The organism is Variovorax sp. KK3 (genome assembly GCF_001984055.1).
In the GTDB taxonomy this organism is placed as follows: domain Bacteria; phylum Pseudomonadota; class Gammaproteobacteria; order Burkholderiales; family Burkholderiaceae_C; genus Variovorax.
Genome location: NZ_LYVO01000004.1, coordinates 112,818 through 163,829, shown reverse-complemented (window position 1 = coordinate 163,829; position 51,012 = coordinate 112,818). Strand labels below are relative to the sequence as shown.

At 67.8% G+C, this 51,012-nt stretch carries 48 protein-coding genes and 2 riboswitches (1 of these 50 cut by a window edge); of the genes, 27 read left to right on the top strand and 21 right to left on the bottom strand.

The window, feature by feature from the left end; genetic code table 11:
* From B0W80_RS03670 to B0W80_RS03655, 4 genes are all read left to right on the top strand, one after another.
* A partial coding sequence (locus tag B0W80_RS03670; protein ID WP_256856468.1) for an ATP-binding protein occupies positions 1–1,188 on the top strand: 1,188 nt, incomplete at its 5' end.
* Positions 1,181–1,636: a response regulator gene (locus B0W80_RS03665; protein WP_076997746.1), complete on the top strand. Its 456-nt coding sequence runs from the start codon at positions 1,181–1,183 to the stop codon at positions 1,634–1,636. The genes B0W80_RS03670 and B0W80_RS03665, both read left to right, overlap by 8 nt.
* The gene (locus tag B0W80_RS03660) at positions 1,629–4,163 is read left to right on the top strand and encodes a response regulator (RefSeq protein WP_076997745.1); all 2,535 of its coding nucleotides are present in this window, start codon (positions 1,629–1,631) and stop codon (positions 4,161–4,163) included. Before B0W80_RS03665 ends, B0W80_RS03660 begins: the two co-directional genes overlap by 8 nt.
* A 66-nt stretch (positions 4,164–4,229) precedes the next feature.
* Positions 4,230–4,841, top strand: a complete 612-nt coding sequence (locus B0W80_RS03655; RefSeq protein ID WP_076997744.1) for a biliverdin-producing heme oxygenase — start codon at positions 4,230–4,232, stop codon at positions 4,839–4,841.
* Positions 4,842–4,862: 21 nt separating this feature from the next.
* Here B0W80_RS03655 and B0W80_RS03650 read toward each other — a convergent pair whose 3' ends face one another.
* Both B0W80_RS03650 and B0W80_RS03645 read right to left on the bottom strand, forming a co-directional pair.
* Positions 4,863–5,432 (bottom strand): GbsR/MarR family transcriptional regulator, encoded by a 570-nt coding sequence (locus tag B0W80_RS03650; RefSeq protein WP_076997743.1) that lies wholly within the window; start codon positions 5,430–5,432, stop codon positions 4,863–4,865.
* Positions 5,433–5,511: 79 nt separating this feature from the next.
* Positions 5,512–5,934 carry a cupin domain-containing protein gene (locus B0W80_RS03645; RefSeq protein ID WP_076997760.1) on the bottom strand — a complete coding sequence of 141 codons (423 nt, stop codon included), beginning with the start codon at positions 5,932–5,934 and terminating at the stop codon, positions 5,512–5,514.
* A 181-nt stretch (positions 5,935–6,115) separates the two neighbouring features.
* On the opposite strand from B0W80_RS03645, the gene B0W80_RS03640 reads away from it, so the two are divergent.
* The 6 genes from B0W80_RS03640 (at position 6,116) to B0W80_RS03615 (ending at position 12,120) form a co-directional block, all read left to right on the top strand.
* Entirely contained in the window at positions 6,116–7,414 is a 1,299-nt protein-coding gene (locus tag B0W80_RS03640) for an RNA polymerase sigma factor (protein ID WP_076997742.1), read from the top strand.
* A gap of 94 nt (positions 7,415–7,508) precedes the next feature.
* Positions 7,509–7,871, top strand: a complete 363-nt coding sequence (locus tag B0W80_RS03635) for a YciI family protein (RefSeq protein ID WP_076997741.1) — start codon at positions 7,509–7,511, stop codon at positions 7,869–7,871.
* A complete protein-coding gene (locus B0W80_RS03630) occupies positions 7,868–8,239 on the top strand; it encodes a YciI family protein (protein ID WP_076997740.1) in 372 nt (123 codons plus the stop codon). Before B0W80_RS03635 ends, B0W80_RS03630 begins: the two co-directional genes overlap by 4 nt.
* Positions 8,236–9,801: an MFS transporter gene (locus B0W80_RS03625; protein WP_076997739.1), complete on the top strand. Its 1,566-nt coding sequence runs from the start codon at positions 8,236–8,238 to the stop codon at positions 9,799–9,801. The genes B0W80_RS03630 and B0W80_RS03625 overlap by 4 nt, the downstream gene beginning before the upstream one ends.
* 25 nt (positions 9,802–9,826) lie before the next feature.
* The gene (aroC, locus tag B0W80_RS03620; RefSeq protein WP_076997738.1) at positions 9,827–10,951 is read left to right on the top strand and encodes a chorismate synthase; all 1,125 of its coding nucleotides are present in this window, start codon (positions 9,827–9,829) and stop codon (positions 10,949–10,951) included.
* The gene (locus B0W80_RS03615) at positions 10,951–12,120 is read left to right on the top strand and encodes an MFS transporter (protein ID WP_076997737.1); all 1,170 of its coding nucleotides are present in this window, start codon (positions 10,951–10,953) and stop codon (positions 12,118–12,120) included. Before aroC ends, B0W80_RS03615 begins: the two co-directional genes overlap by 1 nt.
* Before the next feature lie 12 nt (positions 12,121–12,132).
* On the opposite strand, the gene B0W80_RS03610 is transcribed toward B0W80_RS03615, so the two are convergent.
* Genes B0W80_RS03610 through B0W80_RS03590 form a run of 5 tightly spaced genes read right to left on the bottom strand, consistent with a single transcriptional unit; the run spans position 12,133 to position 17,913 of the window.
* Positions 12,133–13,059 carry a carbohydrate kinase gene (locus B0W80_RS03610; RefSeq protein WP_076997736.1) on the bottom strand — a complete coding sequence of 309 codons (927 nt, stop codon included), beginning with the start codon at positions 13,057–13,059 and terminating at the stop codon, positions 12,133–12,135.
* 15 nt (positions 13,060–13,074) lie between these two features.
* Positions 13,075–14,022 (bottom strand): ABC transporter substrate-binding protein, encoded by a 948-nt coding sequence (locus B0W80_RS03605; RefSeq protein WP_076997735.1) that lies wholly within the window; start codon positions 14,020–14,022, stop codon positions 13,075–13,077.
* 50 nt (positions 14,023–14,072) lie between these two features.
* A complete protein-coding gene (locus tag B0W80_RS03600; RefSeq protein ID WP_076997734.1) occupies positions 14,073–15,086 on the bottom strand; it encodes a ribose ABC transporter permease in 1,014 nt (337 codons plus the stop codon).
* A gap of 36 nt (positions 15,087–15,122) precedes the next feature.
* A complete protein-coding gene (locus tag B0W80_RS03595; RefSeq protein WP_076997733.1) occupies positions 15,123–16,670 on the bottom strand; it encodes a sugar ABC transporter ATP-binding protein in 1,548 nt (515 codons plus the stop codon).
* Positions 16,663–17,913 carry an ROK family protein gene (locus B0W80_RS03590; protein WP_076997732.1) on the bottom strand — a complete coding sequence of 417 codons (1,251 nt, stop codon included), beginning with the start codon at positions 17,911–17,913 and terminating at the stop codon, positions 16,663–16,665. The genes B0W80_RS03595 and B0W80_RS03590 overlap by 8 nt, the downstream gene beginning before the upstream one ends.
* 372 nt (positions 17,914–18,285) lie before the next feature.
* On the opposite strand from B0W80_RS03590, the gene B0W80_RS03585 reads away from it, so the two are divergent.
* Positions 18,286–19,695: an MFS transporter gene (locus B0W80_RS03585; RefSeq protein ID WP_076997731.1), complete on the top strand. Its 1,410-nt coding sequence runs from the start codon at positions 18,286–18,288 to the stop codon at positions 19,693–19,695.
* 9 nt (positions 19,696–19,704) lie between these two features.
* On the opposite strand, the gene B0W80_RS03580 is transcribed toward B0W80_RS03585, so the two are convergent.
* On the bottom strand, positions 19,705–20,490 hold the full coding sequence (locus B0W80_RS03580) for an IclR family transcriptional regulator C-terminal domain-containing protein (protein WP_143684460.1): 786 nt from the start codon (positions 20,488–20,490) through the stop codon (positions 19,705–19,707).
* A 185-nt stretch (positions 20,491–20,675) separates the two neighbouring features.
* Here B0W80_RS03580 and B0W80_RS03575 point away from each other — a divergent pair, with 185 nt between their 5' ends.
* From B0W80_RS03575 to B0W80_RS03520, 12 genes are all read left to right on the top strand, one after another.
* Positions 20,676–21,599 carry a shikimate dehydrogenase gene (locus tag B0W80_RS03575; RefSeq protein ID WP_076997729.1) on the top strand — a complete coding sequence of 308 codons (924 nt, stop codon included), beginning with the start codon at positions 20,676–20,678 and terminating at the stop codon, positions 21,597–21,599.
* 161 nt (positions 21,600–21,760) lie between these two features.
* Entirely contained in the window at positions 21,761–22,621 is an 861-nt protein-coding gene (locus tag B0W80_RS03570; RefSeq protein WP_083745157.1) for a sugar phosphate isomerase/epimerase, read from the top strand.
* A 101-nt stretch (positions 22,622–22,722) separates the two neighbouring features.
* A complete protein-coding gene (locus B0W80_RS03565; RefSeq protein WP_076997728.1) occupies positions 22,723–23,316 on the top strand; it encodes a TRAP transporter small permease in 594 nt (197 codons plus the stop codon).
* 1 nt (position 23,317) lies between these two features.
* The gene (locus tag B0W80_RS03560) at positions 23,318–24,598 is read left to right on the top strand and encodes a TRAP transporter large permease subunit (protein ID WP_076997727.1); all 1,281 of its coding nucleotides are present in this window, start codon (positions 23,318–23,320) and stop codon (positions 24,596–24,598) included.
* A 132-nt stretch (positions 24,599–24,730) separates the two neighbouring features.
* Positions 24,731–25,693, top strand: a complete 963-nt coding sequence (locus B0W80_RS03555) for a TRAP transporter substrate-binding protein (protein ID WP_256856471.1) — start codon at positions 24,731–24,733, stop codon at positions 25,691–25,693.
* Between the two features lie 42 nt (positions 25,694–25,735).
* Positions 25,736–26,575: a shikimate dehydrogenase gene (locus B0W80_RS03550; protein ID WP_076997725.1), complete on the top strand. Its 840-nt coding sequence runs from the start codon at positions 25,736–25,738 to the stop codon at positions 26,573–26,575.
* Between the two features lie 15 nt (positions 26,576–26,590).
* Complete coding sequence (gene pcaB, locus B0W80_RS03545) at positions 26,591–27,802, top strand: 3-carboxy-cis,cis-muconate cycloisomerase (RefSeq protein ID WP_076997724.1); 1,212 nt, start codon at positions 26,591–26,593, stop codon at positions 27,800–27,802.
* On the top strand, positions 27,799–28,245 hold the full coding sequence (locus tag B0W80_RS03540) for a carboxymuconolactone decarboxylase family protein (RefSeq protein WP_076997723.1): 447 nt from the start codon (positions 27,799–27,801) through the stop codon (positions 28,243–28,245). Before pcaB ends, B0W80_RS03540 begins: the two co-directional genes overlap by 4 nt.
* Positions 28,242–29,006 carry an alpha/beta fold hydrolase gene (locus B0W80_RS03535; RefSeq protein ID WP_076997722.1) on the top strand — a complete coding sequence of 255 codons (765 nt, stop codon included), beginning with the start codon at positions 28,242–28,244 and terminating at the stop codon, positions 29,004–29,006. Before B0W80_RS03540 ends, B0W80_RS03535 begins: the two co-directional genes overlap by 4 nt.
* 96 nt (positions 29,007–29,102) lie before the next feature.
* A complete protein-coding gene (locus tag B0W80_RS03530) occupies positions 29,103–29,591 on the top strand; it encodes a type III secretion system chaperone (RefSeq protein WP_076997721.1) in 489 nt (162 codons plus the stop codon).
* Between the two features lie 22 nt (positions 29,592–29,613).
* Complete coding sequence (locus B0W80_RS03525) at positions 29,614–32,676, top strand: hypothetical protein (RefSeq protein ID WP_076997720.1); 3,063 nt, start codon at positions 29,614–29,616, stop codon at positions 32,674–32,676.
* 80 nt (positions 32,677–32,756) lie between these two features.
* Positions 32,757–33,431: a DsbA family oxidoreductase gene (locus B0W80_RS03520; RefSeq protein ID WP_076997719.1), complete on the top strand. Its 675-nt coding sequence runs from the start codon at positions 32,757–32,759 to the stop codon at positions 33,429–33,431.
* A 73-nt stretch (positions 33,432–33,504) separates the two neighbouring features.
* Here the strand turns inward: B0W80_RS03520 and B0W80_RS03515 are convergent, their stop codons facing one another.
* Positions 33,505–34,368 carry a LysR family transcriptional regulator gene (locus tag B0W80_RS03515; protein ID WP_076997718.1) on the bottom strand — a complete coding sequence of 288 codons (864 nt, stop codon included), beginning with the start codon at positions 34,366–34,368 and terminating at the stop codon, positions 33,505–33,507.
* A gap of 183 nt (positions 34,369–34,551) precedes the next feature.
* Here B0W80_RS03515 and B0W80_RS03510 point away from each other — a divergent pair, with 183 nt between their 5' ends.
* From B0W80_RS03510 to B0W80_RS03500, 3 genes are all read left to right on the top strand, one after another.
* Positions 34,552–35,718 carry a YbfB/YjiJ family MFS transporter gene (locus B0W80_RS03510; RefSeq protein ID WP_076997717.1) on the top strand — a complete coding sequence of 389 codons (1,167 nt, stop codon included), beginning with the start codon at positions 34,552–34,554 and terminating at the stop codon, positions 35,716–35,718.
* Between the two features lie 46 nt (positions 35,719–35,764).
* Positions 35,765–36,358: a carboxymuconolactone decarboxylase family protein gene (locus tag B0W80_RS03505; RefSeq protein ID WP_076997716.1), complete on the top strand. Its 594-nt coding sequence runs from the start codon at positions 35,765–35,767 to the stop codon at positions 36,356–36,358.
* A 204-nt stretch (positions 36,359–36,562) separates the two neighbouring features.
* Complete coding sequence (locus tag B0W80_RS03500) at positions 36,563–37,447, top strand: DUF3014 domain-containing protein (RefSeq protein WP_076997715.1); 885 nt, start codon at positions 36,563–36,565, stop codon at positions 37,445–37,447.
* Between the two features lie 27 nt (positions 37,448–37,474).
* Here the strand turns inward: B0W80_RS03500 and B0W80_RS03495 are convergent, their stop codons facing one another.
* From B0W80_RS03495 to B0W80_RS03480, 4 genes are read right to left on the bottom strand one after another with little or no spacing between them, the layout of a single operon-like run.
* On the bottom strand, positions 37,475–38,788 hold the full coding sequence (locus tag B0W80_RS03495) for an RNA polymerase sigma factor (RefSeq protein WP_076997714.1): 1,314 nt from the start codon (positions 38,786–38,788) through the stop codon (positions 37,475–37,477).
* A gap of 22 nt (positions 38,789–38,810) precedes the next feature.
* Complete coding sequence (locus B0W80_RS03490) at positions 38,811–39,506, bottom strand: YciI family protein (protein WP_076997713.1); 696 nt, start codon at positions 39,504–39,506, stop codon at positions 38,811–38,813.
* A 47-nt stretch (positions 39,507–39,553) separates the two neighbouring features.
* A complete protein-coding gene (locus B0W80_RS03485; RefSeq protein ID WP_076997712.1) occupies positions 39,554–39,970 on the bottom strand; it encodes a DoxX family protein in 417 nt (138 codons plus the stop codon).
* Between the two features lie 25 nt (positions 39,971–39,995).
* Entirely contained in the window at positions 39,996–40,418 is a 423-nt protein-coding gene (locus tag B0W80_RS03480) for a YciI family protein (RefSeq protein WP_076997711.1), read from the bottom strand.
* 256 nt (positions 40,419–40,674) lie between these two features.
* Between B0W80_RS03480 and B0W80_RS03475 the strand changes: the two genes are divergently transcribed.
* Positions 40,675–41,697: a YopT-type cysteine protease domain-containing protein gene (locus B0W80_RS03475; RefSeq protein ID WP_076997710.1), complete on the top strand. Its 1,023-nt coding sequence runs from the start codon at positions 40,675–40,677 to the stop codon at positions 41,695–41,697.
* 39 nt (positions 41,698–41,736) lie between these two features.
* Here the strand turns inward: B0W80_RS03475 and gcvP are convergent, their stop codons facing one another.
* The 8 genes from gcvP to denD form a co-directional block, all read right to left on the bottom strand.
* Positions 41,737–44,640, bottom strand: a complete 2,904-nt coding sequence (gene gcvP, locus B0W80_RS03470) for an aminomethyl-transferring glycine dehydrogenase (RefSeq protein WP_076997709.1) — start codon at positions 44,638–44,640, stop codon at positions 41,737–41,739.
* Between the two features lie 39 nt (positions 44,641–44,679).
* Positions 44,680–45,051 (bottom strand): glycine cleavage system protein GcvH, encoded by a 372-nt coding sequence (gene gcvH, locus B0W80_RS03465; RefSeq protein ID WP_076997708.1) that lies wholly within the window; start codon positions 45,049–45,051, stop codon positions 44,680–44,682.
* A 94-nt stretch (positions 45,052–45,145) separates the two neighbouring features.
* Positions 45,146–46,339, bottom strand: coding sequence for a glycine cleavage system aminomethyltransferase GcvT (gene gcvT, locus B0W80_RS03460; protein WP_076997707.1), 1,194 nt, complete (start codon positions 46,337–46,339; stop codon positions 45,146–45,148).
* Between the two features lie 16 nt (positions 46,340–46,355).
* A riboswitch (glycine riboswitch) is annotated at positions 46,356–46,466 on the bottom strand.
* 13 nt (positions 46,467–46,479) lie between these two features.
* A riboswitch (glycine riboswitch) is annotated at positions 46,480–46,581 on the bottom strand.
* 17 nt (positions 46,582–46,598) lie between these two features.
* Positions 46,599–47,510: a hypothetical protein gene (locus B0W80_RS03455; protein ID WP_143684459.1), complete on the bottom strand. Its 912-nt coding sequence runs from the start codon at positions 47,508–47,510 to the stop codon at positions 46,599–46,601.
* A gap of 155 nt (positions 47,511–47,665) precedes the next feature.
* Positions 47,666–48,958, bottom strand: coding sequence for a TRAP transporter large permease (locus B0W80_RS03450; protein ID WP_076997705.1), 1,293 nt, complete (start codon positions 48,956–48,958; stop codon positions 47,666–47,668).
* On the bottom strand, positions 48,955–49,467 hold the full coding sequence (locus B0W80_RS03445) for a TRAP transporter small permease (protein ID WP_076997704.1): 513 nt from the start codon (positions 49,465–49,467) through the stop codon (positions 48,955–48,957). Before B0W80_RS03445 ends, B0W80_RS03450 begins: the two co-directional genes overlap by 4 nt.
* Before the next feature lie 120 nt (positions 49,468–49,587).
* Positions 49,588–50,562, bottom strand: coding sequence for a TRAP transporter substrate-binding protein (locus B0W80_RS03440; protein WP_076997703.1), 975 nt, complete (start codon positions 50,560–50,562; stop codon positions 49,588–49,590).
* Between the two features lie 37 nt (positions 50,563–50,599).
* A protein-coding gene (gene denD, locus B0W80_RS03435; protein WP_076997702.1) for a D-erythronate dehydrogenase crosses the window boundary here: on the bottom strand, positions 50,600–51,012 show its end. 604 nt of this gene lie beyond the right edge of the window; 413 of the gene's 1,017 nt are visible here — the last part of the coding sequence; the start codon falls outside the window, past its right edge; its stop codon occupies positions 50,600–50,602.

Genomic DNA, 51,012 nt, shown 5'->3' with positions numbered 1-51,012 from the left:
GTGGTGCTCGACGACGAGGTCTGGAGCGTCGGCGACACGCCGGCCAAGGCCGAGGTGCTGCAGCTCGCCGAATGGATCGCCGGCATGGGCGACGAGGTGTACCAGAGCGACGCGCTGGCCGCGCACTTCGCGCCAGCCGCCGCCTACGTGGCGAAGGCGGCCGGCGTGATGGCGATCTCGATTTCGCAGGTGCACCGGCACCTCATCCTGTGGTTCAGGCCCGAGATCGTGCAGACCGTGACCTGGGCCGGCGAGCCGCGCAAGGCCGCGACGCCCTCGGCGGACGGCCGCATCCACCCGCGCCTGAGTTTCGAGAGCTGGGTGGAACACATCCGCGGGCGCTCGCAGCCCTGGTCCGAAGCCGAGCAGGGCGTGGCTGCCGAGCTGCGCCAGGCGCTGATCGGGATCGTGCTGCGCCGTGCCGAGGAAATGGCCGCCGTGGCCACCGAACTGGGCCGGGTCAACAAGGAACTCGAAGCCTTTTCGTACACGGTGTCGCACGACCTGCGCGCACCCATGCGCCACATCTCGGGCTACGTCGACCTGGTGGTGGGGCAGGAGGGCGAGAAGCTGTCGGAGCGCTCGCTGCGCTACCTCACGCACGTGCGGGAGGCATCCGCCTTCGCCGGCCAACTGGTCGATGCGCTGCTCGATTTCTCGCGCATGGGCCGCGCCTCGCTGAAGCGCCGCAACGTCGACACGCACATGATGGTGTCGGACCTGATCAAGGAGCTGTCGCGGGCGGAGCGCGGTCGGCGCATCGAATGGAGCGTCGACCCCGAACTGCCGGCCCTGTACGCCGACGCGCTGCTGCTCCAGGTGGCGGTGCGCAACCTGCTGTCGAACGCGCTCAAGTACGCGCGATCCCGAGAAACGACCCGCATCGCGGTGCGCGGCGTGCGCCTGCCGGACGGCGACGGACTCGAGGTGGAGGACAACGGCGTCGGCTTCCAGATGAAATATGCCGACAAGTTATTCGGTGTTTTTCAGCGCCTGCATGCGGCCGAAGAGTTCGAAGGTACGGGCATCGGCTTGGCGAATGTCAAGCGCATCGTCGAGCGGCATGGGGGCAGCGTCTGGGCGCGCTCGGAGGTCGAGGCGGGCGCCACCTTCGGCTTCGTGCTGCCGCGCGCCGACGCCCCGGCCACTGCCACCGATGTTGATTCTGGAGAGGAAGACGATGCTTAAGCCGATCCTGCTTGTCGAAGACGACAAGCGAGACCTGGAACTCACCCTCATCGCGCTGGAACGCAGCCAGCTCGCCAACGAGGTGGTGGTGCTGCGCGACGGCGCGCAGGCGCTCGACTACCTGCGGCGCGAGGGCGAACACGCCGAGCGCGGCGTCGGCAACCCCGCCGTCATTCTGCTCGACCTGAAGCTGCCGAAGGTGACGGGGCTGGAGGTGTTGATGGCCGTGCGCGCCGACCCGGTGCTGCGCAGCATTCCGATCGTCATGCTGACGTCGTCGCAGGAAGAATCGGACGTGGTCAAGAGCTACGAGCAGGGCGTCAATGCCTACGTCGTCAAGCCTGTGATCTTCGAGCAGTTCGTCTCCGCGATCGCGGACCTGGGCGTTTTCTGGGCAGTGCTGAACGAGCCGCCGCCAGGCTCGCTCAAGGCAAGGCGCCATGAATGATGATGTGGTCGAGGCCGAGGTCGATGCGGGCGCACCTTTGCGCATCCTGATCCTCGAGGATTCGCGTTTCGATGCCGAGCTGCTGCTCGAGGCCGTGCACTTGGCGCAACCGGAGGCGCGGGCGACGGTGGTCAACACCGAGGCCGACTTCCTCGGCGCGCTGGCGCGCGACCGGCCGCAGCTGATCCTGTCCGACTTCGAGCTGCCAGGCTTCTCCGGAGGCCACGCGCTCGACCTGGCCAGGCGCACGGCGCCGGGCGTTCCCTTCATTTTCGTGTCCGGCGTCATCGGCGAAGACAACGCGGTCGAGCTGCTCAAGCGCGGTGCCACCGACTACGTCAGCAAGGGCCGCCTGGCGCGCCTGCCGCTCGTCATGGAGCGGGCGCTGGCCGAGGCCGGCGACCGCCGGGCGCGCGACACGGCGCAGCGCAGGCTGGCTGCTGCCAACGTGGCGTTCGACCAAGCAGAGCGGCGGCGCGTGGCGCTCATCGAACTGGGCGACCGTATCCGCGACCTGGACGAGCCGAGCGAGATCGCCTTCATCGCCTCCGAGATGCTCGGGGGCATGCTGGAGGTCGATCGCGCCGGCTACGGCCTGGTCGACAAGTCGGCGGAGACCATCACCATCGAGCGCGACTGGTGCGCGCCTGGCGTGGCGAGCCTCGCGGGACGGCTCAATTTCAGGGACTACGGTTCGTACATCGACGATCTTCGGCGCGGCATCACCGTGGCCTTTGCCGATGCCCGCGACGACCTGCGCACGCGCGACAACGCGTCTGCGCTCGAGGCCATCAATGCGCGCGCCGTCGTCAACATGCCGCTGACCGAGCGCGAGGGCCTGGTGGGGCTGCTTTATCTCAACCATGGCGCGGTGCGGCCGTGGTCGGCCGACGAGCTCGACTACGTGCGCGAGGTCGGCGAGCGCATTCGCACCGCCATCGCACGGCGCGAGGCGCAGATGGAGCTGCAGGCTTTGGCCGCCTCGCTCGAACGGCAGGTGGAGGAACGCACGCGCGAACGCGACCGGACCTGGGCGCTCAGCCAGGATCTGCTGGGCGTGGCCAACCGCGACGGCTTTTTCGAGAGCGTCAACCCCGCGTGGGAAACCGTGCTCGGCTGGACGCGTGAAGAGATCCGGGGCACGCCCTTTCGCGAGCTGGTGCATCCGGACGACCTGGCCGCGACCGACGTCGAACTGCGGCGCCTCGCCGAAGGTGGGCGCACCGGCGGCTTCGAGAACCGCTACCGCACGCGCGACGGCAGCTACCGGTGGCTGTCGTGGAGCGCGGTGCCCGACGACGGGCTGCTCTACACCGTCGCTCGCGACATCACGCAGCAGAAGGAGCGCGCCGCCGAACTCGAGTCGGCGCGCGAGCAGTTGCGCCAGAGCCAGAAGCTCGAGGCGGTCGGCCAGCTCACGGGCGGCCTGGCGCACGACTTCAACAACCTGTTGGCCGCCATCTCCGGCAGCCTGGAGCTGATGCGCCGCAAGGGCTTCGAAGGGCGCGCGACCGAGCTCGATCGCTATGTCGGTGTGGCACAGGGCGCGGTCAAACGGGCCTCGTCGCTCACGCACCGGCTGCTGGCTTTCTCGCGACGTCAGACGCTGGAGCCCAAGCCGATCAATGCCAACCGGCTGGTTGGCGGCATGGAAGAGCTGGTTCGCCGCACCATGGGCCCGCAGATCGAACTCGAGGTGGTCGCCGCCGTGGGCGTGTGGAACGTGCATGCCGACCCGAGCCAGCTCGAAAGCGCGTTGCTCAACCTGTGCATCAACGCGCGCGACGCCATGCCCGAAGGCGGCCGGCTCACCATCGAGACGGCCAACCGCTGGGTCGACGAACGCACGGCGGCCGGGCGCGACCTGGCGCCGGGCCAGTACGTGTCGGTGAGCGTCAGCGACACCGGTGTGGGCATGTCGCCCAACGTGGTGGCGCGCGCCTTCGACCCCTTCTACACCACCAAGCCGATCGGCATGGGCACCGGCCTGGGCCTGTCGATGGTCTACGGCTTCGCCAAGCAATCGGGCGGGCAGGTGCGCATCTATTCCGAGCCGGGGCAGGGCACCATGGTCAGCATCTACCTGCCGCGCGACCTGCGCGACGTGGAGCCGGAAGAGCGCCGCACGCTGCAGCCGCCCAGCCCGCGCGCCCACCAGGGCGACACAGTGCTCGTCGTCGACGACGAGGCGGCCCTGCGCATGCTGATCGTCGAGGTCATGCAGGGCTTGGGCTACACCACGCTGGAAGCGGGCGACGGCGCCGAGGCGTTGCGCGTGCTGCAGTCCGGCGAACGCATCGACCTGCTGGTGAGCGACGTCGGCCTGCCGGGCGGCATGAACGGCCGACAGGTCGCCGATGCCGCGCGCACGGCGCGGCCCGGCCTGAAGGTGCTGTTCATCACCGGCTACGCCGAAAATGCCGTGCTGAGCCATGGCCACCTCGACCCGGGCATGCATGTGATGAGCAAGCCTTTCGAGTTGGAGGTGCTGGCGCGGCGGGTGAAGGAATTGATCGAGAGTGAATGAGCGGGTCAGCGCGAATCATGTATCGACGCGCGACGAGAATGATCAGGAGTCATGAGGAATGAACGAGTGAGCGATACGCCCAATCCCGCGGCGCAGTCCCCGGCGGCGCCGGGCACGGATGTGCTGCAGGCACTTCGCACCGCCACGTCCGAACTGCACGAACGGCTCGATTCGCGGCTGCCGCTGGCGCGCGACGATGCGTCGCTGCAGGATTACGTGAAGCACCTGCGCGTGCTCCGGCCCTGGCTCATCGACCTTCGGCAGGCGTTGGCCGGGCAGGGCGCCGAACTCGACGCCGTGACGCGGCACATGGACGCCAAGCTGGCCGATCTTGATCTCGACCTCGCGCAGGCAGGCGCGCCAGCCGATGCCGATGCGCCAGCGCGGGGCGGCCCGGCAGAACACGGGCCCGGCACATCGGCCTATGCATGGGGCCTGGCCTACGTCGTGGAGGGCTCGCAACTCGGCGGCGTGGTGCTGCACAAGCGCCTGCGCGAGCGCTTGGCGCCGCATGCGCTGCGCTACCTGGGCGCGGGCGAAGACCCCGGCGTGGCCGCACGCTGGCGCGAATTCACCCAGCGCCTGCGCGGCGCCGTCGCGGACAAGGCGGCCGTGCAGCAGGCCCAACGCGGCGCGGTGGCGGCCTTCGAAGACCTGCTCGGGCGCTTCGGCGTCTAGAGGCGGCGCTCAGCCGGCCTTTCAGCCGGCCTTCTTGGCGCGGCTGCCGGTCAGGCGGTCCTTGAACTCCAGCACTTTGGTCACGGTGGAGCCCATGCCCATCAGCTGCATCGCGGTTTCGGGCGCGAGGCGCTGCACGTCGTCGAACCATTTCATGAGCCGGTCGATCAGGTCGTGCATCTCGCGCATGCGCTGCTGCGCGTGCACTTCCTCGTCGCTGCCGGGCTTCTCGAGCAGCGCCATGCGCAGCATCGACAGCGTCGGCTCGATCTCGCGGCGGCGGCGTTCCTCGGCCAGCACGCGGAAGATCTCCCACACGTCGGCGGGCGCTTCGAAGTACTCGCGGCGGTCGCCGGGCTGGTGGCGCAGCCGCACCAGGCGCCAGCCCTGCAGTTCCTTGAGCCCCATGCTCACGTTCGAGCGCGAGAACTCCAGCGATTCGGCAATTTCGTCGGCGTTGAGCGCGCGCTCGGAGATGTAGAGCAGGGCGTAGATCTGGCCCACGGTGCGGTTGATGCCCCACTTGCTGCCCATCTCCCCGAAGTGGGCGATGAACTGGCGGCTGAGCGGGGGAAGGCTGTCGGTGGGCATCGGCCGATTCTGGGGCCGAATTGCTGTAGCTTGAAGAAAGACTGAAATTACTGCACGCCGACAAGGGGCCGAGCGGTGGCTAAGCCCAGGGTGTCGGCGCCGGCACCTCGCATGCCGGCTCGACGTCGACGCTCTTGAAGTCGGCCGGCGACACGATCTCCAGGTATTCCATGTCGGGCGAGTAATCGAACAGGTAGTGGCGGATGCCCGGCCGCTGGTGCACCACGTCGCCGGCCTGGACCAGCGTTTCCTTGTCCTCGTACATGAAGCGGGCCCAGCCCTTGACCATGATCACGATCTGGAAGTCCGCCTCGTGGCGGTGCCAGCCGGTGCCCGTTTCCGGTGCCATGTTGGCCTTGACCAGATGCGCGATCACCTTGCCATGCGTCGCCTCGGCGATGCCCAGGTCGCGGTAGAGGAAGAAGTCGCGCAGGCCGCCCGACACGTAGTCGGTGTCGCCTGGCTTGACGTGGGAGAACTTCGTGTCGGTGCGGTCCAGCATGAATGCTCCTTGCAGGGTGGGGATGCTGCGTCGCAGCATGCATAAAGCATTCCTGCACCTCGACCGATTCGCCTTGACAAGGGTCGTCGCACTGCCAGAAATTGGGGGTCGACCTCCTTGCAACCTCCCTGCATGCCTATCCTGCTGATGGATCACGACCACCTCCTGCGTCCGACGGCGAATGGCGAACACTGACACGACCGCGCCGCCGCCGGACGACGTCGCACGGCAGCGCGTTCGCGATGCCGCCGATGCGATCTACCGCACCGAGTCGCGCCGCATCTTCGCCACGCTGGTGCGCCTGCTGGGCGACTTCGACCTGGCCGAAGAGGCGCTGCACGATGCCTTCGGAGCCGCACTCGTGCAATGGCCCGCACAGGGCCTGCCGGCCAACCCGCGGGCTTGGCTGGTGTCGGCAGGCCGTTTCAAGGCCATCGATGGCCTGCGTCGCCAGGCCCGCTTCGAGACCTGGGACGAAGGCATCGATTCCGTCGCCGACACCGCGGTGGCCTGGGATGCACACGACCCCGACGCCGAAGCGCTGGAGGACGATCGACTGCGCCTGGTCTTCACCTGCTGTCATCCCGCGCTGCCGCCCGATGCGCAGGTGGCGCTGACCCTGCGCGAGGTCTGCGGGCTCGCGACCGAGGCGATCGCCGCCGCGTTCCTGGTGCCGGCACCCACCATCGCGCAGCGCATCGTGCGGGCCAAGGCGAAGATCCGCGAGGCGCGCATTCCTTACCAGGTGCCGGCCGTGGCCGAGCTTCCGGCGCGGCTCGATGCGGTGCTGCGCGTGGTCTACCTCGTCTTCAACGAAGGCTATGCCGCCTCGTCCGGAGCCACGCTCACGCGGCCGGACTTGTCGGGCGAGGCCATCCGGCTGATGCGGCTGCTGGTCGACCTTCTGCCCGAGCCCGAGGCGATCGGCCTGCTGGCGCTGATGCTGCTTCATGAGTCGCGCCGTGCGGCCCGCAGCACGGCCGACGGCGAGATGGTGCTTCTCGAAGAGCAGGACCGCGGGCAATGGAACGCCGAACTCATCGCCGAGGGCGGCGCGATGGTCGAGCGCGCGCTGTCGTCGCGCCGCTTCGGTCCGTACACGCTGCAGGCCGCCATCGCGGCCGTGCATGCCGAAGCTGCCACGCCCGGTGCGACCGACTGGGCGCAGATCGCCGGCCTGTACGACGTGCTGCTGCGCGCCGAGCCTTCGCCGGTGGTGGCGCTCAACCGCGCGGTGGCCGTCGCGATGCGCGACGGGCCGGCGACGGGAGTCGTGCTCATCGACGAACTGCTGGCGCGTGGCGAGCTTGCGGACTACCACCTGGCGCATGCGGCCCGTGCCGACGTGTGCCGCCGCCTGGGCCGCACGGCGGAGGCGCGCGCCGCCTACGAAAGGGCGCTGGCCCTCGCACAGCAGGCGCCCGAGCGGCAGTTTCTTCTGCGGCGGCTGGCAGCCTTGCCGGCGGAGGATTCAAGTTGAAACACTTTCATGCGGTGGCGGCCGGCCCTCGATGTCGAATCCGGCCGCGCCCGTTCGACCAGTGGCATCCCCAACCCTTTCACAGGAGATGTCCATGAAATACCTTTGCCTCGTCTACTTCGACCCGGCGCTGCTGACGTCGATGACGCCCGACGAACGCGATCGGCTCGACAACGACTCGATGGACTACGACGAGACGCTCGCGGCCCGTGGCCAACTGGTGGTGGCCGAGGCGCTGCAGTCACCGAAGACCGCCAAGGTGGTGCAGACCCGCGAAGGCAAGCTCTCGCAGACCGACGGCCCCTTCATCGAAACCAAGGAGCAGCTCGGCGGCTTCATCCTGGTCGACGTGCCGGACCTCAACGCGGCCATCCAGGTGGCGTCGAAGATTCCGCTCGCGAAATACGGCGCCATCGAGGTGCGGCCCATCGCCAAGGTGGAGAGGAGCACGTCATGAAATACCTCTGCCTGATCTTCGCCACCGATGCGCAGATGAACACCATCCCGTCCGCCGACATGCCCGCCTTCGTCGATGCGCATCTGGACTATGACGACGCACTGCGTGACAGCGGCCAGCTGGTGGCCACCGAGGGGCTGGAGGCGGCCAGCACCGCGGCCGTGGTGCGTGTGCGCGACGGGCGGCTGTCGGTGACCGACGGCCCCTTCATCGAAACCAATGAGCAGCTCGGCGGCTTCTACCTGGTCGAGGCTGCCAGCGAAAACGAGGCGGTGCGCATCGCGGCCGGCATTCCGTCCGCGCGCATCGGCCACATCGAGCTGCGGCAGGTGCTTTCGCTGCTACGGCCCGAGGGCGGTGCGTCATGAGCACGGCGTCCGGCACGGCCCGCAAGGCCGGCACGCGCGAGTGGACCGGCCTGGCCGTCATCGCGCTGCCCTGCATGCTCTACGCGATGGACCTCACGGTGCTCAACCTCGCGGTGCCGCACCTGAGCGCCGCCTTGCAGCCCAGCCCCGCGCAGATGCTGTGGATCGTCGACATCTACGGCTTCATGCTGGCCGGCTCGCTCATCACCATGGGCACGCTGGGCGACCGCATCGGGCGGCGCCGGCTGCTGCTGATCGGCGCTGCGTTCTTCGGCCTCGCCTCGGTGCTGGCGGCCCTGTCGACCAGCGCCGAGATGCTGATCGCCACGCGCGCGCTGCTGGGCGTGGCCGGCGCCACGCTCGCGCCGTCGACGCTTTCGCTGATCCGCAACATGTTTCTCGACCCTCAGGAGCGCACCGTCGCCATCGGCATCTGGATCGCGAGCTTCTCGTTCGGCGGCACCATCGGCCCGCTGATCGGCGGTGCGCTGCTCGAGCACTTCTGGTGGGGCTCGGTGTTCCTGGTCAGCGTGCCGGTGATGCTGCTGCTGCTCGCGATCGGGCCGTGGCTGCTGCCCGAGTACCGCGACCCGTCGGCAGGCCGGCTCGACGTGACCAGCGCAGCGCAGTCGCTGGGGGCGGTGCTGGCCGTCATCTACGGCCTCAAGCGATTCGCGGAAGAGGGCGTGGGCGTGCTGCCGGCCGCCGCCGTGCTGGCGGGGTTGGCGATCGGCTGGGCTTTCATCCGCCGCCAGGGCCGGCTGGCCGATCCCTTGATCGAGCTCAAGCTCTTTCGTGCACCGGCCTTCAGCGCGGCCTTGCTGATCAACACGCTGGCCTTTTTCATCGCATTCGGCAGCTTTCTCTTCGTGGTGCAGTACATGCAGCTGGTGATGGGCTTGTCGCCGCTGCAGGCCGGGCTGTGGAGCGTGCCCTCAGGGGCCGCCTTCGCCATCGGCTCCAACATCGTGCCGCGCCTGGTGCGCCACGTGCGCCCGGGCTTCGTGGTGGCGGGCGGGCTGGCCATCGCGGCCATCGGTTTCGCGCTGCTGGCCCAGGTGGACCGGCGCGACGGCCTGCATCTGCTGGCCGGCGCCTACGGGCTGCTGTCGCTGGGGCTGTCGTTCGCGTTCACGCTGGCCGTCGACATGATGGTCGGCACCGCACCGCCGGAGCGTGCGGGCGCGGCATCGGCGATTTCCGAGACCAGCTCGGAGCTGGGCGGCGCGCTGGGCATCGCGATGCTGGGCAGCCTGGTCGTCGCGGTGTATCGGCATGCGATGGCCGACGCCGTGCTGCCGGGCGTGCCAGCCGCGGCGCAAGAGGCCGCGCGCGCCAGCCTGGGCGCGGTGGCGGACATCGTCACAAGCCTGCCTGCGCCGGCTGCCGCGGCCTTGCTGGATTCGTCGCGCGATGCCTTCGCACAGGCCTTCCGCCTGACCTGCTCGATCAGCGCCGTCATTGCGCTGGCCACCGCGCTGCTGGCTGCGTTCATGCTGCGCGGCGTGGGCCGGCCGCCGCAGCCCGCGGCCGCGCCAAGTCCGTGCGCCGGCAGCACCTGACGCCTTGCTGGGATAATCGCCGCCCATGAGCGGCAACACCTTCGGCACCCTGTTCGCGGTGACCAACTTCGGCGAATCCCATGGTCCTGCGATCGGCTGCGTCATCGACGGGTGCCCCCCCGGCATGGCACTCGCCGAGGCCGACATCCAGGGCGACCTGGACCGCCGGCGCCCCGGCACCAGCCGGCACGTGACCCAGCGCAACGAGCCCGATGCGGTCGAGATCCTTTCCGGCGTGTACGAGGGCCGCACCACCGGCACACCCATCGCGCTGCTGATCCGCAACACCGACCAGCGCAGCAAGGACTACGGGCAGATCGCGCAGCAGTTCCGCCCCGGCCATGCCGACTTCACCTACTGGAAGAAATACGGCATTCGCGATCCGCGCGGCGGCGGGCGATCGTCGGCGCGCATGACGGCACCGATGGTGGCCGCCGGCGCCGTGGCCAAGAAGTGGCTCTTCGAGAAATACGGCACCGTGTTCCGCGGCTGCATGTCGCAGATCGGCGAGATCGAGATCCCCTTCGAGGACTGGGCGCACGTGCCGAACAACCCCTTCTTCGCGCCGGTCGCCGACGTGTCGCGGCTCGAGGCCTACATGGACGCGCTGCGCAAGGCCGGCGACTCGTGCGGCGCACGCATCCGCGTCACTGCGTCGAAGGTGCCGGTGGGCCTGGGCGAGCCGCTGTTCGACAAGATGGATGCCGACATCGCCTGGGCCATGATGGGCATCAACGCCGTCAAGGGCGTGGAAATCGGCGCCGGCTTCGGCAGCGTGACGCAGCGCGGTACCGTGCACGGCGATTCGATCCGGCCCGGCGGCTTCGAGACCAACAATGCCGGCGGCGTGCTCGGCGGCATCTCGACCGGGCAGGACCTGGAGGTGAGCATTGCGATCAAGCCCACCAGCTCGATCATCAGCCCGCGCCAGTCCATCGACATCCACAACCAGCCGGTCGAGGTCGTCACCAAGGGCCGTCACGACCCGTGCGTCGGCATCCGCGCGACGCCCATCGCCGAGGCCATGCTGGCGTTGGTGGTCATGGAACACGCGCTGCGCAACCGGGCCCAGTGCGGCGACGTGATCGGTGCGCCCGATCCGGGCCAGTCGGCGGCCGAAGGAACGTCGCCGCAGGCGTCCTTCCTCTAGTGTCCGCGCCACCCGCCGGCAATCGCGGCCACCTGCTGGCCTTCGCGATCCTGTCGGCGAGCTACTTCGCGCACATCGGCTTCTTCAATCCCTACCTGCCTCTGTGGCTCAAGGACCTGGGGCTGCCGATCTTCGTCATCAGCCTGCTGACCTCGGTGCAGTCGATCACCCGGGTCTTCGCGCCCTATGCCTGGGGCGCGCTCAGCGACCACACGGGCCACCGCGTGCTGCTGCTGCGCATCAGCGCCGCGATCGCGCTGCTGGCATCGCTGGGCCTGTGGTGGAACGGCGGGCCCTGGTGGGTGGGCTTCGTGCTGCTGGTGATGTTCACCCATACCAGTTCGATGATGTCGCTGACCGAGGCCGCCATGGCCCACCTGGTCGCCGGCGACTGGGGCCGCTACGGGCGCATCCGGCTCTGGGGCTCTGCCGGTTTCCTGCTGACCGTGTTCGTCGCCGGTGCGTGGTTCGAGCGCTTCGGCATGGGCCACTTTCCCGCCTGGGCCGGCGGCACCCTGGCCATCGTGCTCATCGCCACGCTGCGCCTGCCCGACATGCGCGACCCACCGCTGGCCCACGCCGCGCAGCAGGAGCCGGTCGGCCCGGTGCTGCGCCAGCCGGCCGTGCGCTGGTTCTTCGCCTCGCTGTTCTTTCACGTGATGGCGCATTTCGCGATCTACGGGTTCCTGTCGCTGTACCTGGATTCGCTGGGCTACGGCAAGGGCACGATCGGCATGCTGTGGGCGCTGTCGGTGGCGGCCGAGGTGGGCTGGTTCTTCCTGCAAGGCCGGCTGCTCGGTGGCTTCGCGATGCCGCGGTGGCTGCTGATCTGCGGCGTCGCCGCGGTGCTGCGACTGGGCCTGACCGCGGGCGGCGGCGACTGGCTCTGGGTGCTCGTCGTGGCGCAACTGCTGCACGCGCTCTCCTTCGCCGCCCATCACACCACCTGCGTGGCCATGGTCTCGCGCCACTTCCCGGGCCGCCTGCGCGGCCGTGGGCAGGCGCTCTTCACCGTCATCGGGTACGGCTTCGGCGGCGTGCTAGGCGTGCTGGCGGGCGGCGCGATTGCGCAGGAGTTCGGGTACGTGGCGATGTTCGGGGTGGCGACGTTGTTGGCGCTGGCGGGGAGCGTTTGCGCGTGGCGAACGCAGCGGCTCGAAACGCGCTGACTGCCGCACTTTCTACCGCAACTCCGCCCGCCTCGGCAGATCCGCACCGCGGCGCGAGCAGGTGAGGGCGGCGGCGCGGGCGGCGAAGGCCAGGGCGTTGCCGAGGGTCGTGGTGTCGAGTGCGGCGAGTGCTTCGGGGGTGAGTGCTGCGTTCTCGTCCAGCCACGTCAGGAGCGCAGCCTGGAAGGTGTCGCCGGCGCCGACGGTGTCGATCACGTCGACAGGCGGCGAGAGCGCGTCGGCGCGTAGTGCCCGCGTCCATGCGGTCGCGCCTTCGCGGCCGCGGGTCACCACCACGAGCGACGCACCCAGTCCCAGCCAACGCGCGGCCACCTGCTCGGGCGCTTGTTCGGGGTAGAGCAGGGCCAGGTCCTCGTCGCTGGTCTTCATCAGGTGCGCGATGGGCGCCATGAAGTCGACCACCTCGCGCCAGAGCGCCAGGTCGGGTTCGACGTTGAGTCGCACGTTCAGGTCGTAGGCGATCAGGCGCTGCGCGGACTCGCGCGCCGCCAGCGCGCGCAGGGCGCTGCCGACCGGCTCCACCGCCAGCGCGTAAGAGCCCAGCTGCAGCACGCGCGTGGACGGCGGCAACGCGGGCAAGGTGCCCAAGGTGATCTGCCGATCGGCCGCGTCCTGCCCGTGGAAGGCGTAGCGCGGCACGCCGGCGGCGTCGAGGCTGATCACGCTCAGCGTGCTCGGCGCGTCGTTGCGCAACACCAGCGAGGTGTCGACGCCTTCGGCGCGCAGCGAAGCCAGCAGGCGCTCGCCGGAGGCGTCGGTCGACAGGCCCGTCAGGAAGGCCACCGGCCGCTCGAGCCGGGCCAGCCCCTGCGCCACGTTGAGCGGCGATCCGCCGATGCGCGCATCGAGCGCAAGCCCGGTCGCCGTGGGCTCGCCCATGTACACATCCATCAACGCCTCGCCACAGACCACGAACATGCGATGTCTCCGGTCTCAGCGCGGCGCCTGCCAGCCCTTGTAGTCCTTGACGTTGGCGCGCGTGATCAGCGTCGAGGGCAGCAGCGTCATCGGGTTGGCAGGCTTCTTGCCGTTCATGATGTCCTGGCCGATCTCGACCGCCTTCTGCGCGATCATGTACGGATCCTGACTGGCGGAGGCCTGCACTTGCGTGTCGGCCTTGAGCGCGGTCTCGACGTCGGGTGCACCGTCCACCGAGGTGATGACGATGTTCTTGCGGTTGAGCTGCTTGGCCGCCAGGTCCGCGCCGATGGCCTGCGGGTCGTTGATGGCGAATACCGCATCGACCTTGGGGAAGCGCGTCAGGTGGTTCTGCATCACGTTGAGGCCGCCTTCGCGCGAGCCCTTGGCGTCCTGGTCGTCCGACAGGATCTTGATGTCGGGGCTCTTCTTGAGCACCGACTTGCAGCCGTTGACGCGGTCGATCACGGCCGACACCTGCGGTCCGTTCTGGATGATCACGTTGCCCTTGCCGCCGAGCTTGTCGACGATGAACTGGCAGGCGATCTCGCCGGCCTGCACGTTGTTGGTCTGCACGGTGGCGTCGGCGCCGTTGGCCGCCACGTCCACGCCCACCACCACGATGCCGGCCTTGCGGGCCTTCTGCAGCGCGGGCTCGATGGCCTTGGCATCGATGGCGTTGACCAGGATCATGTCGACGCCCGAGGCGATGAAGCCGTCGATCTGCGAGAACTGCTTGTTCAGGTCGTAGTCGGCCGACAGCGCGTTCACCTTCGCGGCCGGGTTGATCTGCTTGACCTTCGCCTCCGCGCCCTTGGCGAGCGAGACGAAGAAGGGGTTGCCCATCGAGCCGAGCGTGATCCCGACGCTCTTGATCTGCTTGGTCTGGGCCTGCACGGCGGAGGTGCCGAGCAGCGAGGCGGCGGTGGCAAGGGCTGCCAGGGCGAGCATGGATTTGCGCATGAGGGAGTCTCCAGGTGGTTGGTTGTCGAGAGGGAAATAGGGAAGGGCGTTCATGTCCGGGCCGAGTCTTTGCGGCGGTAGCGGTCGAGCGCGACGGCGCCGATGATCACGAGGCCCTTGACGATGTACTGCCAGATGTCCGACACGCCCATCAGGATCAGGCCGTTGGTCAGCACCGCGATGATCAGTGCGCCGACCAGCGTGCCCAGGATGGAGCCGGTGCCGCCGACGAAACTGGTGCCGCCCAGAATGACGGCCGCGATCGCGTCGAGTTCGTACGACGCACCGAGCTGCAGCCCGTTGGCCGCATAGAGCCGGGCCGAGGCCATGACGCCGCCCAGGCCCGACAGCAGGCCCGAGGCGCAGTACACGAAGAGCAGCACCGCCCAGACCTTGATGCCGGCCAGGCGCGCGGCCTCGGGGTTGCCGCCGACCGAGTAGATGTTGAGCCCGAGCACCGTGCGGCGCAGGATGAACCACGACAGCGCCACCACCGCGAAGGCGATGATCACGAGCCAGGGCACGCCCAGCACTTCGCCGTTGCCGATGAAGGCGAAGGGCAGCTGCGGGTTGAACACCGTCGTGTCGTTGCCCACCAGCCGCGCGATGCCGCGCACCGCAGTCAGCGAGCCCAGCGTGACGATGAAGGGCGGCAGCTTCAGGAAGGCGATCAGCACGCCGTTGAGCAGGCCGAACAGCAAGCCGCAGCCCAGGCCCGCCGCGATGCCCAGCATGCCGAGCCCCGGAATGGTCGACACCAGCATCGCCGACACGGCCGATGCCGCGAGGATCGACCCCACCGACAGATCGATGCCGGCGGTGAGGATCACGAAGGTCATGCCTGCGGCCAGCACGATATTGATGGAGGCCTGCTGCGAAATGATCGACAGGTTCTGCAGGCTGAAGAAGTTCTCGCTCGAAAAACTGAAGCCGATGCACAGCAGCACCAGCACCGGCAGCATGCCGAGGGCGCGCATGATCTCCTTGCCGGTTGCTCCACGCGCGGCGCCTTGCACGGCGGGCTGCGCGACCGCCGCGTAGGCGGGAATCGGTTGCTTGTTCATGATGTCTCCTGGGGTGTTGTGGGTCCGTGCGAAACGTCAATGCAGCACGGGGGCATGGGTGGCTGAAGCGCCGGTGGCCAGCGCGACGATGTTTTCCTGGGTGATGGGCACGGCGCTCCCGCCGCCGACTTCGCCGACCAGGTGGCCTTCGCGCATCACGATCACGCGGTCGCAGATGCCCACCACCTCGGCCAGCTCGCTGGAAATGACGAGCACCGCGACGCCGCGGCGCGCGAGTTCGTCGATGAGCCGGTAGATCTCGCTCTTGGCGCCGATGTCCACGCCGCGCGTGGGCTCGTCGAGGATCAGCACGCGCGGCGCGAGCTCCAGCAGCCGCGCGAGCAGCACCTTCTGCTGGTTGCCGCCCGAGAGCGAGCCCACGTTCACGCGCGGCGAGGCCACGCGGATCGACAGCTGCGAGATCGCGTCGCGTGCTCGCTGGGCGGCGCGCTTGCCGTCCATCACGCCGCCGGCATGCGCGTCGCGCGGGCTCACCATCACGTTGATGTTGTCGCGCACCGAGAGGTCGAGGAACAGGCCCTGGCCCTTGCGGTCTTCGGTCAGGTAGAGGATGCCGGAGCGGATCGCGTCGATCGGCCGCTGGATGTCGAGCACGGCGCCGCTGCCGTTCAGCGACACCTGGCCGCCGGTGCGCACGTCGGCGCCGAAGATCAGCCGCGCCAGCTCGGTGCGGCCGGCACCGACCAGCCCGGCCAGGCCCAGCACCTCGCCCGAATGCAGCTCGAAGCTGCAGCCGTGCACGCGCCGGTCGTCGCGCAGGTCGCGCACGGTCAGCGCCTTGTCGCCGGTGTGCTGGCCGTGGTGTTCCTTGCGATAGAAGCCCGAGAGGTCGCGGCCGACCATCATCTTCACCAGCCGGTCGCGCGACAGCTCGGCGCGGGAAAGCGTGCCGACGTAGCTGCCGTCGCGCAGCACGGTCACTTCGTCGGCCAGCTCGTCGATCTCGTCCATGCGGTGGCTGATGTAGAGGATGGCCAGGCCTTCGTCGCGCAGGCGGCGGATCAGCACGAACAGGCGGTCGGTCTCGTGCGTCGACAGCGGCGTGGTCGGCTCGTCCATCACGAGGATGCGGCAATCGAAATGCACCGCGCGTGCGATCTCCACCAGCTGCCGCTGCGCGATCGACAGCTCGGCCACGCGGATCGAAGGGCCGAAGTCCGCGCCCAGGCGCGTGAGCGTCGCCTCGCAAGCCTTGACCATGCCCGCCCGGTCGACCAGGCCACCGCGGCGCAATGGCCGGCCCATGTAGATGTTCTCGGCCGCCGTGAGGTTGGGCGCGAGGCTGAGTTCCTGGTAGATGACCGACACGCCCAGGTTCTTGGCCGCGAGCGGGCCGTCGATGTGCACCGCCTTGCCGTCGATCAGGATCTCGGCCCCGGGGTCGGGCATGTAGGCGCCCGACAGCACCTTCATCAGCGTGGACTTGCCAGCGCCGTTCTCGCCCATCAGCGCATGCACGTGGCCGGCGTTCGCGCGCAGCTGCACGTCCTGCAGCGCCTTCACGCCGGGGAAGGTCTTGGAGATCTTGCGCAGCTCGAGCAGCGCGGGTGGTGAGTCATGCATTCGCCGTCTCCTGTAGGTGGGGGTGCGAGTGGAAGCGGCCGCGCAGCAGGTCGGCGCGCGGCGAGAAGCTGAAGAACATCGGCAGGCTGGCCGCGCCGATGGCGCCGGCATCGGCGCGGAAGCTGCCGCGCACGATGCGCGGGGTCTGCCGCGCCTCGGGTGCGATGGCGCGCAGGCCGGCGTCGAGCGACTGCATCAGCTGGTCGATCAGGCCGCTGTCGATGTCGCAGTCGATCACCACCACCGGCAGGTCGAGCACGGCGAGCGAAGCGCGCGTGGAAGGCACCAGCGCGTCGATGCAGTCGTCCAGCCATTCCCGCACCTCGGGGCGCCCGGCCTGCACCTGGGCTTCGAGGTCGGCGTGGCCCTCCACCGCGATGCCGTGGTGGCGCAGGTGGCGCGTCAGGGCGTTCAGCGAGGCGCGCGACAGAAGGATGTCCCAGCGCCGCTCGGGTGCCGGTGCCGACGCCAGCTGGCTCGGCGGCACCGGCATCAGGCCCAGGTCGGCCGCGTTGCCGGAGCTGCCGCGCATGCTCTCGCCGCCGATGACCGCGCCGGCGCCCAGTGCCGCGCCGATGAAGACGTAAAGGAAGTCGTTCTCTTCGCGGCCGATGCCGAAGAACAGTTCGGCAATGGCGGCCGCGTTGCCGTCGTTTTCCTTGAAGACCGGCTGGCGGGTGGCCTCCGCGAGCATCTCGCCGAAGTCCACCTCGTCCCAGATGCGGAAGTCGGCCTCGAGGTCGAGCTCGCGCAGCCAGGCGCCCAGGTTGTAGGGCTGCGCCAGCCCGACGCCGGTGAGGCGGCGGCGCTGCAGCGGGTCGAGCCGGTCGATCATGCGTTGGACGTCCTGCTGCACCAGTGCCAGCGCGCGGTCGGGGTGGGGCAGCAGTTGATCGTGCGTTTCGCGCGCCATGATGCGGCCGCCCAGGTCGATCAGCACGGTTTCGATGATGGTGCGGTCGAGCCGCACGCCGATGCCGTAGGCGCCTTCTGGGTTCACGCGGTACAGGCCCGCCGGCTGGCCGCGCTGGCCTTCCTGGCGGCGGCCGGCGGGCTCGATGAGCCGCGATTCCTCGAGCGATTGCACGATGCTGCCCACGGCCGTGTTGGTCAGCTGCGCCCAGCGCGCCAGGTCGGCCTTCGACGCTTCGCCGGCCCGCCGCAGGCGCTGCAGCAGGTTGCGTTCGTTGTAGAGGCGCAGATTGACCGAGTTGGTGCCTCGACCGGGGCCGGGTGCTGTCACGGGTTGTCTCCTGGCGTCTATTAATTAATTCAAGTTGAATAAATGGTAGGGGTCTGGCGCTTCGGCGTCACCCGGGGTAAACCCGAGAATTTGCAAGAAAGTACGGAAAGAGGGCGCCGTGCGGGATGCGCGACCCTGGTCGAACGCATCTGCGTATCGAGCGCCGGCTCCGTGAGGCCACGCGCAGCGTTGTGCAGAGCGCGATACCGGATAGGCCGAGATGGCCTTCAAAACCTAGTGGAAACCCCTGAATCGCGCGAATATCGAACGATTTCGATCGATGATCGATCGTTGCTCGAATGCAGGCCGTTGCGACCGCCTCGCCCGGCGCCTAAAGTCCGCTCCGCCAAACCCCCAAACGGAGACAACTTCATGAGCAACACCCAGGCGCACGAGCCCTCAGGCCGGCACCAGTCGAAGAAAGCCGCAGCCAGCGGCTGGATCGGCTCGGCACTCGAGTACTACGACTTCTTCATCTACGCGACCGCCGCGTCGCTGATCTTTCCGCAGATCTTCTTCCCCAAGGGCGATCCCAAGATCGCGATCGTCGCCTCGCTGGCGACCTACGGCGTGGGCTACGTGGCCCGGCCGATCGGCGCGTTCTTCCTGGGCCACTGGGGCGACACCCACGGCCGCAAGCAGGTGCTGATCCTGTGCATGTTCCTGATGGGCTTCTCGACCATCGCCGTCGGCCTGCTGCCCACCTACGACCAGGTCGGCCTGCTGGCACCGGTGCTGCTGGTGGTCTGCCGCCTGATCCAGGGCTTCGCGGTGGCCGGTGAAATCTCCGGCGCGAGTTCGATGATCCTCGAGCACGCGCCATTCGGACGACGCGGCTTCTTCGCGAGCTTCACGCTGCAAGGCGTGCAGGCCGGGCAGATCCTGGCCGCGGCCGTGTTCCTGCCGCTCGCGCACTACATGCCCACCGAGCAGTTCAACACCTGGGGCTGGCGCATTCCCTTCCTGCTGAGCTTCGTCGTGATCGTGGCCGGCTACATCATCCGCCGCGAGGTCGACGAGACGCCCGCCTTCTCCCAGGAAGGGGAGCAGGCCCAGCGCGCGCGCTCGCCGATCGTCGACGCCTTCAAGTACAGCTGGAAGGACATGATCCGCGTCATCTGCATGGCCCTGATGAACGTGATTCCGGTCGTCGCCACCATCTTCGGCGCGGCCTACGCGGTGCAGGCGGCCTACGGCATCGGCTTCGCGAAAGACATCTACCTGTGGATTCCGGTGCTCGGCAACATCCTCGCCGTGCTCGTGATCCCCTACGTGGGCAACCTGTCGGACCGCATCGGCCGCAAGCCGCCGATCATCTTCGGCGCGCTGGCCTCGGGCCTGCTGGCCTTCGGCTACCTCTATGCGATCAGCATCAAGAGCGTGCCGCTGGCGATCTGCATGTCGCTGCTGATGTGGGGCGTGGTCTACCAAGGCTACAACGCCGTGTTCCCGAGCTTCTACCCCGAGCTGTTCCCGACCCGCACCCGCGTCTCGGCCATGGCCATCTCGCAGAACATCGGCACCGCCATCACCGCCATGCTGCCGGCCCTGTTCGCCACCGTGGCGCCTCCCGGTGCGGCCAACATCCCGCTGATCGTGGGCTCGCTGGCCTTCGGCATCACGGTGATCGCGGCGATCGCGGCGCTGAGTGCCCGTGAGACCTACCGCGTTCACATGAACGACCTCGGCAATGCCGACGCGGTGCCGGTGCCCAAGCCCGAATACGAGCGGCTGCGCGACAAGACGATCAGCGACGCTCGCCTGGCCAAGGCCGCCGCATAAGAAGCCGAGTCAAATCAGGTTTCGCATTGCCTGCGCGGTTTCGCGCAGCACAGGGAGGACGCGGGAGACCGCGTCCTCGCTGTTTTCATGGCCCATCGGCATGGTGATGTTGAGCGCACCCACCAGCTCGCCGTGACGGTCGCGCAGCGGCACCGCGATGCCGCGCGAGTTCAGGTCCAGCTGCTGCTCAGACAGCGCCCAGCCTTGCGAGCGGATGCGCGCCAGTTCGAGCTTCATGCGCTCCTTGCTCGAGATCGTGTGCGACGTGAACACGGTCAGCTCGTGCGTCGCGAGCCACACGCCCCGATCCTCGTCGCTGCGCATGGCCAGCATCAGCATGCCCGCCGCCGTGACCTGCGCCGGCACCCGCGCGCCCAGCACGTAGCCGGTGCTCATGCTGCGGTTCGGCCCGTTGCGCGCGATGTAGACCACCTCGTCGCCGTCCATCACGCTCAGGTACGCGATCTCGTGCGTGCCGGCCGCCACCCGCTGCAGGAAGGGCTGCACGATGCGCGGCAGCCGCGCCGATTCGAGGTACGACTGCCCCAGGCGCAGCACCCGCGGCGTCAGCCAGAACAGCTTGCCGTCCCCCGCCACGTAGCCCATGTGCTGCAGCGTCAGCAGGTAGCGGCGCGCGGCGGTGCGGGTCATGCCGGTGCGCTGGCCCGCCTCGCTGGCCGTCATGCGCGGATGCGCGTCGTCGAAGGCTTCGATGATGGAAACGCCGCGCTCCAGCCCCGCGATCCAGTCGCGCTTGTCGAGGCCGGGCGGGGCGGGGGAAACATCGCTGTTCATTGAGGACAAACCCTGGATTCGTTCGATCATCGATCGTCGAAGAACGATCAGCGCGCTATTCTGTGACCTTTCGCTTGGGTCGCGCAAGCCAGCCGCCTACATTTGTCGCCAATCCCGGCACGTTGCGCGATATACGAACAACCAAGAACACGCAACCGACCCACCCGCCAGAGAGACGCCGAACCATGTTCCCTTCCATCGCAGGCAGCACCGACCTCTACCTGATCCCCGGCGATCCGGTCACCAACGTGCGCTTGCCGCGCATGTTCAACGCCGTCTTCCAGCGTCACGGCATCGACGCCGTGATGGCGCCGGTGCACGTGTCGCGCCGCGACTTCGCCGTGTTCGTGAAGGCGGCCTTTCTCGCCCGCAACGTGCGCGGCATGGTGATCGCGCCGCCGCACAAGCCGCTGGCGGTCGACCTGCTCGACGGCGCCGGACTGTTCGGCCGCGTGGCCGGCTCTGTCAACGTGGTCAAGCGCATCGCCAACGGCGAACTCGAAGGCGACCTGTTCGACGGCGAAGGCCTGCTGGGCGCGCTGGACCACTACAACATTCCCTTTCGCGGCAAGCGCGTGCTGATCCTGGGCGCCGGCGTCAGCGCCGCGGCCGCGGGAGTGGCGCTGGCCGAAGGCGGCACGGTCAACGGGGCCGAGTACATCGCCTTTCACGACGTGTCGGCGGGCAAGGCGGCGGGCGTCGCGGCCAAGCTGAATGCCTTCTTCGACGCGACCGTGGTGGCGGCCGACAGCGGCGACCCGGCCGGCTACGACCTGGTCGTCAACGCCACGCCGCTCGGCCTGAAGGACGGCGACGCGCTGGCCGTCGACGTGTCGCGCATGGAGCCGCACGCGGCGCTGTTCGACATCCTGTTGCGCAACCAGCCCACGCCGCTGGTGCGTGCCGCCCGCGCGCGCGGGCTCAACGCCCAGGCCGGCTTCGAGATGCTGATCCAGCAGATGCCGTACTACCTGGACTTCTTCGGCCAGGGCGCCGCGGCACAAGGCGTGCGCGACGACGCGCGCTTCTTGCGCGAGCTGATCTATCCCGCTGCGATGGCCGCCGAAATCGACGCCCCCCTGCGTTACCACTCCGACAGCGTGGCCTGAATATGTTCACCCCCAGGCTCCCCCACTTCGTGTGGTCCGCCAACCCCCTCTCCGGGGGCGACACCAGCGGCCCGGCAAAGCCGGTTCCGCGGTGTCTCCCGATCAGGCCGGGCTTCGCCGGCCGCCGCAACTGTGCAGGCTGACGTTCTGAAGACAACATCATGGCAATCGACCTGAATCGCTTCGGCTTCAACACCGTCACCATGGGGGGCGACCTCGGCCACAAGCTCGAATGCATGAAGGCGGCGGGCTTCGCCGGCGTGGAGCTGTGGGCGCGCGACCTGATCGCGCATCCGGCCGGGGTGGAGAAGGCGGCCGAGCTGGTGAAGGGCAGTGGGCTCAAGGTCACGGACTTCCAGCCGCTGCGCGACTTCGAATGCGCACCCGACGCGATGCGCCCGCACCGCCTGGAGATGGCCCGCGAGCAACTGCGCCAGATGGCGTTGGTCGGTGCCGACCTGCTGCTGGTGTGCTCCACCACCTCGCCACTGGCCATCGACGACCCCGAGCGTGCGGCCGAAGACCTGCGCACGCTCGCCACGCTGGCCACGCCGCTGGGCATCCGCATCTGCTACGAGGCGCTGTCCTGGGGCCGCCACGTCAACCGCTGGCACCAGGCCTGGGACATCGTGAAGCGCTGCAACCGCCAGAACGTGGGCCTGAACCTCGACAGCTTCCACATGTCGGTGCACGGCGACGACACGCCCGAGACGCTGAAGCAGCTGGCCGAGGTGCCGGTCGACAAGATCTTCCTCGTGCAGCTGGCCGACTACTTCTTCGAGTACAGCGACCGGCAGGCCGACATGATCGAGCTGGCGCGACACCAGCGCCTGTTTCCCGGCGAGGGCCTGCACGACGTGCGCGACATGGTGCAGTTGCTGGAGGACAAGGGCTACCGCGGCCACTACACCTTCGAGGTGTTCAACGACGACTACGTGAATTCCGACCCGATGGTGGTCGGCCAGCGCGGCATGAAGAGCGCGCGCTGGATCAGCGAGGCGGTGCTCAGCAAGGCAAGCTGAGCGAAGCGGATCGGAACGAAGAAGACGAACGAAGACGACGAACGAAAAAGACACGCGAAGAAGACAGGCGAAGAAGACCAACCAAGAAGGAGACAGAGGCAATGACAAGAATTTTCTCGTGGTACTGCAGGGGGCTGGAGGGGCTGATGGCCTTGATGCTGGCCATCATGGTCATCATGGTGTTCGGCAACGTCGTACTGCGCTACGGCTTCAATTCCGGCATCACCATCTCGGAGGAAGTGTCGCGCTGGTTGTTCGTGTGGATGACCTTCCTGGGCGCCATCGTCGCGGTGCGCGAGCACGGTCACCTGGGCACCGACATGCTCATCGCCAAGCTGCCCACCTGGGGCAAGAAGCTCTGCGCGGTGCTGTCGCACGTGCTGATGCTGTACGCCTCCTACCTGCTGCTCACCGGCAGCTGGCAGCAGACGCTGATCAACTGGGACGTGAGCGCGCCCACCACCGGCGCATCGGTCGCGATCTTCTATTTCGTCGGTGTGGTGTTCGGCGTATCGGCCATCGTCTTCCTGCTGTACGACCTGTGGCGCATCGTGAGCGGCAGGCTCAGCGATGCCGAGCTGGTGATGGTGCACGAGTCGGAAGAGCAGGGCGACATCGACAAGATCAACGCCGAGCTGGCGCGGCGCGATGCCGAAGAAGCCGCACAAAGACGCAACAACAAGGCGGGGCGCTGACATGACCATCGCCATCTTTCTGGGAGCCCTGCTCGGCGCCATGGCCATCGGCGTTCCGATCGCCTATTCGCTGCTGCTGTGCGGCGTCGCGCTGATGTGGCACCTCGACCTGTTCGACGCGCAGATCCTCGCGCAGAACGTGATCAACGGCGCCGACAGCTTTCCGCTGCTGGCCGTGCCCTTCTTCATGCTGGCCGGCGAGGCGATGAACCAGGGCGGGCTGTCGCGCCGCATCGTCAATCTGGCGCTGGCGGTGGTGGGCCACGTGCGCGGCGGGCTGGGCTACGTCGCCATCGTGGCGGCCTGCATCCTGTCGGCGCTCTCGGGTTCGGCGGTGGCCGATGCGGCCGCGCTGTCGGCGCTGCTGATTCCGATGATGGTCGCGGCCGGTCACGACAAGGCGCGCTCCGGCGGGCTCATCGCGGCGTCGGGCGTCATCGGCCCGATCATCCCGCCGTCGATCGGCTTCGTGATCTTCGGCGTGGCGGCGAACGTGTCGATCTCCAAGCTGTTCCTGGCCGGCATCTTTCCTGGCATCCTGATCGGCGCGTCGCTGTGGTTCACCTGGTGGTGGCTGGTGCGCAAGGAAAAGGTGATCCCGCCGCCGCGCAAGTCGGCCGGCGAGATGTGGAAGGCGCTGCGCGAATCCACCTGGGCGCTGCTGCTGCCGCTGATCATCCTGTTCGGCCTGCGCTTCGGCATCTTCACGCCCACCGAGGCGGCGGTGGTCGCTGCGGTGTACGCGATCTTCGTGGCCACGGTGGTCTACCGCGAGCTCAAGCCCTCGCAGTTCTACGGCATGTTCGTGTCGGCCGCCAAGACCAGCGCGATCGTGATGTTCCTGGTCGCCGCGGCCATGGTGTCGGCCTGGCTCATCACCGTGGCCGACCTGCCGTCGAAGCTCGTCGCGCTGCTGCAGCCGCTGATCGACAAGCCGATGCTGCTGATGGTCGTCATCATGGTGCTGGTGATGGCGGTCGGGACCGCCATGGACATGACGCCGACCATCCTGATCCTCACGCCGGTGCTGATGCCGGTGGTCAAGGCCGCGGGCATCGACCCGATCTACTTCGGCGTGCTGTTCATCATCAACAACTCGATCGGCCTCATCACGCCGCCGGTGGGCACGGTGCTCAACGTGGTGGCGGGGGTCGCGCGAATGAAGATGGACGAGGTGACGCGCGGCGTGCTGCCGTTCGCGATCGCCGAGTTCGCCATGATGTTCTTGATGGTCCTGTTCCCGCAGCTCGTGATCTGGCCGGCGCGGCTGCTCGGCGGCTGACGAAAAACGACGAACTACAAACGATCGATGACCGGCATTCGAATTTCAACCAAGGAGACTTTCAACATGAACGCATTCTTCCGCCCCCCTTTCCGTCCCGTTCTGCGCGCCTCGCTCGTGGCCCTGGCCGCCATGGCCCTTGCCGGCGGCGCCGTCGCGCAGGTGAAGGAGCGCACGCTCAAGTTCGCCTTCCAAAACCAGACCGGCCATCCGCAGGCGCAAGGCGCGCAGAAGTTCGCCGATCTCGTGGCCGAGAAGTCGGGCAAGAAGATCACCGTCAAGCTCTTCCCGGGCGGCACGCTGGGCGGCGACCTGCAGACGGTGTCGGCGCTTCAGGGCGGCACGGTCGAAGTCACGGTGCTCAATGCCGGCATCCTGGGCTCGCAGGTCAAGGAGTTCGCGGCCTACGACCTGCCGTTTCTATTCAACAGCCCGCAGGAAGCCGATGCGGTGACGGACGGTGCCTTCGGCAAGAAGCTGCTGACCAAGCTCGAAGAAAAGAACCTCAAGGGCCTGGGCTACTGGGACCTGGGCTTTCGCAACCTCACCAACAGCAAGCGCGCGGTGGCCAAGGCCGAGGACATCGCGGGCCTCAAGATCCGCGTGATCCAGTCGCCGATCTACATCGACCTGTTCAACACGCTGGGCGCCAACGCGACGCCGATGCCCTTCCCAGAGCTGTATTCGGCGCTCGACCAGAAGGCGGTCGACGGCCAGGAGAACCCCAACACCGTGATCGCCTCGTCCAAGTTCGCCGAGGTGCAGAAGTTCATCACGCAGACGCGCCACATCTACAACCCGCAGGCGCTGATCATCAGCAAGAAGACATGGGACGGCATGAGCGCCGAAGAGAAGAAGATCATCGAGGACTCGGCCACCGAGGCGACCAAGTACCAGCGTGAAGTCTCGCGCGCGGCGGCCGACGGCGCGCTCGACCAGCTCAAGAAGGCGGGCATGACCGTCACCGAACTGCCGCCGGCCGAGCTGGCCAAGCTGCGCGACAAGGTCAAGCCCGTCATCGACAAGTATTCGGCGACCGTCGGCGACGGCACCGTCAAGGAACTGATGGCCGAAGTGGCCAAGGTTCGCAAATAGCGTCTAGGCATTTCAACGGCGCCCCCGGGCGCCCCTCTCATCATGACCACCATTTCAGGCAAGACCAACCTCATCGCCCACCTCGGCTTTCCGACCGAGAGCTTCAAGGCGCCCATGATCTACAACCCCTGGTTCGAGGCGCGCGGCATCGACGCCGTCGTCGTGCCCATGGGCGTGAAGCCCGAGAACTACGAGGCCTTCCTGCCGCTCGTGTTTCGCATGAGCAACATCCGCGGCGCATTGGTCACGATGCCGCACAAGGTCACGACGATGGCGCTGATGGACGAGCTCACGCCCGCCGCGAAGATCGCGGGCGCCTGCAACGCCGTGCGCAAGGAGGCTGACGGCCGCCTCACCGGCGACCAGTTCGACGGCGCCGGCTTCGTGCGCGGCGTGCAGCGCAAGGGCTGCAAGCTCGAAGGTGCGCGTGTGCTGGTCTCCGGCAGCGGCGGCGTCGGCTCGGCCATCGCGGCGTCGCTGGCGGCGGCCGGCGTGGCGGAGCTGTCGCTCTTCGATTCGCGCGCCGAGTCGGCCGATGCGCTGGCCGGGCGGCTGAAGGCGCACTACGCGCAGCTCAAGGTCGACACCGGCTCCAACGACCCGGCCGGCTACGACCTGGTGGTCAATGCCACGCCGCTCGGCATGAACAAGGACGACCCGCTGCCCTTCGACATCGACCGCATCGCGCCTTCCACCTTCGTCGGCGAGGTCGTGATGAAATCCGAATTCACGCCGCTGCTCAAGGCGGCCCGCGACAAGGGCTGCTCCGTGCAGGTCGGCACCGACATGCTGTTCGAAATGATCCCCGCCTACCTCGAGTTCTTCGGCTACGGCACGGCCACGCCGGACGAACTGCGGGCGGTGGCGCAGATCGCGTACTGACCACCTTCCATCTCCATGAGCATCTTCGAGGGCTTCCTCTCCACTTCCGAAACACTGGCCGCCTTCAGCGACCACGCCTTCGTCGCGGCCATGCTGCGCTTCGAGGCCGCGCTGGCCGGCGCGCAGGCGGCCGAGGGCTTGATTCCCGAATCGGCCGCGCGCTCCATCGTCGGCAGCTGCAAGGTCGAGCTGTTCGACGTCGCCAAGATCGTGCGCGACAGCGGCCGCGCGGGCAGCGTCGCGATTCCGCTGGTCAAGAGCCTGAAGGAGTCGGTGGGGCTCTTCAATGCCGACGCATTGCCCTACGTGCATTTCGGCAGCACCAGCCAGGACGTGATCGACAGCGCGATGTCGCTGGTCACGCGCGAGGCCGTGGCGCTGGTCGAAGCAGACCTGGCCAAAGCGGCGCAGGCGCTGCTGGCGCATGCGAAGCAGCACGCGGCCACGCCCATCCTCGCGCGCACGCTGATGCAGCCGGCCTCCGTCACGAGCTTCGGCCTCAAGTGCGCCAACTGGGCCGCGCCGCTGGTGCGCAGCCGCGCGCGCCTGGCCGAGGCCGCGCGCCGCGCGCTCAACGTGCAGCTGGGCGGCGCCGTGGGCACGCTGGCGCAGATGAAAGGGCAGGGGCCCACGGTGCGCAGGCGCATGGCGCAGGAGCTCGGCCTGGGCGACCCGGGCCAGACCTGGCACACCCAGCGCGACGAGTGGATCGCGCTCGGCTGCGAGCTGGGCCTGATGACCGGCAGCCTGGGCAAGATCGCCAAGGACATCGCGCTGATGGGCCAGTACGAAGTGGCCGAACTGGCCGAGCCCAGCGAGCCGGGCCGCGGCGGCTCATCTGCCATGCCGCACAAGCGCAACCCGGTCGCATCGATGGTCGCCCTGGCGGCCGCCGGCCGCACGCCGCAGCGCGTGGCGGCGCTGCTGGCCGCCATGCCGCAGGAGCACGAGCGCGCGCTGGGGCCCTGGCAGGCCGAGCTTGCCGAATGGCCGCAACTGCTGATGAGCGCGCACGGCAGCGTGCGCGCGCTGGCGACCGCGCTGCCGGGCCTGCAGGTCGATGCCGCCCGCATGCGCGCCAATATCGATCGCTTGCGCGCCGAGCTGCCGGCCGAGGCGGCCGACGAATGGTTCGACCCGGCCCTGGCCACGGCGGCCGCTACCATCGTCCAGGCGCAGGTCGACGGCCTGCAGCTTCAACTCGACACACGGAACCCTGCACGATGACTGCTCCTTCCACCCCGCCGGCCGACGATTACGAAGCCGGCCTCGTCAACCGCCGCCGCATCCTCGGCGATGCCTGGGTCGACAAGTCCCTGGCCAACCGCAACGCCTTCAACAGCGAGTTCCAGGCGCTCATCACGCGCCATGCGTGGAACGACATCTGGGGCCGCCCGGCCCTGGGCGACAAGACGCGCCGCTTCATGGTCCTGTCGATGATGCTGGGCATCCACGCCTACGAAGAGTTCGCGATGCACACGCGCGCCGCGCTCGACGGCCCGCCCGAATCGCGGCTCACGCCCGAGGAGATCAAGGAAGTGATCATGATGGCCGCCATCTACTGCGGCGTGCCGGTCGCCAACCACGCTTTCGGCATCGCCACGGGCATCCTGCGCGAGAAGGGCATGCTCGAAGAACTGGGGGCGCTGAACAAGGAGACGAAGCCATGACCCGTCTGAATGTGCTGCGCGAAGGCGAGGGCCCCTTCGTCGTGCTGAGCCATGCGCTGGGCTGCGACCTGCACATGTGGGACGGCGTGGCCGAAGTGCTGGCCCGTGCCCACACCGTCCTGCGCTACGACCATCGCAACCATGGTGCTTCCGAGAAAGTGCCTGGCCCGCTCACCATCGAGCACCTGGCCGACGACGCCGCCGAGATGATCGCGCGCGAGACCGATGGCGAGCCGGTGCATTTCGTCGGCCTTTCGATGGGCGGCATGACCGCGCAGGCGCTCGCGGCGAAGCACCCCCAGCTGCTGCGCAGCATTGTCATCGCGAACTCCTCGGCCCACTACCCCGACCGCACGCCTTGGCGCACGCGCGTCGAGACGGTGCAGGCACAGGGCGTGGCGGCCATCGCCCCCGGTGCGGTGGCCCGGTGGCTCACGCCGGTCTACGCGACGACCCCGGAGGGCGCCGAGGCGGCGCGCCGCCTGCACGACACGCTGGTCGCGACCGATGCGGCCGCCTACGTGGCGAGCTGCGACGCGGTGGCGGCCATCGACTTCCGCGAGAGCAACCGAGCCATCTGCACGCCCACCCTGGTCATCGCCGGCAACCAGGACGAGGCCACGCCGCCGGCCATGTCCGAGGCCATGGTCGAGGCGATTCCCGGCGCGAAACTGGCCCGCATCGATGCGGCGCACCTGAGCGCGGTGGAGCGGCCGGTGGAGTTCACGCAAATGCTCATCGATTTCTGGCGCAGTCTTTAAGCGCAATCGGGAACCGCCAGGGGTTCCCCGTTACTCACGGCAGGCTGTGCTCCGGGAACGGAGCGCGGATTCGTCCCTCCTGCCGGAGTCAACCCGTTGAGTTTTCATCTCGATCCCGAATACGTGAGTCGGCGCCTCGGCGAGGTCGGCGCCACCACTGAAGACCTTGCTGTCGTCGTTCAAGACGACGAGTCCACCTGGACCCTCGCATTCAACAAAGACACAGATGTGCTCGTTCTTGCCGAATGGGCAGACGAGCCGGCGCGACTGGTCTTGAGCGCCGACATCGGCACGCCGCTCCCGGCGCGCGCCGTCAAAGTCCACCACACCGCGCTTTCGTACAACCTGCTCTGGCGTGAAACCGGCGGCGCCCGCATCGGCATGGGCGGAGCGCAAGGCGACCTGCTGCTGTTGCGCGAGCTCGACGCGGACTGCGTGCAAGGCCAGGCATTCGCCGACGTGCTGAACCAGTTTGCCGAGACCGCGCGCTGGTGGGAAGGCTTTGTGCGCAGCAGTGCCGAAGAAGAAAAAGCAATGGCCACCTCTGCCGACCCTGGCGTCGCGCATTTGCTGGCCCGAATTTGACCCCTGGACTTGAACTTACCCCATGAACAACCTTGGCAACCCCGCCCCCAGACCGAGCCTCAATAGCATCGCCCGCCCCAGTGCGGGCCCCAACAGCATCGTCGACGCGTTCAATAGCAGGTGGCTGACGAACGGCGAAGGGAATAAGAAGTACTTGATCGCAAAGCGCGATGATGGCCCTCTTAACTTCGAGGAGTCGGGCTGGACGTTCGGCGCGAAGAGCGGGCGCGCCTTGTCCGCCGGCGACGACCGGAAAGCACAGTACCGTCATGCCGCCGAGGCTCTGACGCTGCTGGCTGAGAGCGCCAAGAAAGAGAACATCGGGTTGGATGCCGCCGAAGCCATCCTCAAGGCTGTCAGGAAATCGGGCGGCCAGGTCGCGATCGCCGACGTTCAACCGCACATCAATTTCATCGTGACGGCGACGCAGGCCAAGAATCGCCAGGTGGCGGCGGCGTTTGTCGACGCCGATGTCACATGCGAGGGCACCGAACCGCTTCATTTGTTCAGCCTGGTCAAGAAGGCGCAGAACGGCGCGGCAGGCGCTACTCCAGACGGAGCGGATCCTTCGCCGTTGGCCAAGCGAACGAACGACATCCTGGCCCTGAACGCTGCAGCCACGAGCTTGAAAGGCTTGACCGCTCAGCCTAGGTTCGCGCGCTCGCCCCTGGCTGCGGCACTTGCGGGGAATGCCGTCAACCCGCGTGACGCGCGAAGCATCATCGACATGCTTGCGGACTGGCCGGGCAGCCTCGAACTCCGGGTGCGTGAGTTGCTCGCCTTCCCTGCGGATACCAAGGCCGCAGCGAAAGACGTGGCGCTTGATGTTGCCGAACAGAAGTCGATTCTGCGGCTGGCACACAGGGTTCTGACCGGTGACAGTTTTCTTCTGACCATTCGGGATCCGGCCGAGCGAGAGCGCTTCGAAGGACTCGGAGTTGCCGCCGGGCAACTTCTGGACGATCTGGCAACTGGTCCGTTGGACAGGTTGGAGAAATTGGCTTCGGGCCTGTATCACTCACCTGCCGAAGTACGCAATCGATTGACCCAGGTACTGACGGAAAAGCAGGCGGCGGCTCCAGCGCCGCCCGGACGCGCGGCGAAGGTGGCGCGGCCACATCAGGCACCTGTCGTTGCGGCACCGCGTAGGCCGTCGGCGTCGAACCCGGCGCCAGCGCCCGATCAAACGCGCGCGACAGCCGTTGCCGTGGCGCCCGGGCCGGAGCCGGACGATGATGAGTTCGATATCGATTTTGTGCAGCCGCGCGAGCCGGCGCAGCAGGCCGAGCGCTTGGTTCCGCGCGCCGCATGGAATGCGTTTGCGCCTTCCGCCGTCGAGAAGTTGATGGCCGAGTTCGATGTGGATCCGATGGAAGCAACGGAATGGCAATCCCGACTGGACCCCAAGCATTTCATTCGCTGGAAGCTGGAAGAGCAGCAGCGGACGGACTACCCCTCCGCCGACTTTTCTCCTTCGGCCACGGCATATCAACAAGAGTGGAGCGATCACGAGAGCCGCGAGCAGCTATGGCTCGACCTCGGGGTGAGCAGCGAATTGGAGAAGGCCCGATTCATGCGGTTTTCGCCTGACAACGTCGAGCAACAACTCGCCGAGTTGCGAACCGATTCGACTGTTAGCACTCCGCCCAACCACCCGCCGCCTGACCCGCCGAGTGGCGTGACCCAGCCGCCGTCGAACTACATGCCGCCGACGCTGCCGAGCGGCAAGGACCAACCGGCACCGAACGACGTGCCACCGCCGCCAAACTCCGTGGTTCAACCGCCTCCGAACTACGTGCCGCCGACGCTGCCGAGCGGCAAGGACCAGCCGGCACCGAACGACATACCGCCCCCGCCGAATACCGTGATCCCACCGCGGGCGAGCAGTGTGAACCCATCGCCCCTGCGCGACATTCCGCCGCCGATGCGGAGCGCATTGCGTTTCGATTCCGAAAGCTTGAGCAAAGAGCTTTTGCAACACAACACCTACTTGACCTTGAGCAAGTCAGGGAGCGGGCCGCAGGTTGAGTACAACGGTCGCGCCTACTACTTCGCGGTCAAGCAGAGCCCTCGTTTTGGTTGGATCGTTGGCCGACAGAGGGAAAAGGCCGAACGCGCTCTGCAGGCAGTGATTCGCGAATCGAACATCGATCCCCGTGATCGCAAGGCAGAGAGTGCGAAACTTGCGATCCCGCAAAAGGATGTCGACAAGGTCTGGCGTTCCTATCGCGAGGACGTCCTGACAATTCTCAAGGCGGATGCGGGCACACGCCGGCACGACGCATACCTGCGCGAAAGGCGTGTCAAACTGGCACTCAAAGAGTTCAGCGAGCTCCCTGCGCAGCCGCCGAATGCGCAGCAGGCTGTCCAAGGCTATGTGGCCGTCGATGGCGGCGATCTTGCCAACGCCGTGCCGAACTATTTCGATCGAGTCGCCGCTGCTTCGAACAAGAGGTTGGCTGACTCAAAGGGCATCGAGAATGAAGACCCATTTGTTGGACGGCTCGTAGAGGCTTTGGGGGCGTCGGGGGTGCTCAACAAACAAACGGCGGAGGGGAAGTTTGGCGACTTCAAGCAAATGACCGAGGATTTCCTGGCCGCGCCCCGGACAGCCGACGCACTAGGACCCCGGCCACGCGGTTTGACGCCTGAAGTCCTATTCGCTCTGATACCGTCCGGCATGCTCATCAAGTTGCCGAGTGCAGTCGGCAACATCTTTGAGAGAGCGGGCTGCAAAGCCGAATCTCGTGATGAAATCGGAAAGAACCCGGCCGTCAAAGTCGAGAACGTCAAGCTCGCTACCAAGGAATACCTGGACACGTTCAACACCCAGATTGATAGGCTCCAATACGTCGGTGAATTGCTGACGAACCCGGACTACATCGCCTTGTTTCCGTCAGACGCGCAAGCGGCGATAAGGACCCTTGGCGAGGAGATGCAGGAAATCACGATCAAGATGCTCGACCCTCAAGGTCCGTACATCTCGATGTACCGCCTGGCGCAGTCTGCGCAGACGGATCCGGCCGGTGTGACCAAGCAGCTTCAAGAATCTGTTTGGGTAATGTCACCCAAGAAGACCACTTAGGGCTATTCGAGTGCCGTAACGCAGCACGGCATGGGTTCGTTGCATGATGCGGCTCATTCGTCCGCCGCCATCCGCACCCCATGCCCTCCCACCTCCGCATCGACTTCGTCTCCGACATCTCTTGCCCCTGGTGCGCCGTCGGCCTCGGCGCGCTCGAGGCTGCGCTGAAACGGGTAGCGCCCGACATCTCGGCCGAGCTGCACTTTCAGCCCTTCGAGCTCAACCCCGACATGCCGACCGAAGGCCAGGATGCCTTCGAGCACCTGAACCAGAAGTACGGCAGCACGCGCGAGCATCAGGCCGCCAACCGCGAGGCCATCCGGGCGCGCGGTGCCTCGGTGGGCTTCGAGTTTCGCCACGACGGCCGGTCCCGCCTGTACAACACCTTCGACGCGCACCGCCTGCTTCACTGGGCCGCGCTGGAAGATGCGGGGAAGCAGGTCGCGTTGAAGAAGGCGATGCTCAAGGCCGTGCACACCGACAACGAAAATCCCTCCGACCCCGACGTGCTCGTTCGCCTGGCCGGCGAGGCCGGGCTCGATCCGCAGCGCGCACGGGCGATCCTGGCCGGCAACGAGTTCGCAGCCGAGACGCGTGCGCGCGAGCGCTTCTATACCAACGCGGGCATCCATGCTGTGCCGGCCGTCGTCATCGACAACCAGCACCTGATCTCCGGCGGCCAGCCGGTCGAGGTGTTCGAACGTGCGCTGCGCCAGATCGCGGGCGCGGCGCCGGCATCGACTGCGCTGGCCTGATTACACCCTCGCGCGATGGCGGCCACCTTCGATCCTCCTACCGGCGCCCGGCCGCGATTGAAGGCGCGCCAGCTCAGCCCTTGCCCACCATCTCAATCAGGCGCGCCAGCGCCACCGATGGCGTGCCACGCCACACCAAGTGCGTGCGGTTGTGCCTGATGCGTTCGGGCAAGGCATGCTGGCGCACGTCGGCGGTCGCGCGCAGGGCCTTCAGCACCGACAGCGGCACGACGGCGAAGCCGGTGCCCGCGGCCACGCAGGCGATCATGGCCTGGTAGGACGAAAACTCGAGCGAGCGCGCCGCCACCACGCCGCCCTTGCCGAGCCATTGCTCGAGCAGCTGGCGGTAGGAGCAGCCCGCCGCGAAGGCGATCAGGGTGCTGCCGGCCAGGTCGCCCGGGCGCGTGACCGAGGCCACGCTGCGCGCCGTGATCAGCACCAGCTCTTCCTCGAACACCGGCAGGATCTCGAGGCCTGCGGTCGAGAAGGGCTGCGAAACGAAGGCGGCCTCGATGTCGAAGGCTTGCACACGCTTGATCAAGGCACCGGTGGTGCCGCTGACCAGCTCGACGACGACCCCCGGATACAGCCGGTGAAAGCGTGAAAGCACAGGCGCGAGCCGGCTGCCTGCCGTGCTTTCGAGCGAGCCCAGCCTGAAGGTGCCCAGCGGCAGATCGCTGCGCATCTCGCTCTCGGCCTCGTCGGCCAGCCGCAGCAGCCGCTCGGCATACGGCAGCAGCTTGTGCCCGGCCGGTGCCAGCGCCAGCGAGCGGCCCTGGCGCTGGAAGAGCTGCTGGCCCAGCCGCTCCTCGAGCTGGCGGATGCGGGTCGTCACGTTCGACTGCACGCGGTTGAGCTTGCCGGCCGCGCGGATCACGCCGCCTTCGGACACGACGGTGCGGAAGATCTCCAGCGAATCGAGATCGATCGTTCTCATGCCTGCACTCTCTTTCGTTCCCGTATCGTTCCTGCTTTCATGCTTCTCCCGTTCCTTCCATCGTTCTCTTTCCGCTCGACGGTCGCTCGACTTTCATCGCCCTTCTTTCATTCTCCATAGAAGAATGATCGTTCTGAATAATTCATTTGTGGCTCCTGCAGATTCTGCGTCCAATAGAGGCCTATGTCGAACGCATCGATCAGCCTGAACCGGCCTTCCTTCGCAGCGGTCTGCCTGGCTGGCCTGGTCGCCCTGGCCATGGCCATGGGCATCGGGCGCTTCGCCTTCACGCCGATGCTGCCGCTGATGATCCGGGCCGGCAGCGCCGACGTGGCCGCCGGTGGATGGCTGGCCGCGGCCAACTACGCGGGCTACCTGCTGGGCGCGCTGACCACGGCGCGGCTGGGCCTGGGGCCGCAGCGCACCGGGCTGCTGTCACTGGCGCTGATCGCCGCTTCCACGGCCGCGATGGGCTGGTCGGACTCGCTCGCGGGCTGGCTGCTGTGGCGTTTCGTGGCCGGCGTGGCCAGTGCCTGGGCGCTGGTGAGCACCAGCGTGTGGTGCCTGGCCTGGCTGGCGCGCTTCGAGCGGCCCGCCGGCCCGGGATTGCTCTATGCGGGCGTGGGCATCGGCATCGCGCTGGCCGGCTTCCATTGCTGGCGCGCCGGCGCGGCCGGCGTGGCGCCCGACGCGCTGTGGCTGCAGATGGGCGCGATTGCCCTGGCCGGACTGGTGCTGGTGGCGCTGCTGATGCCGCGCGAGCTGCCGGCGCCGGCAGCCGCGGCCACCGCCGGCACGCACGCAGGCGGTGGTGTGTCCTGGGGCCTGGTCGTCAGCTACGGGCTGCTCGGCTTCGGCTACATCTTGCCGGCCACCTTTCTCCCGGTGCTGGCACGCGCGGTGGTGGACGACCCGGCGGTCTTCGGCGCGGCGTGGCCGGTGTTCGGCGCCGCGGCAGCCGTTTCGACGCTGGTCGCCAGCCTGGTCCTGTCGAAGGTGGCGCGCCGCCACGTGCTGGCCGGCAGCCATCTGCTGATGGCGCTGGGGTGCGTGCTGCCGGTGCTGCACCTGTCGGCGACGACGGTGCTGCTGGCCGCGCTGCTGGTGGGCGGCACCTTCATGGTCGCGACCATGGCCGGCATGCAGGAGGCGCGGGCCCGCGCCGTCGGCGACCCGACCCGCGCGCTGGGCCGCATGACGGCTGCCTTCGCCATCGGGCAAATGGCGGGGCCCATGCTGTCGTCGGCGCTGAGCGGGCGGTCGCAAGGCTTCGGCGGCCTGTTCGTCGCACTGGTGGCCGGAGCGCTGGCGTTGGCCGGCAGTGCGGCATGGCTGCTGCGTGGGCGATGATCGCGCCGTCTCTCATCCAAGAACGTACCCGGAAAGGAATTTCAGCATGATCGAACAAGGCTACTCCCGCCCCTGGACCGAACGCCTGCCGATGCCGGCGGCCGCCACCATGAACGAGGCGCAGCAGAAGGCCGCGCAGGCGCTCATCGACGGCCCGCGCAAGGGGGTCTTCGGGCCCTTCCTGCCGTTGCTGCAAAGCCCGGCGCTGATGGAGCGCATCGGCAACGTGGGCGAGTACCTGCGCTTCGACAGCCCGCTCGACGCGCGCGTGCGCGAACTCGTGATCTGCGTGGTGTCGCGCCACGTGGGCAACCAGTTCGAATGGCTGCTGCATGCGCAGAACGCCATCAAGGCCGGCGTGAGTGCCGATGCCATCGAAGCCCTGCGCCTGGGCCGACGCCCCGCGCCGCTGGCCGACGACGAACAACTCGCGGTCGATTTCGCGCAGGAGCTGCTGCTGCACCACGGCGTGAGCGAGCCCACCTATGCCGCCGTCGAGGCGCGCTTCGGCAAGCAGCAGCTGGTGGACCTGAGCGCGCTGGTGGGCTACTTCGCGATGGTGTGCTGGGTGATGAACGTCGCGCACACACCGGCCAAGCCGGCCGAGGGGCAGCAGGGCCTGGACGCCTTCCCGCTGTAGAGGGGAAAGAAGCTGGCAAATAAGCCGGCGAAGAAGCTGGCCGGGCGCGGAACCCCGGGAGGCGGATGCGATCCGAGCCTGACGCAAGCACCGGCGCCGTGAGTCGCCGTCACAGGACGTTACCTGCGCCGCCTCGGCCGGGGCGTCCGAAATGGCGTCCAATGCCAAGGGCATGCTTGCGACAGTCAGAAGGAGAGCAGCCCCATGAGCGAACGCGAGTTCGACGATTTCAGGCCGGCACGCGAATCCTCGGTGTGGATCATGGTCGTGTTGGTGGTGGTGGCGCTGGGCGCCGGTGCCGTCTGGTGGCGCTGGACCCACCGGCAGGAAGCGCCGCCCGAGCCCCCGCCCGCGGCCACCGCGCCGCAGCCCGACGTGCCCGCTGCACCGCCCGTGGCCGCAGCGCCGACCGGGCCGCAGAACCCGGTCGAGCCGCCCACCGATGCGGCGCTGCCGCGGCTCGACGATGCCGACGCCCAGGTGCGTGCCGCACTGGCCGAGCTGGTGGGCAGCAAGGCCGTGGCCAGCATGCTGCAAACCGATGGCTTCGTGCGCCGTTTCGTCGCCACCGTCGACAACCTGCCGCGCGAGCAGGCCGCCGCGCGCATGTGGCCGGTGCAGCGCACGCCGGGCCGGTTCGACGCACGCGCCGGAGCGGGCGGCCAGGCCATCGGCCCCGACAACGGCGCACGCTACACGCCGCTGGTGCTGCTGGCCGAATCGGTGAGCGCACCGAAGGCGGCGGCGCTGTACCAGCGGCTGTATCCGCTGTTCCAGCAGGCTTATGAGGAACAGGGCTACCCGGGCAAGCATTTCAACGACCGGCTGGTCGCGGTCATCGACCATCTGCTGCAGGCGCCCGAGCCGGCCGGGCCGGTGGCGGTCAAGCTCGTCGAGATACGCGGCGAGGTGCCTTCCGAGCGGCCCTGGGTGCACTACGAGTTCGTCGATCCGCAACTGCAGTCGCTGTCGGCCGGCCAGAAGATGATGGTGCGCGTCGGCCTGGTCAACGAGCGCCGGCTCAAGGCGAAGCTGCGCGATTTTCGGACGCAGATCGCCGGTGGCGCGCTGGCGAAGAAAAAGCCCTGACCGGGCCGGCTGCAGCGGCCGCAGCGATCAGGCGCCGGTGCCCGGTGGCTGCGGGCTGCCCGCGCATGCAAGCGCGCGCATCAGCAACAGCTTGCGTTCGCGCGCGTTGCGTGTGCGTGATGCGGCCTGCTGGAACTCGTCGTAGGCCTCCGCCTTGCGGCCCAGCTTGGCCAACAGGTCGCCGCGCACGCTGGGCAGCAGGTGGTAGCTCTTGAGCTGCGGATCGTCACGCAGCGCATCGACCAGCTCGAGCCCGGCCGCCGGCCCCAGGGCCATCGACAGCGCGACCGCGCGATTGAGTTCGACGATGGGCGAGGGCATCCGCTGCGCCAGCGCTTCGTAGAGGGCGGCGATGCGCGTCCAGTCGGTCTGCTGGGCGGTGCGCGCGCGTGCGTGGCAGGCGGCGATGGCGGCCTGCAGCGCATAGGGGCCGAGTGCATCGTCGAGCGCATCGACGAGCGATTGGGCGCGCCCGAGTGCGGCCAAGCCGCGGCGGATCAAGATCGAATCCCAGCGCGCCCGGTTCTGCTCGAGCAGCAGCACCGGCTCGCCCTGCGCATCGACGCGTGCGGCCGAACGCGAAGCCTGGATTTCCATCAGCGCGACCAGCCCGTGCACCTCGGGTTCGTCCGGCATCAGGCCGGCCAGGATGCGGCCGAGGCGCAATGCCTCGTCGCACAAGGCCGGCCGCATCCAGTCGTCGCCCGCGGTGGCGGAGTAGCCTTCGTTGAAGACGAGGTAGATCACTTCGAGCACCGAGCCCAGCCGCGCACCCAACTCGGCCGCACGCGGCGCTTCGAAGGGCACGTTCGCCGCCGCCAGGGTGCGCTTGGCGCGCACGATGCGCTGCGCGATGGTCGGTTCCGGCACGAGAAAGGAGCGCGCGATCTCGTCGGTGGTCAGGCCGCCCAACAGGCGCAACGTGAGCGCGACACGCGCCTCCGGCGACAGCACCGGATGGCAGGCTGTGAAGACGAGCCTCAGCAGGTCGTCGCCCACGTCGTCGTCCAGGGCGGCGTCGACCGCGTCCGCGAAATCGGCCTCGGCGATGGCATGCTGCGCATCGATCTCGTAGCCGATCTCTTGTTCTTTGCTCGCATGCAGTTTGCGCCGGCGCAGCAGGTCGAGTGCGCGGTGCTTGGCCGTCTGCATCAGCCAGGCGGCGGGGTTGTCGGGCACGCCCTGGGTGGGCCACTGCTCGAGCGCGGCCAGCAGCGCGTCTTGCGCCAGTTCCTCGGCCACGCCCACGTCGCGCACCATGCGGGCGAGCGCGCCGATGATCTTCGCGGACTCGATGCGCCAGACGGCGTTGATGCTGCGGTGGATGTCGTTCTGGGTCATCGGCGCATGCGCGGTCGGCGCGTCAGCCTGCGACTGGACGGATCTCGACCTCGGGGCGATCCTGCGCGAAGGGATAGCGGCCGACCCAGTCGATGGCTTCGGCCATCGAATCGGCCTGGATCAGCCAGAAGCCGGCGACCAACTCCTTGGTCTCGGCGAAGGGTCCGTCCAGCACGCTGGGGCGACCATTGCCGACACGCACGCGCGTGGCGCGTGCGGTCGAGCGCAGGCCGTCTCCTGCGCGCAGCAGGCCGGATTGCACGGCCTCGTCGTTGCGCCGGGCCATGGCCGCGAGCCGGGCGGAATTGCTGGGCGACTCGGATTCGGTGGCGGCATCGGCTTTGACCAGCACGAGAAAGCGCGGTCGGCTGGCCCCATCGCGAGGATCGATGCCGCCCAGGCCGCCGGCACAGCCGGTCTCGCGGATCTCGTAGGTGGTGTCGCCGCCATGCGAGGCGGCAAGGCCCAGCCATTGCGCCGCGGCTTCGCGGGACTCGGCCTCGACGATGCTCAGGCCTGCGAGAGGAGCGGTGACGGGCCCGTCGACGACCTGGAGCCCGTCCTGGTCATCGTCGCCGATGCGGGCCATGCGCACGCCGGTTTCGGCCGGCTGCAGCGCGATGCTTTCGTGAATGGCCGCTCCGAAGCGCGGGTCGGGTGTGGGAAGCTGGCCGGCCGCGCCATGCGGGCCGGCGCCGTGCAGGATCACGAATCTCATCCGCTGCGGTCCTCGTTGTCGTCAAGGATCGCAAGGATAGCGCGCGATCAGCGCTGCACCGGGAGCAGTGCGCGCAGCCGCTCGTCGCGCAGCCAGAGCCCGCCCCAGGCCATGAGCCCGATGTAGACGCCGAACAGCATGTGGCTGAAGAGCGGGCTGCCGACGCGCAGATGTGTCGCGATGGCGCCACCGAGCAGTCCGGTGAGCAGCACGGCGCCGAGCAAGGCCGTGCGCGGCAGCGCGTAGAGCACGCCGATGACCAGGGTCAGCACACCGAGGCCGAAGCCGACTTCGGGCGGATAGCCGAGCTGCGCAAGGGTTTCGCGAACGACGTCGAGCCGCAGCACCTTGATCAGGCCGTCGAAGAGCAGGAACAGAACGACCAGCGCGCTGAGCACGCGGCCGGTCCAGCGGGCCGCACCGCCGCGGGGCGCGGCGGCGGGGAGGGTGGCAGTGGCTTGCACGGCGGTGTCCTCGATGCGAGGCCGTTCAGGCCTTGCGCGACCCGATCTCGGCGGCCAGGCGCTTTTCCTGCTCCCGCAACTCGGGCGTGAGTTCGGCGCCGAAGTCTTCCATCTCGAAGACCTGGCGCAGCTCGATCTCGGTGCCGCCGTCGAAGGGCGCCCGCTTGAGCCATTCGATGGCTTCGTCGCGGGAGCGCACCTGCCACAGCCAGTAGCCGGCGATCAGCTCCTTGGTTTCGCTGAAAGGCCCGTCGATGACGGTGCGCTGCTTGCCCTCGAAGCGCACGCGCACGCCCTTCGACGTGGGGTGCAGGCCTTCGCCGGCCAACATCACGCCGGCCTTGACCAGTGCTTCGTTGTACTGGCCCATGTCGGTGAGCTCCTTCTCGGTGGGCATCACGCCGGCTTCGGTGTCGGGGGTTGCTTTGACGATGACCATGAAACGCATGTCGTACTCCTGTGCTGGGTTGGCTTGTTTGCCGTGGTTGAGTGAGCTGCGAAATGCGGCTCTGATTGAACGTCGAAGCAGCACATCCCGAATCGACCAGGACGACGCAGCCGGGTTGTAAAAATGTGAAACGCCTACGGTGCTGGTGACAGGGGAATATGCCAACTGGCGAATTGTTCCGCCCCGTGGAGCGCGCCCAAAATCCGACGCGCAGCCTGTGGGTCCGCCACCGGGCAGTTCGAACACGGAGCACGCCATGCCCGACCGCGCACAAGTCATCCAGCACCTGACAAATCTATCGCAGAGGCAGATCGACAACTTCAACCAGAGCGGCGAGGGCCGGGCGTGGCAGGCCGGGGTCGCCATGGCCCAGGGCTATTGCCACGGGATCTGCCTGGACTGGGTCAGGCGCGTGCTGCAGGGCGGGCGGGCGTCGTACGGGCCCAATCCTGCCCGGCAGGCCGACGAAGGCTACGACTTCGCCCAGCGGCGGCACGACCAGGCGAACCGCCAGGGGAATGCCTGGGACCAGTTCTACGCGATTCGAACCGATGTGCGCAGAGTCAACGACAGCAATTACGACACGGCACGCGCGGCCTATGAGGCCGAGTTCAACAAGCTTCGCGACCTCCTGGCCGTGCTGGTGCCTTACTACAACTCCAACCGGCAACTCGGCAACTCCAGGGAACTGCCTTTGTCGGATTCGCTGAGCACGCGGCTTCGCAGCTATTACACGTGGACAGGCTCCGCCAACTCGGTGCAAGTCGGCACGCTGCTGCAACTGATCAACGGACTCCAGGCCAAGCAGGGCGCCCTGCAGGCGCCCCAGCGCACGGGAGCGGCCGCTCAAGGCAGACAGACCTGGGATCGCTTCACAGCTCGCATGGACGACCTGTATCCCAAGGGGCGGACCTTCGCCAATGTCGATCTGGTTCACCTCGACCCGACGACAGGGTTCAACACGCTGGCGGCGGCGATCGCTTCGGTCACCGATCCTGCGCTCAACACCTACGGCAACAACATGGCCATGGTGATCGGCATCGACATGACGACGACCACCGGCCCGTCGGGCCATGCGGTCGCCATGCACTGGACCGCGAACAACAACCACGTGTTCATGGACCCGAACTACGGGATGTTCGAGTTCGCGAGCCTGGACCAGGGAAACTGCGTCCGCAGCGCGCTGCAGTACCTGTTCGGAACGGTCTACCCGGCCTTCCCGACGGTCACGGCGGTGCTCAACCGCATCGAGTACGGAACCTATCGCCGGGCGGCGTGAGTTCGGAGGCGCCCGGCCGGACGCGAGGTCCGGCCGTGATCAGGCGTAGTCGCTCACCGGCACGCAGCTGCAGAACAGGTTGCGGTCGCCATACACGTTGTCGATGCGCCCGACCGGCGGCCAGTACTTCGTCAGCCTGACCTCGTCGATCGGAAAGGCGCCGAGCTCGCGCGAGTAGGGCCGCGTCCATTCGGACCCGAGAAGGCTGTCGGCCGTGTGCGGCGCGTTCTTGAGCGGGTTGTCCTCGCGCGGCCAGATGCCTTCCTCGATGCGGCGGATTTCGCCGCGGATGGCGATCATGGCGTCGACGAAGCGGTCGAGCTCGGCCAGCGGTTCGCTCTCGGTGGGTTCGACCATCAGCGTGCCGGGCACCGGGAAGCTCAGCGTCGGCGCGTGGAAGCCGTAGTCGATCAGGCGCTTGGCCACGTCCTCGGCCGTGACGCCGCTCGTGTCCTTGAGCGGGCGCAGGTCCAGGATGCATTCGTGCGCCACGTGGCCATTGGGGCTGGCGTAGAGCGTCGGGTAGTGGTCCTTGAGCCGCGCGCTGACGTAGTTGGCGCTGAGGATGGCGACCTCGGTCGCGGCCTGCAGCCCGCTCGCGCCCATCATGCGGCAGTACATCCAGCTGATCGGCAGCACCGCGGCATTGCCGAGCGGCGCGGCCGACACGGCGCCCACGCCGCTGCCCGGGATGCCGCCGCTCACGTGGCCCGGCAGATAGGGCACCAGGTCTTCCACCACGCACACGGGGCCGACGCCGGGGCCGCCGCCGCCGTGCGGAATGCAGAAGGTCTTGTGCAGGTTCAGGTGGCTCACGTCGCCGCCGAACTCGCCGGGCGCGGCCACGCCGACCAGCGCGTTCATGTTGGCGCCATCGACGTACACGCGGCCGCCGTGGGCATGCACGATCTCGCACAGCTCCTTCACGCGGGTTTCGAACACGCCGTGGGTGCTGGGGTAGGTGATCATCACCGCGGCCAGGTCGTCGCGGTGCTTCTCGCATTCACGCCGCAGGTCGTCGATGTCGACGTTGCCCTGCGCGTCGCAGGCCGTCACCACCACCTTCATGCCGACCATCTGCGCGCTGGCCGGATTGGTGCCGTGGGCGGACGAGGGGATCAGGCACACGTTGCGGTGCCCCTGGCCCTTGGCTTCGTGGAAGGCCTTGATGGCCAGCAGGCCGGCGTATTCGCCTTGCGAGCCGGCATTGGGCTGCAGGCTGATGCCCGCATAGCCGGTGGCTTCACACAGCCAGGCGCGCAGCTGCGCGTCGAGTTCGGCATAGCCCTTGAGCTGCTCGGCCGGCGCGAAGGGATGGATGTTCGCGAACTCGGGCCAGGTGATGGGGATCATCTCGCTGGTCGCGTTGAGCTTCATGGTGCAGCTGCCCAGCGGGATCATGCTGCGGTCGAGCGCCAGGTCCTTGTCAGACAGGCTGCGGATGTAGCGCAGCATCGCGGTCTCGCTCTTGTGCGTGTTGAACACCGGGTGCGTCAGGAAGTCGCTGCTGCGGCGCAGGTCCAGCGGAATGCGCGAGCCGACCGTGCTCGAGAGTTCCTCGAAGCGCGGCATCGGCGTGCCGGCCGGCACGAAGAGCGCCCACAGCGTTTCGACGTCGGTGCGCGTGGTGGTTTCGTCGAGCGAGATGCCCAGGTGCTGCTGCAGGCCCTGGCGCAGGTTGACGCCGCCGGCCTGGGCGCGCTCGACGATCTTCGGCGTGTCGTCGCCGGTCATCACGGTCAGCGTGTCGAAGGCGGTGGCGTTGGCCAGCTCGCGGCCCATCTGCTCCAGGCCCTGGGCGAGGATGGCGGTGAGCGCCGCCACGCGCTGGGCGATGCGCTCGAGGCCTTGCGGCCCGTGGTAGACCGCGTACATGCTGGCCACCACCGCCGGCAGCACCTGCGCCGTGCAGATGTTCGAAGTGGCCTTCTCGCGCCGGATGTGCTGCTCGCGCGTCTGCAGCGCGAGGCGGTAGGCCGGGCGGCCCTGGGTGTCGACGCTCACGCCGACCAGCCGGCCCGGCAGAGAGCGCTTGTAGTCGTCACGGCAGGCCAGGTAGGCCGCGTGCGGGCCGCCGTTGCACAGCGGCATGCCGAAGCGCTGGGTGGTGCCGCAGACGATGTCGGCATCCCACTCGCCGGGTGGCGCCAGCAGCGTCAGGGCCAGCAGGTCGGCCGCCACGCAGAAGGCGGCGTCGCACGCGTGCGCGTGGCCGGCCAGCGGACGCAGGTCGTGCACGTGGCCGGTGGTCGACGGGTATTGCGCCAGCGCGCCGAAGAAGTCGCCGCTCGCCATCAGGTGCGGCAGCGTTTCGGACACCGTGCTCACCTTGACCTCGATGCCCATGGGCGCGGCGCGGGTCTTGATGACCTCGATGGTCTGCGGGTGGCAGTCGCCCGAGACCAGGAACACGCGGCTCTTGCTCTTGACGCTGCGGCGCGCCAGCGTCATCGCCTCGGCGGCGGCGGTGGCTTCGTCGAGCATCGACGCATTGGCGATCGCCATGCCGGTCAGGTCGCAGACCATGGTCTGGAAGTTGAGCAGCGCCTCCATGCGGCCCTGAGAAATCTCGGCCTGGTAGGGCGTGTAGGCCGTGTACCAGGCCGGGTTTTCGAGCACGTTGCGCAGGATCACGCCCGGCGTGTGCGTGCCGTAGTAGCCCTGGCCGATGAAGTTGCGCGAGACCTTGTTCTTGGCGGCGATGGCACGCAGCTCGGCCAGCGCGTCGGCTTCGGTCGTCGGCGACGGCAGCTGCATCGGATGGCTGCGGCGGATGGCCGGCGGCACGATGCCGTCGATGAGCTCGGCGCGCGTCTTCGAACCGACCGCCGCGAGCATGCGTGCTTCGTCCTCGGCTTCGATGCCGATGTGGCGGGCGATGAATTCGCCCGCGTTCTCCAGGTCGGCGAAGGTGGGCAGGGAAGGCAGGGAGGACTTCGGCATGGAAACTCGGTTCAGGGGCTGCGGAAACTTCGAGGGGCTTCAGGCTTCGTCGGCGAACTTGTCGTAGGCGGTCTTGTCGAGCAGGGCGTCGAGCTGTGCGGGCTCGGCGACCTTGATCTTGAAGAACCAGCCTTCGCCTTCGGGCGCGCTGTTGGCCAGCGAGGGGTCGGCGCGCAAGGCTTCGTTGACCTCGGTGACCTCGCCGCCGATGGGCATGAAGACGTCGGCCGCGGCCTTGACCGACTCGACCACGCCGGCCACTTCGCCCTGCGCGTAGCCCTGGCCGACCTGCGGCAGGTCGACGAAGACCACGTCGCCCAGCGCGTCCTGCGCATGCAGGGTGATGCCCACCGTGGCGGTGTCGCCTTCGGCGTTCACCCACTCGTGGTCCTTGGTGTACTTGATGCTCATGGAAAAGCTCCTTGGGGAAGAGAGGTCAGGAAAAGGATGTCGGGGAAAGATATCGAGAGAAGATGTCGGAAGACGATATCGGGGAAAGAGTCTGCTAGCCGCGGTAGTAGTGCGCGGGCACGAAAGGCATGGTGCTCACTTCCATCGGCACGGCCTTGCCGCGCACGACGGCCTGGATGCGGGTGCCGGGCTCGGCGTAGGCGAGGGCCACGTAGCCCATCGCGACGGGGCGATCCACCGTGGGCCCGAGCAGGCCGCTCGTCACCTGGCCGATAGCGTGGCCTTCGAAGGATTGCAGCGGCGTGCCGTCGCGCACCGGCACGCGCTCGAGCGCCACCAGGCCGACGCGCTTGCGCGTGAGCGTGTCGTGGTCGAGATGGCCGGCGGCGCCGTCGGCCGCGGTGAGTTGGGCCAGCACCTTGGCAGCCCCCGGAAAGCCGCCTTCGCGCGCGCCGCCGCTGCGGCGCACCTTCTGGATGGCCCAGGTCAGCGCGGCCTCGACCGGCGTGGTGGTGGTGTCGATGTCGTTGCCGTAGAGGCAAAGCCCGGCTTCGAGCCGCAGCGAGTTGCGTGCGCCCAGGCCGATCGGCTGCACCTCGGGCTGCGCGAGCAGCAGGCGGGCGAGGGCCTCGGCGTCCTGCGCGGCGACGGAGATCTCGAAACCGTCTTCGCCCGTGTAGCCGCTGCGCGTGGCGAAGGCGGCGATGCCGCCGATCTGCAGCGGGCCGCCGGTCATGAAAACGAGCTTTTCGCTGCCGGGCGACAGGCGCGCCATCACCGCGGCGGCTTGCGGGCCCTGCAACGCGAGCAGGGCGTGGTCGGGCAGGGGCTGCACGGTGCAGCGCTGTCCGATTCGGGCCTGGATGTGGGCGATGTCGCTCGCCTTGCACGCGCCGTTGACGATCACGAAGATCGAGTCGCCGCCCTCGTTGAAGAACATCAGGTCGTCGAGGATGCCGCCCTCGTCGTCGAGCAGCAGGCCGTAGCGCTGCTTGCCCGGGGCGAGGCCGATCACGTCCTGCGGCATCAGGGTTTCGAAGGCGGCAGCGGCGTCGGGCCCGGACAGGCGCAACTGGCCCATGTGCGAGATGTCGAACAGGCCGGCCGCGGTGCGGGTGTGCTTGTGCTCGGCCATCAGGCCGGCCGGGTACTGCACCGGCATCGAGTAGCCCGCGAAGGGCACCATGCGGGCGCCGAGTTCCAGGTGCAGGGCGTGCAGCGGGGTCGTTTGCAGATCGTCGTCGGAAGCAGAGGCCAAGGCACTCTCCAAGGGGCAGTCCGAATCCATGGCCGTGACGCCATGGGCCACCCCTGCTGTCCGCTTTACCTGAGAGATTCGCCCCACGATCGGGGTTTGCTCCTTCGGTGGACGGCATCGCCCGAGGGCTGCGCCGTCTCTCTCCAGCAAGGAAAACGCCCGGGTCAGCGGGCGCCTCGTCAGTCCTTTTGCCTGAGCGTTCGGGCCCGTGTTTGGGGACCTGCGCCTTCGGCGGCTTCGCGCGCAGCGAAGCTCTCTCCTGACCGGGCGAGTGTAAGGGATCGAGGCTTCAGGAACGCTCCGTCCGCATGCGCCGGAGCAGGAATTTTTCCCACAGCTTGTCCTGCAGGAACTGCATGGAGCGCCGGACATGCTCGCGTGCGTTGCGGCCGTCGTAGGGCGAGCGGATGTCGGCGCCCAATTGGCGGGCGCGCACGCTGAGCATGCTTTCGGACAGGCAGCAGCGCGCCTTCATCCGCAGATCGTCGAAGTTGTCCACCCCAAGCGCGCTGGCCTTGTGCCATTCGTGGTCCCACTTGAAGCGGCGCTTCTTGTCCTGGCCATCGTCACCGTCGTTGATCAGCCAGGCCGACACGAAATCGACATACGCGGCATCGACCTTGTCGCGGAACACGCCGCGGCCGGTTTCGTAGCGATCGTGCACCAGCGAATCGAGCAGCTCGTTGCCGGGCGAGAGCGTGCCCAGCCTGCTGCGCAGGGCCTCGTTCATCGCGAAACAGTAGGTCGACACCCATTCGAGCAGCGGGCCGATCGGGGTCATGGTGGAGCGGGGGAAATCGTTGATCTCGCCGAACATCCAGGGAGCGGTGTGCAGCGCGAGCTTGCGCACCTCCGCGCCGAAGCGCACGAGCCGAGGCTCGCTCCAGGCGTGGTTGAGCGAGATAGTGTCGTTCGTGAAGAGCCAGACATCGGGCGTCTCACCACGCGCCAGCAATGCCTGGACGCCGCTGTCCCAGCCGGAGAACTCGCGGTTGCTGTTGTCGCCATTGACGACGAAGGCCTGGTCGAAGGCCGTCCGGCGCAATTCGGCGCTCGTGTCGTTCGGTGCGTTGTCGACGATCACGAGCGAGGCGCGGTCGCCTGCTTCAACTGTCTTCGCTTTCAGCGGCTCCAGGACCTGGAGGGAGCGGGCACGCTGCCCATCACCGAATTCCAGATGAACAAATCCGTAACTCGTCATGTCATTGCACAAGGGGGAGAAAGAAGCGCGGTTGCCTCCTAGGATACGGAAACAGCGGCGCAGGCCGCCGGAAACAGCCGCAATCCTAACGACTATTCGTGGCTCGCCTGGCCCGGGGTGTCGGCCAAGACGCCGTGCGAAGCCGGGCCGCGCGACTACTTAAATCCCCACAAGTGCGGCAGCCACGTGCTCAACGCCGGCACGAAGGTCAGCAGCACCAGCACCGCGCCATGCGCCCATAAAAACGGCACGAGTTCGCGCACCAGTTGCGACATCGGCACCTTCGAGACGTTGCAGGTCACGAACAGCAGCCCGCCGACCGGCGGCGTGATCATGCCGAGCGTGAGGTTGAAGATCACGATCATCGCGAAGTGCGTCGGGTCCACCCCCAGCTTGACCGCCACGGGTGCCAGGATGGGCGCCAGCACCATCACCCCGGGCAGCGGCTCGATGAAGATGCCGAAGAGCAGCAGGAAGATGTTCACCATGACCAGGAACATCCACGGCGACAGGTTCATGCTGACCAGCCACTCGGCCATCTGCTGCGGAATGCCCTCGATCGTGAGGATCCACGCGAAGGAAGCCGACAGGCCGATGATGATCAGCACCGAGGCCGACAGCAGCGCGGAGCGCGACAGGATGTCCGGCAGCGCCTTCCATTCGAGCGTGCGGTAGACGAACTTGCCGCACACCAGCGCGTAGAACACGGCCACCACCGAGGCTTCGGTCGGCGTGAACCAGCCCGCGCGCATGCCGCCCAGGATGACCACCGGCAGCAGGATGGCGGGCAGCGCCTTCCAGGTGGTCAGCAGCACCTCGCGCCAGGGCGGCATGCCGCCGTCGCCGCGGTAGTTGCGCTTTTTCGAGACGTAGAAATTGACCACGCACATCGCGACCGCGATCACGATGCCGGGCAGGATGCCCGCGACGAACAGGCTGCCGACCGACACGTTGTCGTCCTGCAGCGCGTAGATGATCATGATGATCGACGGCGGAATGATCGGTCCGACGATCGCGGTCGAGGCCGTCAGCGCCGCTGCGTACGAGCGGTCGTAACCGGCCTTGTCCATCATCTTGATCAGCATCGAGCCCGGCCCGGCGGCATCGGCCAGCGCCGAGCCCGAGATGCCCGAGAAGAAGGTCAGCGACACCACGTTGGTGTAGCCCAGCCCGCCGCGGCGGTGGCCGACGAACTGGCCCGCGAAGCGCAGCAGCACTTCGGTGAGCGAGCCGCCGCTCATCAGCTCGGCGGCCAGGATGAAGAAGGGCACGGCCATCAGCGGAAAGCTGTCGATGCCGGTGAAGGTTTCCTTGAGCAGCACCATCAACGGAAACTGCTCGGCCAGGATCAGCGTGGCCGCGGTGGCCAGGCCCAGCGCGAACGCCACCGGCACGCCGATGGCCAGGAAGATGCACGTCGAGACGATGAGGACGATGCTGGCGCTCATAGCGATGCGCTCGCGGTCGCGTCGAAGTGCCCGTCGGACGCGAACTCGCGGCGCAGCACATAGCCGCGCACGATCAGCAGCCAGTGGATGATCAGCAGCACGCCGCCGAAGAGCATGGCGCTGTAGATATAGGCGAACGGAATCTGCGTGACGGCGGTCAGCTGGAACATGGTGCGTTCCATGTACAGCCACCCGTACCAGACCATGAAGCCGAAGAAGGCGAAGAGCAGGGCCGCGACCACCGCGCGCAATGCAATGCCGCCCTTGGGCGGCAATGCGTCCTGCAGGTTCTCGACCGCGATGTGGCCGCCGTAGCGCAGCACCGGCCCGGCGCCGAGGAAGGTGAGCCAGATCATCATGTGGCGCGACACCTCCTCGGCCCATTCGAGCGAGTTGCTGGTGAGGTAGCGCATCGCCACGTTGACGAAGATGATCACGGACATGGAAGCCAGGAGCAGGATCAGCACCCAGCGGTTGGCGGCGAGGAAGTAGCGTTCGAAGGTCTTCACGACGTTGGCCGGTTGTCAGTTGCAGTCTGTTGTTATGGGTTTTGCAGTTTTGCGAAACAAGAACGCCCGGTGCCGCGCTGGGTCCACCGGGCGGGAGGGGCCGGGTCGGCCGCCTTGCGCTTACTTGACGTCGGTGATCTTCTTGATGTTGTCGGCCCCGAATTCCTTCGCGTAGCTCGCGTAGGCCGGCTTCAGCGCTTCGCGGAAGGCGGCGCCGTCGACGGTGCGGGTGACCTTCATGCCGTCTTTCTCGAGCTGGGCGATGCCGTTGTTCTCGTCCTCGTTGACCTTCTTGCGCTGGGCTTCGCCGCCCTTGCGCGCCGCGTCGACGAAGACCTTCTTGTCGGCGTCCGACAGCTTGTTCCACACGCGCGGCGACATGAGCAGCAGCGCCGGCGAGTAGACGTGCCCGGTCAGCGACAGGTGCTTTTGCACCTGCGCGAACTTCGACGACAGGATGACGGGGATCGGGTTCTCCTGCCCGTCGACCGTGCCCTGCTGCAGCGCGCCGAACAGCTCGGGAAAGGCCATGGGCGTGGGCAGGATGCCGAAGGTGCGGTAGCCGTCCATGTGCACCTTGTTCTCCATGGTGCGCATCTTCAGGCCGGCGGCATCGGCCGGCTTCACGATGTCGCGCTTGCTGTTGGTCATGTGGCGGAAGCCGTTCTCCGTCCAGGCCAGGGCGATGATGCCCTTGCTCGGGAACTTGGAGAGGATGTCCTGGCCGATCGGGCCGTCCATCACCTTGCGCGCGTGGTCGTAGTCGCGAAAGAGGAACGGGATGTCGACGATCTTGACCTCGGGCACGAAGTTGCCGACCGGCCCGGTCGACGTGTTGACCAGGTCCTGCGTGCCCAACTGCACCGCCTCGATCTGCTCGCGCTCGCCGCCCAGGGCGGAGTTGGGGAAGTGCTGGCACTTGTAGCGCCCCTGGGTGCCCTTCTCGATTTCGTCGCAGAACACCGTGGAGCCCACGCCGTAGTGAGACTCCTTGGTGGTGGCGTAGCCGATCTTGAGGGTGGTGGTCTGCGCGTGGGCGGCGCAGGCCAGACCGAGGCCGAGGGACAGGCCGGCGGCCAGTCGGTGCAACTTCATGAGAGGGTCTCCTGTGGACGTTTTTCCAAACGTATGACTATGCATTGACGGGCAGCTTCACAGCGTCGGGATTTTCACGGACGTAGTCGCGAATCACCTGCTCGAAGCTGGCGTCGGTCTTCAGGCCCAGGGCGGCGGCGCGGGGCGCCTCGAAGCGGCCGGGCCAGGTCTTGACGATGCGCTGGATGGCCGGGTCGGGCGTGCGGTCGAGCAGGGCGGTGGCGGTCGGGCCGGCCACGCGTTCGAGGGCCGCGGCCATCTCGCCCACGGTGAGGCTGATCGATGGCAGGTTGAGCGCGGTGCGCGGGCCCCATCGGGTGTCGTCGACTTCGGCGGCGCGGACCAGCCCCTCGATGGTGCGCGCGGGCGAGGCGAGGGCGACGAGGGTGTCGTCGGGCACCGGGCAAGCGGCGCGAACACCGGCCAGCGGCTCGCGGATCATGCCGCTGA

Bases quoted from the DNA above. Each gene is read 5' to 3' on its own strand.
- B0W80_RS03665 (WP_076997746.1), top strand. From the start codon at position 1,181: ATGCTTAAGCCGATCCTGCTTGTCGAAGACGACAAGCGAGACCTGGAA.
- B0W80_RS03660 (WP_076997745.1), top strand. From the start codon at position 1,629: ATGAATGATGATGTGGTCGAGGCCGAGGTCGATGCGGGCGCACCTTTG.
- B0W80_RS03650 (WP_076997743.1), bottom strand. From the start codon at position 5,432: ATGCCCACCGACAGCCTTCCCCCGCTCAGCCGCCAGTTCATCGCCCAC.
- B0W80_RS03645 (WP_076997760.1), bottom strand. From the start codon at position 5,934: ATGCTGGACCGCACCGACACGAAGTTCTCCCACGTCAAGCCAGGCGAC.
- B0W80_RS03640 (WP_076997742.1), top strand. From the start codon at position 6,116: ATGGCGAACACTGACACGACCGCGCCGCCGCCGGACGACGTCGCACGG.
- B0W80_RS03635 (WP_076997741.1), top strand. From the start codon at position 7,509: ATGAAATACCTTTGCCTCGTCTACTTCGACCCGGCGCTGCTGACGTCG.
- B0W80_RS03630 (WP_076997740.1), top strand. From the start codon at position 7,868: ATGAAATACCTCTGCCTGATCTTCGCCACCGATGCGCAGATGAACACC.
- B0W80_RS03625 (WP_076997739.1), top strand. From the start codon at position 8,236: ATGAGCACGGCGTCCGGCACGGCCCGCAAGGCCGGCACGCGCGAGTGG.
- aroC (WP_076997738.1), top strand. From the start codon at position 9,827: ATGAGCGGCAACACCTTCGGCACCCTGTTCGCGGTGACCAACTTCGGC.
- B0W80_RS03610 (WP_076997736.1), bottom strand. From the start codon at position 13,059: ATGTTCGTGGTCTGTGGCGAGGCGTTGATGGATGTGTACATGGGCGAG.
- B0W80_RS03605 (WP_076997735.1), bottom strand. From the start codon at position 14,022: ATGCGCAAATCCATGCTCGCCCTGGCAGCCCTTGCCACCGCCGCCTCG.
- B0W80_RS03600 (WP_076997734.1), bottom strand. From the start codon at position 15,086: ATGAACAAGCAACCGATTCCCGCCTACGCGGCGGTCGCGCAGCCCGCC.
- B0W80_RS03595 (WP_076997733.1), bottom strand. From the start codon at position 16,670: ATGCATGACTCACCACCCGCGCTGCTCGAGCTGCGCAAGATCTCCAAG.
- B0W80_RS03585 (WP_076997731.1), top strand. From the start codon at position 18,286: ATGAGCAACACCCAGGCGCACGAGCCCTCAGGCCGGCACCAGTCGAAG.
- B0W80_RS03580 (WP_143684460.1), bottom strand. From the start codon at position 20,490: ATGAACAGCGATGTTTCCCCCGCCCCGCCCGGCCTCGACAAGCGCGAC.
- B0W80_RS03575 (WP_076997729.1), top strand. From the start codon at position 20,676: ATGTTCCCTTCCATCGCAGGCAGCACCGACCTCTACCTGATCCCCGGC.
- B0W80_RS03570 (WP_083745157.1), top strand. From the start codon at position 21,761: ATGGCAATCGACCTGAATCGCTTCGGCTTCAACACCGTCACCATGGGG.
- B0W80_RS03565 (WP_076997728.1), top strand. From the start codon at position 22,723: ATGACAAGAATTTTCTCGTGGTACTGCAGGGGGCTGGAGGGGCTGATG.
- B0W80_RS03560 (WP_076997727.1), top strand. From the start codon at position 23,318: ATGACCATCGCCATCTTTCTGGGAGCCCTGCTCGGCGCCATGGCCATC.
- B0W80_RS03555 (WP_256856471.1), top strand. From the start codon at position 24,731: ATGGCCCTTGCCGGCGGCGCCGTCGCGCAGGTGAAGGAGCGCACGCTC.
- B0W80_RS03550 (WP_076997725.1), top strand. From the start codon at position 25,736: ATGACCACCATTTCAGGCAAGACCAACCTCATCGCCCACCTCGGCTTT.
- pcaB (WP_076997724.1), top strand. From the start codon at position 26,591: ATGAGCATCTTCGAGGGCTTCCTCTCCACTTCCGAAACACTGGCCGCC.
- B0W80_RS03540 (WP_076997723.1), top strand. From the start codon at position 27,799: ATGACTGCTCCTTCCACCCCGCCGGCCGACGATTACGAAGCCGGCCTC.
- B0W80_RS03535 (WP_076997722.1), top strand. From the start codon at position 28,242: ATGACCCGTCTGAATGTGCTGCGCGAAGGCGAGGGCCCCTTCGTCGTG.
- B0W80_RS03525 (WP_076997720.1), top strand. From the start codon at position 29,614: ATGAACAACCTTGGCAACCCCGCCCCCAGACCGAGCCTCAATAGCATC.
- B0W80_RS03520 (WP_076997719.1), top strand. From the start codon at position 32,757: ATGCCCTCCCACCTCCGCATCGACTTCGTCTCCGACATCTCTTGCCCC.
- B0W80_RS03515 (WP_076997718.1), bottom strand. From the start codon at position 34,368: ATGAGAACGATCGATCTCGATTCGCTGGAGATCTTCCGCACCGTCGTG.
- B0W80_RS03510 (WP_076997717.1), top strand. From the start codon at position 34,552: ATGTCGAACGCATCGATCAGCCTGAACCGGCCTTCCTTCGCAGCGGTC.
- B0W80_RS03505 (WP_076997716.1), top strand. From the start codon at position 35,765: ATGATCGAACAAGGCTACTCCCGCCCCTGGACCGAACGCCTGCCGATG.
- B0W80_RS03500 (WP_076997715.1), top strand. From the start codon at position 36,563: ATGAGCGAACGCGAGTTCGACGATTTCAGGCCGGCACGCGAATCCTCG.
- B0W80_RS03495 (WP_076997714.1), bottom strand. From the start codon at position 38,788: ATGACCCAGAACGACATCCACCGCAGCATCAACGCCGTCTGGCGCATC.
- B0W80_RS03490 (WP_076997713.1), bottom strand. From the start codon at position 39,506: ATGAGATTCGTGATCCTGCACGGCGCCGGCCCGCATGGCGCGGCCGGC.
- B0W80_RS03480 (WP_076997711.1), bottom strand. From the start codon at position 40,418: ATGCGTTTCATGGTCATCGTCAAAGCAACCCCCGACACCGAAGCCGGC.
- B0W80_RS03475 (WP_076997710.1), top strand. From the start codon at position 40,675: ATGCCCGACCGCGCACAAGTCATCCAGCACCTGACAAATCTATCGCAG.
- gcvP (WP_076997709.1), bottom strand. From the start codon at position 44,640: ATGCCGAAGTCCTCCCTGCCTTCCCTGCCCACCTTCGCCGACCTGGAG.
- gcvH (WP_076997708.1), bottom strand. From the start codon at position 45,051: ATGAGCATCAAGTACACCAAGGACCACGAGTGGGTGAACGCCGAAGGC.
- gcvT (WP_076997707.1), bottom strand. From the start codon at position 46,339: ATGGATTCGGACTGCCCCTTGGAGAGTGCCTTGGCCTCTGCTTCCGAC.
- B0W80_RS03455 (WP_143684459.1), bottom strand. From the start codon at position 47,510: ATGACGAGTTACGGATTTGTTCATCTGGAATTCGGTGATGGGCAGCGT.
- B0W80_RS03450 (WP_076997705.1), bottom strand. From the start codon at position 48,958: ATGAGCGCCAGCATCGTCCTCATCGTCTCGACGTGCATCTTCCTGGCC.
- B0W80_RS03440 (WP_076997703.1), bottom strand. From the start codon at position 50,562: ATGAAGTTGCACCGACTGGCCGCCGGCCTGTCCCTCGGCCTCGGTCTG.